At 46.2% G+C, this 42,205-nt stretch carries 41 protein-coding genes and 1 pseudogene; 24 read left to right on the forward strand and 18 right to left on the reverse strand.

Going from position 1 to position 42,205, the window contains the following annotated elements:
- Positions 1 to 181 precede the first annotated feature (181 nt).
- From QUA43_RS23330 to QUA43_RS23355, 7 genes and pseudogenes are all read left to right on the forward strand, one after another.
- Positions 182 to 373, forward strand: a complete 192-nt coding sequence (locus QUA43_RS23330) for an IS110 family transposase (RefSeq protein ID WP_333376834.1) — start codon at positions 182 to 184, stop codon at positions 371 to 373.
- Complete coding sequence (locus QUA43_RS23335; protein WP_333376836.1) at positions 339 to 719, forward strand: IS110 family transposase; 381 nt, start codon at positions 339 to 341, stop codon at positions 717 to 719. The genes QUA43_RS23330 and QUA43_RS23335 overlap by 35 nt, the downstream gene beginning before the upstream one ends.
- A 46-nt stretch (positions 720 to 765) precedes the next feature.
- A complete protein-coding gene (locus QUA43_RS30950; protein ID WP_445301997.1) occupies positions 766 to 912 on the forward strand; it encodes a transposase in 147 nt (48 codons plus the stop codon).
- A pseudogene (locus tag QUA43_RS23340) lies at positions 896 to 1,153 on the forward strand (transposase); the annotation flags it as partial. The gene QUA43_RS30950 and the pseudogene QUA43_RS23340, both read left to right, overlap by 17 nt.
- Before the next feature lie 41 nt (positions 1,154 to 1,194).
- Complete coding sequence (locus tag QUA43_RS23345) at positions 1,195 to 2,046, forward strand: ABC transporter permease (RefSeq protein ID WP_333376838.1); 852 nt, start codon at positions 1,195 to 1,197, stop codon at positions 2,044 to 2,046.
- A gap of 51 nt (positions 2,047 to 2,097) precedes the next feature.
- On the forward strand, positions 2,098 to 3,159 hold the full coding sequence (locus QUA43_RS23350; protein WP_333376840.1) for a spermidine/putrescine ABC transporter substrate-binding protein: 1,062 nt from the start codon (positions 2,098 to 2,100) through the stop codon (positions 3,157 to 3,159).
- Between the two features lie 220 nt (positions 3,160 to 3,379).
- Complete coding sequence (locus QUA43_RS23355) at positions 3,380 to 4,468, forward strand: ABC transporter ATP-binding protein (protein WP_333376928.1); 1,089 nt, start codon at positions 3,380 to 3,382, stop codon at positions 4,466 to 4,468.
- 165 nt (positions 4,469 to 4,633) lie between these two features.
- Here the strand turns inward: QUA43_RS23355 and QUA43_RS23360 are convergent, their stop codons facing one another.
- Positions 4,634 to 6,847, reverse strand: coding sequence for a thioredoxin domain-containing protein (locus QUA43_RS23360; protein ID WP_333376842.1), 2,214 nt, complete (start codon positions 6,845 to 6,847; stop codon positions 4,634 to 4,636).
- A gap of 127 nt (positions 6,848 to 6,974) precedes the next feature.
- On the opposite strand from QUA43_RS23360, the gene QUA43_RS23365 reads away from it, so the two are divergent.
- Positions 6,975 to 8,549 carry an outer membrane protein assembly factor BamB family protein gene (locus QUA43_RS23365; protein ID WP_333376844.1) on the forward strand — a complete coding sequence of 525 codons (1,575 nt, stop codon included), beginning with the start codon at positions 6,975 to 6,977 and terminating at the stop codon, positions 8,547 to 8,549.
- A gap of 225 nt (positions 8,550 to 8,774) precedes the next feature.
- Positions 8,775 to 9,272, forward strand: coding sequence for a 2TM domain-containing protein (locus QUA43_RS23370; protein WP_333376846.1), 498 nt, complete (start codon positions 8,775 to 8,777; stop codon positions 9,270 to 9,272).
- Positions 9,273 to 9,509: 237 nt separating this feature from the next.
- Here QUA43_RS23370 and QUA43_RS23375 read toward each other — a convergent pair whose 3' ends face one another.
- The 9 genes from QUA43_RS23375 to QUA43_RS23415 form a co-directional block, all read right to left on the reverse strand.
- Complete coding sequence (locus QUA43_RS23375) at positions 9,510 to 10,529, reverse strand: CHAD domain-containing protein (protein ID WP_333376848.1); 1,020 nt, start codon at positions 10,527 to 10,529, stop codon at positions 9,510 to 9,512.
- 398 nt (positions 10,530 to 10,927) lie between these two features.
- The gene (gene petJ / locus QUA43_RS23380; protein WP_333376850.1) at positions 10,928 to 11,266 is read right to left on the reverse strand and encodes a cytochrome c6 PetJ; all 339 of its coding nucleotides are present in this window, start codon (positions 11,264 to 11,266) and stop codon (positions 10,928 to 10,930) included.
- Positions 11,267 to 11,391: 125 nt separating this feature from the next.
- Positions 11,392 to 11,892 (reverse strand): photosystem II cytochrome PsbV2, encoded by a 501-nt coding sequence (gene psbV2, locus QUA43_RS23385; protein ID WP_333376852.1) that lies wholly within the window; start codon positions 11,890 to 11,892, stop codon positions 11,392 to 11,394.
- A 154-nt stretch (positions 11,893 to 12,046) separates the two neighbouring features.
- Positions 12,047 to 12,535 (reverse strand): photosystem II cytochrome c-550, encoded by a 489-nt coding sequence (gene psbV / locus QUA43_RS23390; protein WP_333035576.1) that lies wholly within the window; start codon positions 12,533 to 12,535, stop codon positions 12,047 to 12,049.
- Between the two features lie 145 nt (positions 12,536 to 12,680).
- Positions 12,681 to 12,872 carry a translation initiation factor IF-2 gene (locus tag QUA43_RS23395; RefSeq protein ID WP_333058460.1) on the reverse strand — a complete coding sequence of 64 codons (192 nt, stop codon included), beginning with the start codon at positions 12,870 to 12,872 and terminating at the stop codon, positions 12,681 to 12,683.
- A gap of 384 nt (positions 12,873 to 13,256) precedes the next feature.
- Positions 13,257 to 14,207 (reverse strand): acetyl-CoA carboxylase, carboxyltransferase subunit beta, encoded by a 951-nt coding sequence (gene accD / locus QUA43_RS23400; protein WP_333376855.1) that lies wholly within the window; start codon positions 14,205 to 14,207, stop codon positions 13,257 to 13,259.
- Positions 14,208 to 14,373: 166 nt separating this feature from the next.
- The gene (locus QUA43_RS23405; protein WP_333376857.1) at positions 14,374 to 14,589 is read right to left on the reverse strand and encodes a hypothetical protein; all 216 of its coding nucleotides are present in this window, start codon (positions 14,587 to 14,589) and stop codon (positions 14,374 to 14,376) included.
- A 61-nt stretch (positions 14,590 to 14,650) separates the two neighbouring features.
- Positions 14,651 to 15,481, reverse strand: coding sequence for a prepilin peptidase (locus tag QUA43_RS23410; protein ID WP_333376859.1), 831 nt, complete (start codon positions 15,479 to 15,481; stop codon positions 14,651 to 14,653).
- A 296-nt stretch (positions 15,482 to 15,777) separates the two neighbouring features.
- Positions 15,778 to 16,038 carry a hypothetical protein gene (locus QUA43_RS23415; protein WP_333376861.1) on the reverse strand — a complete coding sequence of 87 codons (261 nt, stop codon included), beginning with the start codon at positions 16,036 to 16,038 and terminating at the stop codon, positions 15,778 to 15,780.
- An 89-nt stretch (positions 16,039 to 16,127) separates the two neighbouring features.
- On the opposite strand from QUA43_RS23415, the gene QUA43_RS23420 reads away from it, so the two are divergent.
- The gene (locus tag QUA43_RS23420) at positions 16,128 to 17,705 is read left to right on the forward strand and encodes an adenylate/guanylate cyclase domain-containing protein (protein WP_333376862.1); all 1,578 of its coding nucleotides are present in this window, start codon (positions 16,128 to 16,130) and stop codon (positions 17,703 to 17,705) included.
- A 225-nt stretch (positions 17,706 to 17,930) separates the two neighbouring features.
- Here the strand turns inward: QUA43_RS23420 and QUA43_RS23425 are convergent, their stop codons facing one another.
- The 4 genes from QUA43_RS23425 to QUA43_RS23440 all read right to left on the reverse strand — a co-directional run bounded on the left by QUA43_RS23425 (position 17,931) and on the right by QUA43_RS23440 (position 20,260).
- Positions 17,931 to 18,440 carry an N-acetyltransferase gene (locus QUA43_RS23425; RefSeq protein ID WP_333376864.1) on the reverse strand — a complete coding sequence of 170 codons (510 nt, stop codon included), beginning with the start codon at positions 18,438 to 18,440 and terminating at the stop codon, positions 17,931 to 17,933.
- Between the two features lie 35 nt (positions 18,441 to 18,475).
- Complete coding sequence (locus tag QUA43_RS23430) at positions 18,476 to 19,567, reverse strand: tetratricopeptide repeat protein (RefSeq protein WP_333376866.1); 1,092 nt, start codon at positions 19,565 to 19,567, stop codon at positions 18,476 to 18,478.
- Between the two features lie 80 nt (positions 19,568 to 19,647).
- Positions 19,648 to 19,911, reverse strand: a complete 264-nt coding sequence (locus tag QUA43_RS23435; protein WP_333376868.1) for a hypothetical protein — start codon at positions 19,909 to 19,911, stop codon at positions 19,648 to 19,650.
- A gap of 91 nt (positions 19,912 to 20,002) precedes the next feature.
- Positions 20,003 to 20,260 carry a hypothetical protein gene (locus tag QUA43_RS23440; RefSeq protein WP_333376870.1) on the reverse strand — a complete coding sequence of 86 codons (258 nt, stop codon included), beginning with the start codon at positions 20,258 to 20,260 and terminating at the stop codon, positions 20,003 to 20,005.
- A gap of 295 nt (positions 20,261 to 20,555) precedes the next feature.
- Here QUA43_RS23440 and QUA43_RS23445 point away from each other — a divergent pair, with 295 nt between their 5' ends.
- From QUA43_RS23445 to QUA43_RS23455, 3 genes are all read left to right on the forward strand, one after another.
- Positions 20,556 to 21,488 (forward strand): LysR family transcriptional regulator, encoded by a 933-nt coding sequence (locus tag QUA43_RS23445; protein ID WP_333376871.1) that lies wholly within the window; start codon positions 20,556 to 20,558, stop codon positions 21,486 to 21,488.
- Between the two features lie 689 nt (positions 21,489 to 22,177).
- Positions 22,178 to 22,981 (forward strand): SDR family oxidoreductase, encoded by an 804-nt coding sequence (locus tag QUA43_RS23450; protein ID WP_333376873.1) that lies wholly within the window; start codon positions 22,178 to 22,180, stop codon positions 22,979 to 22,981.
- Between the two features lie 161 nt (positions 22,982 to 23,142).
- Complete coding sequence (locus QUA43_RS23455; RefSeq protein ID WP_333376875.1) at positions 23,143 to 24,150, forward strand: NAD(P)-dependent alcohol dehydrogenase; 1,008 nt, start codon at positions 23,143 to 23,145, stop codon at positions 24,148 to 24,150.
- Between the two features lie 60 nt (positions 24,151 to 24,210).
- Here the strand turns inward: QUA43_RS23455 and QUA43_RS23460 are convergent, their stop codons facing one another.
- Positions 24,211 to 25,020: a calcium-binding protein gene (locus tag QUA43_RS23460; protein ID WP_333376877.1), complete on the reverse strand. Its 810-nt coding sequence runs from the start codon at positions 25,018 to 25,020 to the stop codon at positions 24,211 to 24,213.
- Between the two features lie 198 nt (positions 25,021 to 25,218).
- Between QUA43_RS23460 and QUA43_RS23465 the strand changes: the two genes are divergently transcribed.
- The 7 genes from QUA43_RS23465 (at position 25,219) to QUA43_RS23495 (ending at position 35,516) form a co-directional block, all read left to right on the forward strand.
- Complete coding sequence (locus tag QUA43_RS23465) at positions 25,219 to 26,199, forward strand: ATP-binding cassette domain-containing protein (protein WP_333376879.1); 981 nt, start codon at positions 25,219 to 25,221, stop codon at positions 26,197 to 26,199.
- A 327-nt stretch (positions 26,200 to 26,526) separates the two neighbouring features.
- Entirely contained in the window at positions 26,527 to 27,315 is a 789-nt protein-coding gene (locus QUA43_RS23470; RefSeq protein ID WP_333376881.1) for an ABC-2 family transporter protein, read from the forward strand.
- A 343-nt stretch (positions 27,316 to 27,658) separates the two neighbouring features.
- On the forward strand, positions 27,659 to 30,223 hold the full coding sequence (nirB, locus tag QUA43_RS23475; protein WP_333376882.1) for a nitrite reductase large subunit NirB: 2,565 nt from the start codon (positions 27,659 to 27,661) through the stop codon (positions 30,221 to 30,223).
- A 222-nt stretch (positions 30,224 to 30,445) separates the two neighbouring features.
- Positions 30,446 to 30,805, forward strand: coding sequence for a nitrite reductase small subunit NirD (gene nirD / locus QUA43_RS23480; RefSeq protein WP_333376884.1), 360 nt, complete (start codon positions 30,446 to 30,448; stop codon positions 30,803 to 30,805).
- A gap of 217 nt (positions 30,806 to 31,022) precedes the next feature.
- Positions 31,023 to 33,116: a HEAT repeat domain-containing protein gene (locus QUA43_RS23485; RefSeq protein ID WP_333376886.1), complete on the forward strand. Its 2,094-nt coding sequence runs from the start codon at positions 31,023 to 31,025 to the stop codon at positions 33,114 to 33,116.
- A gap of 427 nt (positions 33,117 to 33,543) precedes the next feature.
- Positions 33,544 to 34,074, forward strand: coding sequence for a peptidoglycan-binding protein (locus tag QUA43_RS23490; protein WP_333376888.1), 531 nt, complete (start codon positions 33,544 to 33,546; stop codon positions 34,072 to 34,074).
- 371 nt (positions 34,075 to 34,445) lie between these two features.
- Positions 34,446 to 35,516, forward strand: a complete 1,071-nt coding sequence (locus tag QUA43_RS23495) for a patatin-like phospholipase family protein (protein WP_333376890.1) — start codon at positions 34,446 to 34,448, stop codon at positions 35,514 to 35,516.
- Here QUA43_RS23495 and QUA43_RS23500 read toward each other — a convergent pair.
- The 3 genes from QUA43_RS23500 to QUA43_RS23510 all read right to left on the reverse strand — a co-directional run bounded on the left by QUA43_RS23500 (position 35,509) and on the right by QUA43_RS23510 (position 38,201).
- The gene (locus QUA43_RS23500; protein ID WP_333376892.1) at positions 35,509 to 35,778 is read right to left on the reverse strand and encodes a hypothetical protein; all 270 of its coding nucleotides are present in this window, start codon (positions 35,776 to 35,778) and stop codon (positions 35,509 to 35,511) included. The two genes, QUA43_RS23495 and QUA43_RS23500, sit on opposite strands and share 8 nt — an antisense overlap.
- A gap of 9 nt (positions 35,779 to 35,787) precedes the next feature.
- Positions 35,788 to 37,497: a pentapeptide repeat-containing protein gene (locus QUA43_RS23505; protein WP_333376894.1), complete on the reverse strand. Its 1,710-nt coding sequence runs from the start codon at positions 37,495 to 37,497 to the stop codon at positions 35,788 to 35,790.
- A 287-nt stretch (positions 37,498 to 37,784) separates the two neighbouring features.
- Positions 37,785 to 38,201, reverse strand: a complete 417-nt coding sequence (locus tag QUA43_RS23510) for a hypothetical protein (protein WP_333162299.1) — start codon at positions 38,199 to 38,201, stop codon at positions 37,785 to 37,787.
- Between the two features lie 254 nt (positions 38,202 to 38,455).
- Here QUA43_RS23510 and QUA43_RS23515 point away from each other — a divergent pair, with 254 nt between their 5' ends.
- The 4 genes from QUA43_RS23515 to QUA43_RS23530 all read left to right on the forward strand — a co-directional run bounded on the left by QUA43_RS23515 (position 38,456) and on the right by QUA43_RS23530 (position 41,630).
- A complete protein-coding gene (locus QUA43_RS23515; RefSeq protein ID WP_333376930.1) occupies positions 38,456 to 40,225 on the forward strand; it encodes a S8 family peptidase in 1,770 nt (589 codons plus the stop codon).
- Positions 40,222 to 40,443 (forward strand): hypothetical protein, encoded by a 222-nt coding sequence (locus tag QUA43_RS23520; protein WP_333085886.1) that lies wholly within the window; start codon positions 40,222 to 40,224, stop codon positions 40,441 to 40,443. Before QUA43_RS23515 ends, QUA43_RS23520 begins: the two co-directional genes overlap by 4 nt.
- Positions 40,444 to 40,939: 496 nt before the next feature.
- Complete coding sequence (locus QUA43_RS23525) at positions 40,940 to 41,248, forward strand: type II toxin-antitoxin system HigB family toxin (protein WP_333376896.1); 309 nt, start codon at positions 40,940 to 40,942, stop codon at positions 41,246 to 41,248.
- The gene (locus QUA43_RS23530; protein WP_333376898.1) at positions 41,223 to 41,630 is read left to right on the forward strand and encodes a transcriptional regulator; all 408 of its coding nucleotides are present in this window, start codon (positions 41,223 to 41,225) and stop codon (positions 41,628 to 41,630) included. Before QUA43_RS23525 ends, QUA43_RS23530 begins: the two co-directional genes overlap by 26 nt.
- The last annotated feature ends 575 nt before the right edge of the window (positions 41,631 to 42,205 follow it).

A 42,205-nucleotide genomic window follows, 5' to 3' on the forward strand; every position in this document is an offset into this window, starting at 1 on the left:
TCCTTCCCTCACACTCCTGTAGATGCCTTCTATACTTGTAACTCCTCCTAGTTGTAAAAAACCTACACCTGTCAGGGGGGCTAGGGGGGGTCGAAGAGTGTTGCACGATTTTAGATAAATGGTATTAGTATTAATTGCCTGTCAAGTTCTTTAATAGATCGGAGTACATGGAGAGCAAATAATGACAACAGTATACGGCATAGACATCAGTAAAAAAGACTTTCATGTCTCATTACTGAGAGAAGGTCGTGCAACTAAACCCAGAAAGTTTACGAACAATACTCAAGGGTTTGAGAGTTTACATAACTGGCTGAAACAACAAAGTGTAGTCGAACTCCATGCTTGCATGGAAGCCACTAGCATTTTGGCGTGAAGCCTTAGCCGAATTCCTGTATGGGGAAGGCTTCTGCGTGAGTATCGTCAATCCAGCCCGGATTAAAGGGTTTGCCAAAAGCGAACTTCTACGAACTAAAACCGACTCCGTAGATGCGGCACTCATTGCTCGTTTTTGTGCGGCGATGAAACCGTCTCTATGGACACCAACCGCGCCCGAAGTTAAAGAATTACAAGCCCTGTTGCGATGGCTCGAATCAGTCACAGAAATGATGACGAGCGAACAAAACCGCTTGGAGACAGCCACGCCAACAGTTGCTGCCCTTACCCAGGAACACAGGCGAGTATCTCAAACAGCAACAACAACTAATCAAAAAACTGATTAGTGACCATTTTGACCAACACCCACACTTAAAACAACAGCGCGAGCTGTTGACTTCAATTCCTGGCATTGGCGATTTAACAGCTTCTATATTATTAGCTGAAATTGGCGATGTTTCTGATTACGATAATGCTCGTCAATTAGCAGCCTATGCTGGTTTAACACGCCCGCGAACGTACTTCTGGGACTTCGGTTAAGGGCAAAATTCGTTTGTCTTGTACGGGTAATGTCCGACTGCGAAAAGCTTTGTATATGCCAGCGGTAGTGGCGATGCGTTATAACCCTTTGTTGAAAGCGATGAGTGAGCGATTATTGGGTCGTGTCCAGGTCAAAATGCAGGTGATTGGTGCTTTGATGCGGAAGTTGGTGCATTTGGCTTTTGGTATTTTAAAGTCCCAAAAGCCTTTTGACCCTAATTATGCGAGCGCTACCCCTTGACAGGTGAAGACAGTATCTACAGGCGAACCTATTTTTGACTAATGACTAAACTAGATTTACTCGTGCGGGCGATCGGCAAAAAGTGGCTTTGGGTACAAGCTGTACTAGCATTAGCCTTTCTTTACTTGCCAATTCTGATCTTAATTATCTACTCCTTTAACGCCTCCAGATTCAATGCCGTTTGGCGCGGCTTTACCCTCGATTGGTACCGCAGTTTGTTTAGCAATGCAGGCGCGACGATTGCTACGAGTAGCAGCGCCGGAATCTGGACAGCACTCAACAACAGCTTGCTAATTGCAGCTATTTCGACTGTGTTAGCGACAATTTTTGGTACAATGCTCGCCCTAGCACTCGAACGCTTTCATTTTCCGGGGCGCAAAGCTGTAGAAGCTTTACTGTTTTTGCCGATTATCATGCCCGAAATTACGATCGGCATTTCGCTGCTAGTTTTCTTTACCCTAGTATTTCGGATCGTAGAAAATCTTACGGGAATTCGCCTCAATCTCGGCTTACCTACTGTAATTATAGGTCACATTGTCTTTAATATTTCCTTTGTGACTATTACTGTCAGGGCACGTTTGGCAGAACTCGATCCGATATTAGAACAAGCAGCTTTTGACTTAGGCGCTAACGAATGGCGGACTTTTTGGCGCATCACTTTCCCTCTAATTCGACCCGCTATTTTCAGCGCCGCACTGCTGGCTTTTACTCTGTCGCTGGACGATTTTGTCGTCACATTCTTTACCACTGGCGTCGGTTCGGTGACGCTGCCGCTATTTGTTTACGGCATGATAAAATTTGCAGTAACGCCAGCAATTAATGCCATTTCAACTTTGATGTTGTTCGCTTCCTTATTCCTAGTTTTATCATCATTAAAAGTTAAAAAAAGTTAAAAAGATTGCTTTCTGTGTCATAATTATTGTCATCTGCAACTAACACAACCTATGAAACGCCTGCTGACTTTCCTACTTTTGTTCGTGATGAGTGCAACGGTGGCTTTCGGCTGTAGCCGGACAGGTGGCAACCAACAGCAAGTGCTCAGCATTTACAATTATGCAAGTTATATCGCCCCAGAAGCGATCGCCCAATTCGAGAAAGAGAACAATGTTAAAATTCAATACGACACTTTTGAGAACAGCGACGCACTCTATGCCAAACTCAAACAGGGAAACCCCGGTTACGACTTAATATTTCCCGCCGATTACATGGTGAAAATCATGATCGCAGAAAATATAATTGAACCGCTGAATTTAAACAATATTCCCAACCAAAAAAACCTAGAGCCTAAGTTTGTCAATCAAGCTTTTGACCCAGGAAATAAATATTCCCTGCCCTACCAGTGGGGGACCATGGGAATTGGCTACAACGTGAAAACAATCCAGGGAGAAATTAACAGTTGGGGGGTGATGTTCGACCCAAAATATACCGGAAAAGTCGCGTGGCAAGACGATGCCAGATACACATTAGCAGGAGTTTTAATGTATTTAGGATTTGACCCAAATACAACCAATCCCGAAGAGATTAACAAAGCCCGCGATTTACTGATTAAAAGTAAAAATATCATTGCAGCTTTTGTCCCCGACACCGGGCAAAATCTGCTCGATCAAGGAGAAGTAAATTTGACAATGGAATGGAGCGGTGATATTTTCCAAGTGATGACAGAAAATCCTAATCTCCGTTACGCTATTCCCAAGGAAGGAACAATCATTTTTTCTGACAACATGGCTATTCCCAAAGGTGCGCCCCAGAAAGAGTTAGCGGAGAAATTTATTAACTTTATTTTGCAACCAGAAGTAGGCGCCCAAATTTCCAATTTTACCCACTTCGGATCGCCCAACAAAGCAGCAATTGATAAAGGTTTAATCGATCCGAAAGATTTGAATAATCCTCAAATTTACCCGCCGGCTGAGGTGTTTGGCAAAATGAAATTATTGGAGGATGTCGGGAAAGCCACTGCATTGTACGATCGAGCTTGGACGGAAGTTAAAGCAGGGGCTGGAAAGTAGATATAAAACAGGTTTCTGCCGGGGCTGGTTTACTTAATTTTTTAGCTTGTTTTGGAGTTGCACCATTCTCAAGAACAGGCAAGATGCCTGTTCCACAAAGAATAAATTTCTTGTGGAACGGGCATCTTGCCCGTTCCTAAACAAATAATTGAGAATGGTGCAAGATATCAGTTTAACCGGACTCGAACTCAGATTTTTATTACTCACACATACTAACACAATGCACTCTGTCGAGGTTTTAGAAGTTTCCAAAATATTTAAAAGTGCCCGCAGTAAAGATTTCTTAGCTGTAGACAACATCAACCTGCAAATTTACGATCGAGAATTCTTTTCTTTACTCGGCCCTTCTGGCTGCGGCAAAACTACAACTTTGCGAATGATCGCTGGTTTTGAAATTCCCACAGCGGGCGAAATTTACATTCACGGCCAACCGATGCAAAATCGCCCGCCATTTCACCGCCCAGTAAATACGGTATTTCAAAATTATGCTTTATTTCCGCACATGACACTAGCACAAAATGTCGCTTTTGGGTTGGAAATGGAGAATTTGCCTCAGAAAACAATTCGCGATCGCGTTGCTGAAGCCTTAGCATTAGTACAGTTAACCGAGGTAGGAAAACGCTATCCCCGCCAACTGTCAGGGGGACAGCAGCAGCGAGTAGCACTAGCAAGAGCATTAGTCAAACAGCCGTCTGTTTTGCTGTTGGATGAACCCCTAGGAGCGCTGGATTTAAAATTGCGTAAAGAGATGCAATTAGAATTAAAAAAAATGCAGCGAAAATTGGGAATTACGTTTATTTATGTAACTCACGATCAGGAAGAAGCACTAACGATGTCGGACAGAATTGCAGTGATGGATGGAGGAAAACTGCAACAAGTCGGCACGCCTGTTGATATTTATGAATATCCTAAAACGCGGTTTGTTGCTGATTTTATTGGCGACAGCAATTTTTTAAGTGGTCGAGTAGTAGAAAAGCAAAACGGTAAAATCATCGTGTTGGTTGACCAGGAGTTGCCCGTGTTAGTTGCGACAGCCGAAGATATCCCCCCTGGGAAAGTTGTCACCCTGGTGTTGCGGCCAGAAAAAGCTGCTATTTATCCGGCTAATTATGACGCTGAAAATAGCTGGCCCGCAATAGTAGAAGAGGCTATTTATATTGGCACTGACACGCGCTATACGGTGCGGTTGACTGCTAAAAGTTCGATCGCCCTTCGCCGACAAAACTTGCACAGAGATGACTTGCAGCGATACCAAGTCGGCGACAGCGTTCGAGTTGCCGTGCCGCCGGAAAGTATTTGCATTTGTTGACACTCAAGCGGGCTGAAGCCACTGAGATTCTTTGGAAGATTGAGGAGCAGACTGAAGATGCGATTCCTCCCCGGTAGAAGATAATCTACTTCTTCCTTCTGCTTCCTCCTTCTTCCTTCGCGTTTTTCGCGTCTTCGCGGTTCAATAATATAGACAGTATTGGTACTAAACCCGCGTTTGACTTTGCAAAATTTCCTCCAACAGCCTCTCTTGACTTTTCGCCGGTTCCTTGCAAGTCAAACACTCGCAAACTAACCCGATAACACCTTCAGGCAAATCAGCCTCAATCTGACAGACAGCAGTCGGATAATACTGGGAAATCAAGCCAGAAATTCGATCGGGAGTCGTGCGAATCAGGGTAGAATGCTGATACCAGTCGATCGCCGAAAGCAAACTCGGACAAGCTTGCGGAGCATCTTGTACAATACTGCTGAAAGCTTGCAAACCTTGCTCCGCGCGATCGAGATATTCCAAATTCGGGCCCAACAGCGCGAGGCGAACCAAAGAGGCGATCGCAATTCCATTCGCCGCCGGAGTTGCATTGTCTATATAGCTGCGTTCCCGCACCAACAAATCTCCGCTAGCATCCTTAGCAGTATTGTAATATCCTCCCAATTCCACGCTCCACAAAAACTCATCAAACTCTTCTTGCACCTGCACAGCTTTCTCCAACCAAAACTGAGAATTCGGCAACTGTTTTGCCTCTTCCCCCTTACCTAAAGTCAAACTCGCTTGATGCAAATCCAACAAAGCTTTCACAAACAAAGCATAATCTTCCGACTGCGCGGTAACAGCAGATTGTCCGTCATAATTCAACCGCTGAAACCGCCCATGCGTCCACTGATTGTCTAAAATAAAATTAGCCGCTTTCACAGCTAATTCCAGATATTCCAAGTTTCCAAAAACAGCCGCAGCGCGGGCTAAACCCGAAATCATTAAGCTATTCCAAGCAGCAATCATTTTCGTGTCAGTAACGGCGGGAATTCTACCCGGCCAACTGTCATTTTTAGCTTCTTGATTGTTGCGGGCTGGCGGAAAGGTTTTCACAGTATCGGGATTGCCACCGTAGCGAACAGCAAAGAGTTTAGCCAAACCCGTTGCTACCGTGTAGCTCAGTTTTCCTGGATGGCGGCGCTGCAATACATTCTTGCCTTCAAAATTGCCGCTGCGACTAACAGTAAACTGTGCTTTAATTTCTGCCAATTCCTCAGCAGTTAATAGTTGTTCCAGTTCGGCATAAGTCCAGACATAAAATGCTCCTTCTTCCGGTTCTGACCCCCCCGTTGCCCCCCCTTGGTAAGGGGGGGTTGAATTTTCTGCCTCCCCTTTGTAAGGGGGGGTTGAATTTTCTGCCTCCCCTTTGTAAGGGGGGATTGAATTTTTTGCCCCCCCTTGGTAAGGGGGGGTTGGGGGGGTAAAGCTGTCCGCATCCTGTGCAGCATAAAAATAGCCTGTTGGCGCAATCATTTCTCGCTTCAACCATTCTACCGTCCCCGCGATCGCAGTTTCAAAAGCGGGTTCTTGTATTCCCGCGCTCCACAAATTTGCTAAATACTCAACAATTTGACCGTTGTCGTAGAGCATTTTTTCAAAGTGTGGCACAGTCCAAGTCGCATCAACCGTATAGCGGTGAAATCCGCCTCCTACGTGGTCGTAAATGCCGCCCAATGCTAAGTCTAATCCGCGCTGAGTGCAGACTTGTTTACTGTCGTGTTTTGATTCAAAATTAAATCGCGTTCCCCGCAGTGCTAGCTCAGCATAAGGTATCATCGGAAAACTGGGGCCGGGGTTGCTGCCGGCAATAATTCCGGTGTTGAGTTCTAAGCCTTTTTGGAAGAGTTCGCGATTTAATTCGGCGGTTACTCCTGATAGCGCTGCCGACTGTTGGAGGTTGCCTAAAATCTCGGCTTTGAAGGCTTCTACTTTGCCTTTTTCTGTGTCGTAAAAGCGGCGAATTGCTTGCAAAACTTCTAAAAATCCCGGCCGTCCGTAGCGCGGTTCTACGGGGAAATAAGTGCCTCCGTAGAAGGGAACTCGCTCGTCGGGAGTGAGAAAAACGTTGAGCGGCCAACCGCCTTGACCAGTCATCATTTGCAAGGTTTGCATATAAATGCTGTCGATATCCGGGCGTTCTTCACGATCGACTTTTATCGGTATAAAATGCGAATTCATGTATTCGGCGATCGCGCGATCGGAAAATGCTTCCCCTTCCATCACCGTGCACCAATGGCAGCTAGAGTAGCCAATTGACAGGAAAATCGGTTTATTTTCGCTTCGGGCCGTTTCCAAAGCTTCGTCGCACCACGGCCACCAGTCGATCGGATTTTCGGCGTGTTTCCGCAGGTAAAGGCTTTGGGATTGAGCAAGACGGTTGACCATAATCAAATCCACTTTAACTTTTGCTGGGTAAGCTTGTCAGTTCTATAGCAGTTTAGCGCGATATGTTTTAGTTGAGTTGTTGCTGATAATTATGTTTTAATATTAAGGCTGATTATCTCGATTTAATATGAGCTTATCATCTCGGAGAACCTTCAATCAACAGCTCGGACAATTTTTGCTGAGTGCTGCTGTTCCTCCTGCTGTTATCAAACTGAGCCAAACGGCATCGTCGGAACCAGCTTTATTAGAAACTAATCTTAACAATTTCCTGGCTAAAGCAGACCCAGAAATAGAATTATTAGTCCCGACCTTTTTAGGTAACGACAAGCGTCGGTTCTACGGCAGAGGTGTTCCGAAAAGTTTGAAGTTAATCGACAAATTTCAACTAGGAAGCGGCCGGACTTTTCTGGGAAGGCGGTCTGTAGTTTGGAGCGGTGCCGGTTGGACAGGACAGCCGACAATTACCAGAGACGGGGGGAAAACTTATTTAATTATAGGTGCTTATGACCACAATTTGCGAAAAATAGATATTGCTACTAATAAAGAAGTTTGGCGCTATAAATTTGATGATATAATCAAAGGTTCATCAACGATTTATATCGATCAAAAAGCTAGCGCCGAAAACAGAATTGTAATTTTGCAGGGAAGCCGTAGTGGCGGTGGTGGCAAAAGTGTCGTGCCGAGTTTTAGGGCAATATCTTTTAGAACTGGCAAAGAACTTTGGAAATTGGACATCAGGAAAACGCCTAGCTACAGCCGCGATAATGACAGCAGCGCTTTGGACATCGGCGGTGGCGTTTTGTTCAATGCGGGGGAAAATGCGATCGGCTATTTTCTCGATAGTTCCACAAGCAGTGCAAAAATCAAACAAGGCATCAAGCAGCCAAATATCTTGTCGGAAGTACAGCTTTATGCTGCAGCAGATATCAGCAAACACCGCGGAAACTTGGTAGCGGAGTCATCGCCATCACGGCTCAAAGATCGAATATTTATAGCTGCGGGTTCCGGTCATATTTACGGTATTAGCATTGCAACTAAAAAGATTGTTTGGGATTTCTATACAGGTTCAGATTTGGATGGAAGTGCTGTAATTTCTAAATCCGGCAAACTGTTTTGTGCAATTGAAAAACAATACATTCAGGGCAACGGCGGAGTGCTGAAGCTGAATCCAAACAAGGAACCGAATGCCAGCGTCGAATGGTTTTTGCCGACTGGAAATCGCCGACTTTCTAGCTGGGAAGGCGGGATAATTGGCTCGGTAGCGTTGAATGACGAGTACAATCCAGGGGAGTTTCCGGCGCTGTTTGCCACAAATGCGATCGACGGCAATTTGTACATCGGTTCCCAAGATATGATTACAGGTAAAAAAACTTTTGTGCCTTGGCGAAACCAGTCTTACGATACTCCGGTAATAGTATTTAAAAAAGCGATTGGTTCTTCAATTTCAACTCCAATTTTTACCGATGGCAATAAACTGATCAGTGCGGGATACAACGGTGTTTATTTGTTCACTTTGAATTGGGAACGAGCAAAGTCTGGCGATCAGAATGCTTTGAGAAATGCTAAAGGGGAGTTTTACCGCTTGAAAGTAATAGAATCAGGGAGATTTAAGCCGGGTTTGTCATTTGAGGCGACGCCTGTAGTTTGGGACGGAATTGTGAGGATTTGCGCGAGGGATGGCTGGATGTATACTTTGGGTTAGTCATTAGTCATTAGTCATTAGTCATTAGTTATTGGTTATTTACTACCAATTAGCAACTCCCAATTAGCAATGCTCTTCAGCGAAGATGCTCTTCGACCCAATTCGTCAACTCAAAACTTGCCCCCGCATTTTCCGGGTGTTGAAATCCGCCACTGTCACTACCTGCCGTTTAAGTGCGCTTATATCTATCATAGAAAGGATGTCAGGAATTATAGGAAACTTGTTATGGCAACTCATGAAACTCAAATAAGTCAAGTTTACGGTTCAGAGGATGCTCAAGGTATTTTACAGCTTGCGATCGCGCGGCGACAGGATGAAGGGGAATTATCCAGAGTGCAGCTTTTCGAGATTGCAGCGGAATTGGGCATTTCCGAACAGGATATTGTGGCGGCGGAACAACAATGGTTAGCAACTAGAGGAGAAGTCCAAGAAAAGCTGGTTTTTAACACTTACCGTCGTCGCAAATTGCAGAAAAATGTGACAAAGTACGGCATTATCAATACTTTTCTAGTTTTGTTTAATCTAGCAGGATGGCACGAGCTTTCTTGGTCGCTTTTCATTTTACTAACCTGGGGATTGGGATTGTCGCTTAATGCTTGGAATGTCTATCAAACTGAAGGCGAAGATTACGAAAAAGCCTTTGGGCGGTGGCGTTTGAAGAAACAAGTCGGTGAGTCTCTTGGTACGGCGACGGATAAGTTTATGAAGTGGTTGCAGTCTTGATTTGCTATGGTAAAAAACGCTATCGCCCTTTCTTTTACTTCACACTGGTGAAGTAATTCGGATTTTAACCCGTTACTGGAAAGAGTAATTGTTAAGGTTTTTTATTGGAACCTATCCCAAAGCGCGATCGCCCTTTATTGAGTTACACAATGAAGGACACTGCATTGCCGTGTCCCTACAAATATCCCTCTTTTAGTCCCTCCCTGCAGTCGATCGCATTCTCTGGGCCCGAAAAACCTAACTTTCCTGGGGCAACTTTCCCTTAGCAGCATTTTCAACAGCAGGATGAATTAATACCGATCGCAAACCTTGACGAATTTCCGAACTCAAATACCTGCGCTGCAAAATCTGCCATTTTTGCCAAGCTGCATAGCGATTTTCGGCCAACAAACCAGCCAACTTCGGCAACTCTTTTTTCAGATCGCGATCGACAAAATCTGTCAGAAACTCCCCTAAAACTTCAGTGTCTTGAATATCGCCCAAACATTCCTGAACAGCTTTCACATCTTCGACATAAACTTCGTAAGTCTCGCTGTAAAAATCCCCAAACAGATTCATCAAATAGCGAACTCGCTTAGCTTGCTTCCGCAAATCGTGCAGAATAGTTCCCTCGGCTGCTAACTTCTCTTCGACAGCCTCAGCATTCAAATCATCAGCAACTTTAACTTTGCCATCCTCATATTCCGTGCCCAACAGCCAAGCCGGATGCAGGAAAAACTCACTGACTTGAGGTAACAGTAAATCTGGCAAAACCTCAGCAATTGGCAAATGTTCGATCGCCTGAAACTTCGGTTTTTCCAGCCAATCCTCGATCGACTGCTTCAGCGATGCGTAGCTTTTGTGTTCTAAAATCGCCCTCACCCCTTTCAAAGCCCGGTGCCGCTGTTTGAGCAAATTCAACAAAGCCTTATCCAAAACTTCCTGTTCGTCAGTCGGCAAATTCGGGTAATAGCGGTTTTGGAGACTTTCGAGCATCACATCCAAATCCCTGAGAGTTCCCAGAATCCGCCCCACCTTACCAATTTTACGTTCAGAAGCCTCTTTTGGCCAATCTAAAACCGGAGCAAAACCAGTCACAGCCGATCGCAAACGTCTCAATCCCACGCGCATTTGATGAAGTTCTTCCGCGTCTTGGTCTTTGAGAACTTCAGCCTCGTGCGCTACACTTTTGCGGAAATATTTCTCAATCGCCTCAGAGGCTGCGTCTCCGAGAGTTTTAACTTGAGTTTTAACTTTTGCTGATGTTTTTACGTTCATGGCAGGTGTAGATTCCAGATCCCTGATCGACTTTAATTTGGATTTCAATGCTTTGCTAGTAAAGGGTTTACATCCTAGCACACAACCCCAATTTATGACTGGCTTCTCTACATAAATCTTAATATAAGGTGCTTGACAGTTTATACAAAGTCAGCATTTAGCAATCCTTCAATTATTCAATTCTTCAATCCAAAATCTAAAATCTAAAATCTAAAATAAAATTTCCCTCCCTCACCCTTGAGCTCATAAAAATCGGATTTCTGGCGCTCTTTCCCAAATAGGTTAAGAACGCTGCAAACAGATGTTTATTCGCCAAAGGGTGAGAGAGGGTGCGATCGGGAGGACAAGTTTTAAATTAAATCAAACCCGCCCAGGCTGCCCGACTTCAAAGAGGCAGTTTAGCCTTTCCAGTCTTTCTGAGATTGTTCGAGCACGTAGGTTGCTACATCCTCGATTTGTTCCGGCTTCAAGCGGCCGGCGAAAGCAGGCATAGCATTTTTGCCCTTTGTTACCTGAGCGGTAATAGCTTCCAGAGAATTCATGCCGTACTTCTCAAGAGCAGCCGATTTCAAGGTTTTCATGGCCATAACCACGTTGCCGCCACCGATGTGACAAGCAGCACAGTTCGAGCTAAAGATTTTAGCTCCTTTAACCGCATCACCTGCCAAAGCAGGGCGACCAAAGCCGACGGTAAAAATTGCGAACGCTAATAGGGCGATCGATAAGAGTCTTTTCAACGCAGTTCTCCTCTAATGGACACGCAAAGGGTGATTCTTTAGATATTTTACCTGTTAAAACAGGCGCGATCGCGCAGTCGTATCGCCTTCTTCCGAGTAATTTACCACTTTTTGGTAGTGGCAATTCAACTCTCAAAATTCTCCACGCCCCAGCCCGGAGCTTTCTGAGCAGCCCGGATCACAAAAGCCGCTAAATTTTCAATCTCAGCCTGTGGCATCCAGCTTTCCGGCACTTGGCGGCACCAAAAAGTCTCCTCAGTACCGTCATAAGTCATCGGTTCTCTCAAATACGCCACCAGACTATTGATGTTGTTGCGGGGAGGCGTTGCCCCTTTAAGGTCAGCCAAAGACAGAGATATCATCGGATCGGGCAAATTAGCTCCTCCGACGTGACAATTCAAGCAATTTTGCTCGAACAATACCTTGCCCGCAGACAAATCCTGAGCCGAAAACAAGCGAGTATGTCCCTCAGAGTCCAACTCCAGAGCCACAGGTTCGCTGGCTTGTAAATACCTATTCACGTAAGAATCGGCAGCAGCCAAAACAGGTTGAGGAGCCAACAGCACGATCGGCAAAATAATTAACATCCCCAACAGAAAGCAGACAAAAGCACCACGACGCAGCATGAGGGACTACAACCTTTTGCGATAATCAATGAGCCGGAGGTAAATTTTAGATTTCAGATTTTAGAGCGAAAAACGACCAGCCAGCAATTCTTGCCGAACTTCAGCCCTCTCTCAATCCAAAATCCAAAATCTAAAATCTAAAATCTAAAATCGATTAGCGAGCGCCTTTGCCACCAGCCCACTGCTTGGAGACAATTTTTGGCTGCAACAGAATGTGACCAGCAATCGCGTACAAATCGTCATCCGAGAGATTTCTCATCTCAGCGAAAATATCCGCACTCTTCATGCTCGGATGCAGTTCCGAAATTTCCTCAAACCCGTCATAAGTGGTGGGATTTTTCATAAAGTCCACCAGCGACTCAATATTATTCCGGGGCGGGTTGGCCAAAGCCAGAGTTTCCGGACTCAAATTCACGTTCGGGTCAGTTTTTGTCATGCCCGCAGCGTGACATTGAGCGCAAGCCGAATTGAACAGGCGTTTGCCTTGCTGAACTTGTTTGAGGCTCAGCACCACTGGAGCACCCTTGTCATTCAAAGTCACAGTGCGAAGTTCAGGACTCAGTTCGACAGCCATCGCACTGCTGACAAATAACTGAAAGCTCAAGAATACAGCGGTCAGAGCAATGAAATATCTTTTAAGCATGGTTCTCCTTAAAAAAATCCGGCAAATTATTGAACGCTAAGAGATCGTACCTGGCAAACAGATTTCTGTTCAAAATTCCCTCTTTCTGCAACAACTGGCAAAAGTTGGTCCAGCCATACCTTTAAAGGTAGAGGAATTTTGCGATCTAATCTGCAAGAAGTTTTGAGTCGCGCCTTTTTTCGAGAGTGGACATAATTGCCTTAACATCCTCCAAAGCCAAACGGGTTTGAGGGTGCTTGTAGGCAATTTCCAACTCATCGCACAAGCGGATCACCTCTTCAACAGGGACGTTGAAGTCCTCTGCTATTTCTGCGATGGACAGGTCTGCAAAACCCATAATTTTTAGGTCGCTGACAGGTCAAAATTGAGTTGACGGCTATTAACTGAAAGCCGGACAATTGTAGAAAGCGCTGTTAGCTTGTTCTGTTAGTTTGTTCTGAGATTTTGTTTGATCTATCGCAAGCTAACTAACCGCTAACTGCGACTAGGCATTTTTGCCCAGCCAAATTTCAGGGCCAATCAACTTCCGATCAATATCATCCCACTGCTGCGTCGTTATTACCAATAGGAAATGCGGGCGCGGGGCTCAAAACCCGGTGTCAGCGTGAACGTCTCGTTACCAAACTCAATATTTTTGGTAGAAGCCTGGTTTTTCGCAATTCCTCAGAAATTTCCCTCTGTGCCCCGCACTCACCAACAGACAATCATCCGGCGCAGCAGCTTAGGGAGAAAGTTTGAAAGCGTGAGTCTGCGGGGGCAAAGCGTGGTTATCGCTGGCTTCGAGGGCGGGGAATTCCGAGCTGGCCAAGAAAGGCTGAGGCTGGTGGAGGCTGATGAGCTGACCAAGAGTTTTCTTTAATTGAGTCCGGGGTACAATCAAGTCTACAAAACCGTGGGCGAAGGAGTATTCGGAAGTTTGATAATTTTCCGGCAGCTTTTCGCGCAGAGTTTGCTCGATTACCCTGCCGCCCGTAAAGGCCACAGTAGCTTTTGGCTCTGCAATTATAATGTCTCCCAGCATGGCAAAACTGGCGGTGACGCCGCCGGTGGTCGGGTGGGTCAAAATCGGGATGTAAAGCAGTCTCGCTTCCCGGTGGCGTTCCAGAGCCCCGGAAATTTTAGCCATTTGCATCAAGCTGAGCATTCCTTCTTGCATTCTCGCACCACCGGAAGCGCAGACAATGATCACGGACAAGCGTTCCCGCGTGGCGTGTTCGATGAGGCGAGTTAGCTTTTCTCCGACAACTGAGCCCATGCTGCCGCCGATGAACTGAAATTCCATGACTCCGAGGGCGACTGGCAAATTTTCTAGTTTGCCGATGCCTGTTTCTACGGCGTCTAGGTGGCCTGTTTTTTCTTGAAATTCTCGAAGTCGATCGCTATATTTTTTGCGATCGCGAAATTTCAGGGGATCGGTGGCGTGCAGTCCTTCGTTAAGGGGCTCCCAGGTATTGGGATCGATCAACTGCTCGATGCGATCGTCACTGTAAACTCTGATATGATGCCCGCATTCCAAGCAAACCATTTGATTTGCTCGCAGGTCTTTGGTATAACTCAGGGCATCGCAAGCTTCGCATTTATTCCAAAGTCCGTCCGCAATTTCTCGTTCCGGCCGTTCTTGGGAGTTCGGTACTGATTTTCGTCGATTTGCAAACCAATCAAATAGAGACATTAAAACTTGGTAATTGTTAACTGTTGACTGTTGACTGTTGACTGTTGGCTGTTGGCTGTTGTTATGGGAATTGTTGACTGTTGACTGTTGACTGTTGACTGTTGGCTGTTGTTATTTGTTACTTGTTATTTGTTGGTGATAATAACCAATAACTAATAACCAATAACTACTGACTGCTGTCCTCTTCAATGGGACTGATGAGGAGCGATGCTGTTTGCTGGTGTTCTGGAAGAACTTGCAGGGCTGTAGCACTTCCAGCCCCGAAATAAGATGCTATGCCCAAGTCTACAATCCGGGCCGGGATTTCATGAGCAGCTAGGAGCTGCTGCATTAATTCCGCTTCCCAACGAAAGCTAGTAGTTGTAAGTGTAATCCAAGACACGGAACAATTTTACCAATTTTTGAGACAATATTATGTTCGATCGCGCCTGACTGCCTGCGGATCAGAAACTAAAATTCGGGAAAAACAACTGTAAGTAAGTAGATAAGATCGCTTCCCCCCACAGAGCAGTAATTGCTGCACCGAGAGCCAGAAACGGGCCGAAAGGCATGGGTTGACGCCGATCGAGTAACCCGAGGGCGATCGCCCCGCCACCGGCAAAAGCCCCGGCTACACAGGCGATGAATCCCGCTAGCAGCAAGTATTTCCAGCCCAGCCAAGCTCCCATCAAGGCGGCCAATTTGGTATCTCCGGCCCCCATCGCATTCTGCCCCAGCCCGATCGTCCCGGCGAGTCCGATCGCGTCAAACAGCCACAACCCGACAACTGCTCCCGCGATCCCATCAAGTACCAGATAGTGTATCGAGTCGATCAAACTAAATGTCGGCCACAAACCTTTCGCCATTTGGAAAACCAATCCGACCACCAAACCCGATCGAGTTAAAGAATTAGGCAAAGTCATTGTATCGCAATCAATCAAAGACAAAGCCAACAGCCAGCTAAACAAAGCCCAAAAACCAAGAGTTTGCACTGTTACGCCAAACCGCCAGAAGATTAACAAAAACAGCAAACCCGTAGCTGCTTCCACCAACGGATAGCGGGCAGAAATGCGACTGCTGCAGTGATTGCAGCGTCCCCGCAGCCACAGCCAACCGAAAACGGGTATATTTTCGTAAGTTCTGAGTTGATTTAAACACTTGGGACAGCGAGAAGGAGGGTGTATCACCGACAAACCCGCAGGCAACCGATAGACTACCACATTGAGAAAGCTGCCAATAGCCGAGCCGGAAACAAAGATGATCGCGGCAACAAGGGAATTAAAGATAATTTCCATTAAGTTGTCTGTTGACTGTTGACTGTTGTCTGTTGACTGTTGACTGTTGACTGTTGACTGTGGTTATTTATTAATTGTTAGATTGTATTCGGTCACTTATCCATAAGGTTTGTAGTTAGGACTAAAGTCCTATTTAAATTTTAAGGACTAAAGTCCTCACAGCTTACCAACCGAAGTATTGGGCCTTGGGCCTTGTACATTGGGCATTGGCGATTTGAACTAACAAGTAACAACTAACAAGTAACAACTAACAAGTAATGACTAATGACTAATGACTAATGACTAATGACTAATGACTAATACATTTGAGATTCAATTTCGTCAAAAGTAACAAAACGTTCACCTGGCAACAAAACGGGCTGCGACGCAAAAATTAGCTGACCTCGATCGCTTCCTTGAGTGACAACTACACCGGCTGGACGCTGCATCTGCTCGGAATGCACTTTCAGATACATACCATAGGCCGATCGAGCAGCTCGGATCAAATCGGGAGCTAGCAAGCTGTGACTTTCGGAATTTTCTATAGTGGGTTCTGGGTTTGGCTGGTATGGAGTCACTGGAAACTTATCATAATGGTATAAAGTCGAGCTATTGGCGTTGCCTCTACATTGATCGAACTTACCCTATTTTTTAAGAATAAACTTAGGTGAAAATTATTAATAGATTAACCTACAATCCTCCCTTGGCTGCGATCGAACTGCGGCTGCGATCGCTCCTTTCGGCTCAACTGTACGCTGCTGCGTGGGTAGATCCGTCCCCCGCAACGCTAATGGGGGTTTTCGATCACCTGCGAACTCTGCGCTACATCCTCCACGACTACGTGCCCCGGCCCGTGTCTGAATCTCCGCCCAACCCGGGCGAGGTGCGCTACCAGTGGCAAACAGGCACCTTGCTGTTCACGGATTTGGCAGGCTTTACCTCGCTGTTGGAAGCGAACGCAGCCCAGGGGCGCAAGGGAGCTGAAAGCCTGCTGGGCGTGATTAACGACTATTTTGCCTCGATGATTGAAATTGTCAGCAAATCGGGCGGGGATTTGCTGGAGTTTACCGGAGATGCGATGCTGGTGCAGTTTCTGTCAGGAATTCACCAAGAGGATACAGCGAGGGCGGTGCGGGCGGGTTTGCGGATGCAGCGGGCGATGGCTGAATTTGCCAATATTGAAACGGCGCGGGGTGTTTTGTCTTTGAGGATGCGGGTGGGCATCCACTGCGGGCGCTATATTAGTGCTGACATCGGTACGCCGCTGCGGATGGCTCACGTACTGCTGGGGCATTCAGTCCAGCAAGCCAAGCAAGCTGAGGGTTCTGGGACTGTGGGGCGGGTGTGTGTGACTGAAATGGCTAGAGAGTCTGTGGCAGAGCAATTTCGTTTTGAAGCTGGGAAACCGGGTTATTTTTTGGTGGCGGACGATTTCACCAACGATCAACTCGGAGAGTATGATATCACTTTGACTCGGCGGCGGATGCCGAGTTCGGTATTGCTCGATCGCAGCGTTGCGGGCTTGGTAAAAGAAATCGGGGAAGCTGTGCAGCGGCTTGAACCCCTTGCTAGTTATATTCCCAAAGCGATTCTGAGACTGCTGGTGGAAAATGCTGATCAGCGCAAAATCCCGCCGGATTTTCCTGAACCGACGGTGATGTTTGTCAACTTGATTGGTTTACCGGAGTCTGTGGACCAAGCTTCGCTGGAGGAAGAAGTCAATCTGATAGTGGCTTTTTCTCGGGTGTTTGCGTCGATTGATGCTGTAGTCTCAGCTAAAGGGGGCGTGTTGCAAAAAGTAACGGCGCACTTAGACGGTTCTGATATGCTGATTTATTTTGGCGTAACCGACGCTCACAGGGATGACGCCAGCCGCGCCGCTAGTGCGGCGATTGCGATCCGAGATATGATTACAGGCTTGCCTCGGGTAATTATCGGGGGTAAAGAAATAAAAGTAAGCTGTCAAATTGGCCTGTCCCTGGGGCCGGTGTTTGCTGCTGAGGTTGGGGAACCGCGAGGGCGCAGGGAGTTTAATATCCTCGGGGATACGGTGAATACGGCTGCTCGATTGATGAGCAAGGCGGCGGAAAACCAAATTTTGATTGCTGAAAGGGTGTATGAGTCGATCGAGCTAAACTTTATTTGCCAGGCTTTGGGATCTGTTGCTCTGAAGGGGAAATCTGCTCAAACTCCGATTTTTGCTTTGCACAGTGCAAAAGGGGAGAAGGGAAAAGGGGGCGTTTAAATCACTTTGCTGGGCAATAGTTGTACAGGTTTTATGTTCACAAAGGCAAGTACAGCACAACCCTTTTCCACTCTGACTCCTAAATGTTATTTTTATAATTTTTTACGATACTTCTTCGTCAGATCAGTTCCGGTTGCATCGGAATGATTTAACCGCAGAGAACGCAGAGAACGCAGAGGGAGATCACAGAGAGATGAATAATTCCGATGAAGGGCGGAATTAATATCACTCGCATAAACTAAACTCCGATCGATACTTCACCGTTCCGCTGCTATCCTGCAAAGCTCCACTTTCTAACTCCAACACCATAAAAGCCTCATCGGGTACATCGTATTCACATCCCAAGCTCTTTCTACTAGCAGGAATGAACCCAAAACGCGGATAAAAATCTGGATGACCAAGCACAAAAACTGCCTGAAATCCCGATCGCCCGCACTCTTTTAAACCTTCCCGAATCAGCAGAGTTCCGATACCTTGCCGCTGATAGTTGGGTAGAACTGCGACTGGCGCCAACCCTAGAATCGACAAATTCCTAGAACATTTTCCTTCCACGACAACCGGACTGAAGAAAATGTGTCCGACAATGCGATCGGATTGTAGCGCAACGAAGGAAAATGTAGATGCAATTCCCCGCAATTTATCGACTAAGTTAGCCTCATTTTCTCGCCCGAATGCCAGAATATTAATGTTGCGAACAGCTTCTACATCTTCTGGCTTTTCGGTACGGATATACATAGCTTATATTGATTGATTCTTCTAGCAACTAACAGTCATTGTTGCGGTACAAGCTGACTGGAAGACAATCGCTTAATGCCCTCCATCGCTGTAGTTTCTCCGGCTTTGTCACCGCCCTCACGAGCAATTTTTAAAGCTTCCTCGTAGGATTCGAGAGCTTGAGCATTTTGACCGAGACTTTCATGAATTGCGCCCATATTGTTGAGCAAGCGTCCGATACTTGTCTTGTCACCGATAGATTCTAACATCGGTATTGCTTGCTGAAAATAGATCAGCGCTTGAGTATCTTTGCCGAGTTTGCGAGAGGTAAGTGCCATGTTGTTGAGGAGGCGGCCGACGCCAGCCCTGTCTCCGATTTCCCGGCGAATTGCTAAAGCTTGGTGGTAAAATTCCATCGCTCTATTAAAGTCGCCGATGTTGTAGTAGACGCCGCCCATGTTATTGAGGGTACGGCCTAAATCCCGCCGATCGCCGGTGGCCGTGCGAATCGTCCGCGCTTGCTGGTAAAATTCGATCGCCTTGGCGTAATCTACCTGTTCTGCGTACACGGCCGCAATGTTGTGGAGGGATTCTCCAATTTCAATTTGGTCGTCGGTAGTTTTGGCAAGTTCCAAAGCTTCTTGGTGCAGTTTCATCGCTTCGGAAAAATTGTCCCCAATCCGGTTAACGAAACCGATGAGATTGAGAGTGCGCGCGATACGACGCCCTCCGCTGATTTCTCGGTGAATGACTAAAGCTTGCCGCAAAACTTCCAAAGCTTCGGGCCTCAAACCCATTTCGCCATAAGCTTCCCCCATATTGTTGAGGGTTTCTCCGATTCCCGCTTGGTCGCCGAGTTGCTTGCGAATTGCCAAAACTTGCTCAAAAGTCTCGATTGCTTCTCGAAACAAACCCTCGCGGTGCTGTTTTACTCCTGTTTCAAAGAGTTCGTCTGCTTGCGTTTTGGGGTCTCTTGCCTGAGCGAGTGAAGCGAAGCTATCCCGTAGGGAATCGCTCGCTTGGGTGCGCCTCGCATTGATAGTTGGGGCATAAGCTAGAGCGTCTGAAATTGCCAGCAAGCTGAGTGCGGGCGATAAGACAATACTTATAGCTGCGAGATAGCTGAAGTGGTAAGAGCGGCTGTGCACCGATCGAGTCCTCCAATAGCTAAGTGATAACTATTAAGATAGAGCTTTTTGGGGTGTTCCTGCCAAATTTTTCTCAATCCCTAGCTTCTGACTGGGTTTTTGTCTTGCCAGACTGCCATAATCAGTGGCATATTGTTGAGAGCGGATATGACAGCAAAGTTTTTGCTGGGTGGAAGCGATGCTTTTTCAGAGCTTTGCAAGATGATGTCCTGTTGGTCAAGCGTGATCCAAGCAATTCCTGACAAAACTTGAATTTCTCGATGAGTTTGAGGCAATCTGTATACCTCTTTTTCCATCAGAATAATGCGATCTGGCGCTGCACATTCGGAAGATATTTGAAGCATAGCCTCTCCTACTTGCTAATTGGTAATTGGTAATTCGTAATTGCTAATCGAGGACTGTATTTCACTTCATTTCCACGCAATCCACACACTACTATTGGCAATAACGCCGATCGATCCAAGCGCGCATTTCATCATCCGTCGCCACGCAGGTAGAACGACCAGTCGCCCGATCGCAACCGTGCCACCAAGTGTTACCATAGCGATCGCACGTCTGCCAAATTCTCAGTTCGTCCTCACTAGAAATGAGGTAGAGCAAAAACTGCCCAATTTGATTTATAGCTGAAAAGAGAGATTGCCCTTTCTGTTTTTCGGATGGGTTAGCTCGATCGGCACTCGAAAAATATCTCATTATTCGGGGATTTATCCGAGTTTTGTAAGTAGACATAGCCAACACCTTAAATTGATAACTTTTACAAAAATTGCACCAACAAAATTACAAAAAAGCTTTTAACTGCAATAATTTCATCACAATTACAGCACAATATTGTTGTCGTGCAAGTCCTGTAAAAGTCTATCTGTTACCTGATAAATTAACCTTAACTCTGGGGCAATTGACAATCAAAGCATTGCTTGCATAGGTTGTATGAATAAAATCGATATATCGAAGCCCTTGTGACAATTTGGGTACTACTGGCACAAACGCTATGAACGAAATCAATACGCGGCGGATGAAACTCTCTCAGATTCAAGCTTTGATAGCTGTAGCAGACTGTGAAAACTTTAGCGAGGCGGCTTTGCAATTGGAACTGTCACAATCCGCCATCAGCCACGCCATCGCCTCTTTAGAAACAGAATTGGGAGTGCAATTGTTCCACCGGGGGCGACACGGTGCTCAACTGACGCCAGTGGGGGAAAGGGTGGTGAGTCACGGGCGTCAAATAGCCTGCGCCTTAGAAATGATGGTCAAAGAAGCGGATTTAGAAAAAGGTTTGCAGGGAGGCCAGGTACGGATAGTTACTTTTCGGAGTGTCGCAACTCATATCCTACCGGGTATTATTGCTAAATTTCGCAGTTGCTTTCCCAAAATTACGGTTAGTATTACCGAAGTTTATTATACCCAAGCTGTGGAAGAGGCTTTGCGATCGGGCAAAGCAGACATCGGCTTTGTCTCTCTTCCCATCTCCGATGAATTTGAAACGAGGGAAATTTTGCGGGATAAATATGTTGTGTTGCTGCCACCAACTGCCAAATTGTCAAATGCTAAGATTACCTGGGAAGAATTAGCGGCTTATCCATTGATTTTGCAGCCGGTGGAAAATGCTTGTTCTGTACCGCTGCGAAAATATTTGACAACTTCGGGGTTTCCCTTAAATATCGCTTACGAACTCAGCGAAGATTCAACTATTGTCAGTATGGTGATGCAAGGTTTGGGTACAGCAATTCTTCCCCGTTTGGCGGCGGAACCGATACCTACTTCGGTGAAAGTTTGCAGTTTGCCTGCGGATTTTGAGAGGGTAATTGGGGTGGCTGTTTTGAGGAATGGGTTGTTGATTCCTGCCGTTTTTGCGTTTTTGGATTTAGTTAAAAGTGCCGCAGAGATTGATTCTGAGGGCGAGTTTGCGATTAATCCTTCTTAAGTAATTAATTGTTATTGGTTATTGTTATTTGTTCTTTAACTGGTTCCCAGGCAGAGCCCATTGGTGACAATTTCCTAATTTGTCACCAATGTCAAGTGGGATAGGCAGACAGATTTAACTGTTATCAGATCCTGGATTTATGCTCATATTTGACAATCCTCCAAAGTTGAGACGGCTAAAACGCCGATAATTAACACTAGGGCGATCGACCAATTAGGCGGTTGTTTCGGAAGATTCTTTTTTTAGGCATTGGGCATGGGGCATTGGGCATTGGCCAAACAGGGCATTGGGCATCGGGCATCAGGCATCGGGAAAATTTATATAGCAATTTTCACATAATGCTGAACACTTTCTGAAGACTTTCTCTTCCCTTCTCTTCTCCTCTCTTCCTTCGCGTCCTTCGCGTCTTCGTGGTTCGTTAAAAAAAAACCGATCGCCATTCTTAAAAAATTCCCATATCCAAGAAATATTAATGTATAGTAGGGGCAGGGCGGGTTTATGAAATTGTATATTACGGGCAATTATTGTTTGCGAACCCGCCCTACAAAATTCAACATCAAACAAGTCCGAATCATCTCGTTTCCGGTTGCATCGGTATTATTCAAACAGTTAACAGTCAACAGTCAACAGTCAACAGTCAACAGTCATTCTGGTTCAACCGGAATTGATATTACAATTTATAACAATCTATGGCTCCTACAGTTTTGATTACAGGCGCTTCTCAAGGAAGTGGCAAAGCAACAGCAATTTTATTTGCAAGTAAAGGTTACGATGTAGTGATGGTAGCTCGCCAGCCAGAGAGATTGGCAGCAGCAGCGGCTCAAGTGCAGCGAGAAGGCACTTCCGCTGTAGCTATTGCCGGGGATGTTGGCGACATTCATCAAGTGCGCGCGATCGTCCAAAAAGCCCTAGATACCTGCGGCAACATCGATGTTTTGGTTAACAATGCTGGCATTTGTCTCACGGGGGCGATCGAGCACACTACCTCCGAAGACTGGCAGCAATTAATGAATACCAATTTTTGGGGATGCGTTAACACAATTCAAGAAATATTGCCACATTTTTTGCAACGAAAAACAGGGACAATAGTCAATGTTGGTTCTATTGGTGGCAAAATGCCTTTGCCTCAAATGACTGCTTATTGTGCCAGCAAATATGCAGTAACTGGTTTAACAGAAACTTTGAGATTGGAATTAGCGCCTCAAGGTATTCACGTTTGCGCCGTGCATCCGGGCCTAATTAATAGCGATTTTTTAGAAAGAGCTCAATTTCGCGATCGAGACGAACCCGCAGTCGAATTGCGCCGTCAGCAAATGAGCAAAATGCTGAAATCTGAGTGGGCAACTCAGCCCGAAGATATTGCTAAAGCTATCTGGGATGCTGTGAAAAATCAGCGTGCAGAAGTTACCGTCGGCCCCGCTTTTGTAGCGTCGGAAGCTTATCGGTTGTTTCCCGGTTTGATGCAGTGGGCAATGGAAAAGGGCAAGTTATAATCCTAATTGGTAGTTGGTAAGGTGCGCCATAAGCACCAGACAAATTATTAGTAACGCGCATCAGTCCTAGGGGGTCGGTTCATCTGAATATATACAACTAAAGAAAGAGACTGTGAAAGCCGCCCGAACACTATAATGGCAAACAAACCAGGAAATACACCATGCAAATCAAAGCACTGGCCGTTAAAAAAACAGGCGGATTGCTTGAAGAATACAAATTCGATGTCGAACCTCCAAAAGTACATGAATGTATTATCAAAGTGTTAACCTGCGGCATCTGTCACTCAGACTTGCACATGATTGACAACGATTGGGGTCAATCAAAATATCCCCTCGTTCCCGGCCACGAAGTTATCGGAGAAGTGGCAGAAATAGGGCCGCAAGTGACTCATTTAAAAGTGGGCGATCGCGTTGGTGTCGGCTGGCAAAGGTCGTCTTGTTTGCAGTGCCGCGACTGCTTGCGCGGTAACGAAAATCTCTGCGATGAAAACCAGGGATTAATTGTTACAGGCCCGGGCGGTTTTGCCGATTATTTGATGGTAGATTCCCGCTTTGCTTTTCCTATTCCCAAAGGCATCGATTCCAAAATAGCGGGGCCGCTGTTGTGCGGCGGAATTACGGTTTACGCAGGTTTGCGGAATGCGGGGATGAGTTCCGGCCAAGAAATTGGAATTCTCGGCATCGGTGGTTTAGGACACATGGCGGTGCAATTTGCCAAAAAATTAGGAAACCGAGTTACAGTTTTTACTACTTCCCAAGATAAGGCAGAATTTGCACATAAAATGGGGGCGGACGAAGCTATTGTAGTAGGAAAAGGCGAAATTCCTCAAGCCCCCAGCAGTAAATTAGATATTTTGTTGAGCACTGTTCCTGCTGCTTTAGATTGGGTTCCGTACATTGATTTTCTCGATTCTAACGGTGCGCTTTCTTTTGTGGGAGTTCCCGACGAACCTTTGAGCATTCCGTTATTTTCGCTGCTGGTGAAGCAACGCCGAATTGTGAGTTCTCTCATCGGCGGTCGCGCTATGATTAATGAAATGCTGGCAATTGCAGAGAAGTTTGAGATTGAGCCGATTGTCGAAGTTTTTGCGATCGCACAAGCGAATGAAGCAATGCAGAAAGTCCGGGACAATCAAGTGCGCTATCGCGCAGTTTTGACGATGAGTTAGATAATGGGTAATGGGTAAGGTGCGCCTAGCGCACCCTACTAGAGATATATAAGCAACGAATTAAAGCAAAGAATTAGCATTAATAAAACGGCCGTTTAAATCGGCTGGGGTCACGTTCAACACAGTACCCAACAAAGCATTAGTAAAACCGAATCTAATATTAGTAGCTTCCACACGGCCGTTGCCATCGGGATCGAGACTTTGCCGCGAGATGCCACCCTTGGCTAATAAGCTAGTTCCACCGGCTATACTTGCAGGATCGATCAGCAGCAGTCTCGGATCGTTAAAGCTATAGCTTACCTCTTCCAAGGAGATATTGCTGCTGGTAAATGCCACACTAATTCCAATCGAATCGCTAGACTTATCAAAATCCACAATTACCGCGTCAGAAACTTCAATTCCAACTAATCTGCTTCCCGCTTGATCGACTCGCAAAACAAAGACATCGCTACCTGCACCACCTTGGTAAATATCCACATCTCTGTCGCCAATTAAAGTATCATTACCGTCTCCGCCCACTAACAAATCAACACCTTGTCCTCCGCGCAGCAAATCATTTCCCGCACCCCCATCAAGGAAATCGCTATTTCTATCTCCTGTCAAGAAATCGTCGCCAGTTTCTCCCAAAACATCGTCATCATCTTTGCCGGCGTAAATAGAATCATTGCCGACACCGCCTAACAGACTGTCTTGATCATCGTTGCCGAAAATCCGTTCTGCATCTGACGAGCCCCTGACAGTATCATTGCCGCCCACCATCCAAAGTCCCCCAGGAAAACTAGCAAGTTGTCCTGGTGCAAGTGTAATATTTTCAGGAGAATTGTCTCCTACCAAACGAGAGATGCCTGAATTATCGGGCGTGAGTACCATAGTTGTAAACTTTGTGCGAGGTGAGCATGGATATTGTGCAATATTCTACAGCTTAGTAGGGTGCGCCAGAGCACAGTTACTTCCTCACTCGCGATCGAGCAATAGTTGGCGAACCCTACTAGACAGCTCGATCGCTCCATCTTGGCACAAGCCTGATGGAAGTATCCTAGATTAAAATAAAAGTTAAAATTTGAGCCGATGCCAATTATCTTAGTTGAAGACTTGAGCAAAGTTTATCCCGTAGCGATTAAAGAACCGGGACTTAAAGGAACAGTGCGACACTTTTTTAGTCGCACTTACCGCAATGTCAAAGCTGTTGAGGGTGTTTCTTTCAGTATTGAACCGGGGGAAGTCGTGGGGTTTCTCGGTGCTAACGGTGCAGGCAAAACTACTACGCTGAAAATGCTGACTGGTTTGATTTATCCGTCTGCGGGTACTGTGAGAGTGTGCGATCGTACTCCTTCCCGGCGCCAGGCAGATTTTCTGCAAAAAATTACGTTAGTGATGGGGCAGAAACAGCAGTTAATTTGGGATTTACCTGTGCTTGACTCTCTGCGAATCAATGCCGCTGTCTACGGCATTCCCGATACAGATTATCGGCGGCGAGTCGGAGAATTGACAGAAATGCTGTCACTAGAAGGCAAGTTAAATCAGGCGGTGCGAAAGCTGTCTTTAGGCGAACGCATGAAAGCTGAATTGATGGCCGCACTAATGCACCAGCCGCAGGTATTATTTTTAGATGAACCGACTTTAGGTTTGGATATAAACGCACAGTTTAGCGTCAGGCAATTTCTGCGAGAATATAACGAGCGCTATCAAGCAACAGTGCTGTTGACGAGCCATTACATGGCTGACATTACTGCTTTGTGCAAGCGCGTTTTGTTAATCCATGAAGGTCAATTAGTTTATGATGGCAGTCTGGATGGATTGCTCGACAGGTTTGCACCTTATCGGGAAGTTCAGGTAAAATTAGCTCAGCCTCTGGCAAAAGATAGTGCTTTTGCTTACGGCGAGGTAGAATCTATTGAGGGAAATTCTGTACGGTTTTTAGTCAAAAGGGAGGAGCTGACGGTGAGCGTGTCGAAGATTTTGGCGCAGTTGGAAGTGATAGATTTGACTGTTACTGATCCGCCAATTGAAGAGGTAATTGGTAGAGTTTTTCGCACGGGAAAAGTGTAAGATTTTTGGATAAGCTCATTCTCTATAACAGGCGAGATGCCTGTTCCACTATAATAGTTATAATAGTTATAAAGTAGAATTGGCATCTTGCCTATTCCACTAGAGATTCAGTGTTTTTGTGGAACGGGCTTCTAGCCCGTTGCTAACCCCAAAAAACACGCAAGATGCCTATTCCACTAGAGATTCAATGTTTTTGTGGAACGGGCTTCTAGCCCGTTGCTAACCCCAAAAAAACAGGCAAGATGCCTGTTCCACTAGAGATTTAATGTTTTTGTGGAACGGGCTTCTAGCCCGTTGCTAACCCAAAAAATCAACTCTAAAATTGATATGAACAAAATTTTTAGAATTGCTAAAACTTTGCTCGTTACCTACTACGCTTATATGCTCGAATACCGGGCGGAATTGTTTTTGTGGGCCCTTTCGGGAGCTTTGCCGTTTATATTGATGGGTGTCTGGATGCAGGCGGCAGAAACTGGTCAATTTGGGCTGAATTCGATCGACTTTGCCCGTTATTTTTTAGCCGCTTTCATTGTCAGGCAAACAAATGTAGTTTGGGTGATTTGGGAGTTTGAAAAGGAAGTAGTGCAAGGCACGCTATCTAATAGATTGTTGCAGCCTCTCGATCCGGTATGGCATCACTTTGCATCTCACGTTTCCGAAAGGTTTGCGAGGCTGCCCTTTGTATGCGGATTAGTGCTGCTGTTTTTTGCACTTTACCCGCAGTCTTTTTGGCTGCCGAGTTTGGGCCAGTTTTTGCTGTTTTCGCTGGTTATCGTCTTGGCTTTTTGCTTGCGGTTCCTGATCCAGTATACCTTTGCGCTGTTTGCTTTTTGGCTGGAAAGGGCAAGTGCGATCGAGCAATTCTGGTTTCTAATTTACCTGTTTTTATCGGGACTTATCGCGCCGCTAGAAGTGTTTCCCGCACCCGTGCGCGAAGTAGTTTTGTGGACGCCTTTTCCTTATTTGATTCATTTTCCCGCTTCAATCTTGATAGGATTGCCCGTAGATGTAGGCCGCGGTTTTTTGGTAATGTTGGGTTGGAGTGCGGTGTTTTTTGTGTGGAATCGCTGGCTGTGGCGACAGGGCTTGAAGCAGTATTCGGGCATGGGCGCTTAAATAATAATTAAAAATTAGAAAACTGTAAGGTGCGTCACAGTACAAATATTAATCGTTTTATCAAAAACAATTAGCTGACGCATCTACTTAACACGAGTTTAAAAAAACAATGCAACTTTATGCAAGCTGCAAACTCTTATGTGATCGGTAATTCCAAATCTAAAATCTAAAATCTAACATTTAAAATGTTATAAGTCGATCGCACACATCATGCAAAAATGCAATCGCGAGTATTCGACAATTGCATAAACCTCCATTTTTTGTATATATAAGTACAAAAGTTTACAATAAAGTCTTATATTAATTAACCCAACGACTGATAAACGGGATAAAAAAGATTCTAATGACAGCCAAAAAAAACCTCATTGTAATCGGCAATGGCATGGTAGGTCACAAGTTCCTAGAGTTAATGGTGAGCTCGGATGCTGCCAAAAACTGGAATTTAATTACTTTTTGTGAAGAACCGCGCGTTGCTTACGATCGCGTAAACCTCAGCGGATTTTTCTCTGGCAAAACAGCAGGAGATTTATCTTTAGTTCCACCTGGATTTTATCACACAAATGACATAAAGCTTCACATCGGCGACAAAGCAGTCGCTATCAATCGGCAACAAAAAACAGTCTCTTCAGCCAACGGTTTAGAAGTTCCCTACGACAAAATTGTTCTCGCGACCGGTTCCTATCCATTTGTGCCATCAATTAAAGGCAAAGACGCTACAGGGACTTTTGTTTACCGGACAATTGACGACCTGGAGGCGATGTTAGATTACGCTAAAAATTGCCAAACTGGTGTAGTGATTGGCGGCGGGTTGTTAGGTCTAGAATGTGCTAATGCTCTGCAAAATATGGGTCTAAAAACTCACGTTGTTGAGTTTGCGCCGCGGCTGATGCCCGTACAAGTTGACGAGATGGGCGGGGCAATTCTTCGCAGCAAAATAGAAGAGTTGGGGGTTTCGGTTCATACCAGCAAATCTACCACAGAAATTGTCAGCGAAGATGGCAAAGTTACTAAAATGCTGTTTGCTGACGGTTCGGAATTGGCAACAGATATGATTGTCTTTTCTGCTGGAATTCGCCCCCGCGACGAAATTGCCAAAAGTTGCGGTATAGAAGTAGGAGAACGCGGTGGCATTGTGATTAATGATAGCTGCCAAACCTCCGATCCTGACATTTATGCGATCGGAGAATGCGCGCTGTATCAAAATCGCATCTACGGCTTAGTTGCGCCTGGGTATACAATGGCAAGCGTAGCGGCAGATATTTTGAGCCGTGCAGCGGATGACGGGCAAGATGCCCGTTCCACAAGCACTTTTACAGGTGCGGATATGTCCACTAAACTCAAATTATTGGGGGTGGATGTCGCTAGTTTTGGTGATCCTTTTCCCAAGTCGGGCGATGCTAAAGAAATTGTTGTTACTGACACATTCCAAGGCATTTACAAAAAATTAGTTTTAAATCAAGACGGCAGCAGGATTTTAGGTGGAATTCTCGTAGGAGATGCTTCGGCTTACGGCACTTTGCTGCAATTCATGCAAAATGAAATTGCTCTGCCGCCACATCCCGAAGATTTGTTAATGCCACCGCGAGAAGGGGGAGTACCGGCGGGTTTTGGAGTTGACAGTTTGCCGGATTCGGCTCAAATTTGTTCTTGCAATAATGTTACCAAAGGGCAGATTTGTGCAGCGATTCGCGATTATAATTTAACCGATGTTGCCAGCGTCAAGAAATGCACTCAAGCTGGGACAGGCTGTGGCGGGTGCGTGCCTTTGGTGACGGATATCTTCAAGTCGGAGATGAAAAAAGCTGGGTTTGCAGTCAAAAATAATCTCTGCGAACATTTTGAATATTCTCGTCAAGAATTGTACCATTTAGTGCGTGCTCAAGAGATAAAAACTTTTGAGGAGTTGATTGAAAGACATGGCAAAGGTAAGGGTTGCGAAATTTGCAAGCCTGCTGTTGGTTCGATGCTAGCTTCTACTTGGAATGACCATATTTTAGAGAAGTCTCACGTCGGTTTGCAAGATACGAACGATTACTTTTTGGCAAACATTCAGCGCGACGGTACTTATTCGGTGGTGCCGCGAATACCGGGGGGAGAAATTACGCCGGATAAGTTGATTGTTTTGGGTGAAGTTGCCAGGGATTTTGGGCTTTATACTAAGATTACTGGCGGGCAACGGATTGATTTGTTTGGAGCTCGTGTGGATCAATTGCCGCATATTTGGCGTCGGTTGATTGATGCGGGATTTGAGTCGGGACACGCTTACGGTAAGGCTCTGCGTACTGTAAAATCTTGTGTTGGCAGCACTTGGTGCCGCTTTGGGGTGCAGGATTCTACGAGTTTGGCGATCGAGGTTGAATTGCGGTATCGTGGTTTGCGATCGCCCCACAAGCTCAAATCTGCTGTCTCTGGTTGCACTCGCGAATGCGCGGAAGCTCAAAGCAAGGACTTTGGGATAATTGCGACGGAGAATGGTTGGAATTTGTACGTGTGTGGCAATGGCGGCATTAAGCCACAGCACGCGGTTTTGCTGGCGACGGATATCGATAAGGAAACGCTGATTAAGTATATCGATCGATTCTTGGTTTTCTACATCCGCACCGCCGACAGATTGGAACGCACTGCTACTTGGTTGAACAAACTTGAGGGCGGGATTGAATACTTGAAACAGGTAATAATTGAGGATTCTCTGGGCATTTGTGCTGAATTAGAAGCGCAGATGGAACATTTAGTGAATACTTATCAATGTGAGTGGAAAACGACGATTGAAGACCCGCAAAAGGTGCAGCGGTTCCGGCATTTTGTGAATTCCGATTTGCCCGATCCGAGTATTGTTCGTGTTGCGGAACGGGGACAAACGCGGCCGGCTAACGAACATGAAAAATCTTTGGTTGGAGTATCGGAATAATCGATCCCCAGCCCTCCCCTTGCTAAGGGGAGGGAGCAAGATAACCCCTCCCCAGCCCTCCCCTTGCTAAGGGGAGGGAGCAAGAATCTCGTTCCCAGGCTCTGCCTGCGAATGAATTCTGGGAAGCTCTGCCTCCTTCCGCGAGGCGAGGCAGAGCCTCGAAACCTACGTTCCCAGCCGGAGACTGGGAACGAGATTGAAGTAAAATAACAGGAAAAGAAGATGGTTCAATCATTACAAGTTTCCGATACAGTAACAACTTGGGTAGATGTGTGTTCTCTGGATGCGATCGCCCCTTATACTGGAGTTTGCGCTTTAGTTAAAGGCGAACAAGTGGCGATTTTCCGAGTGGGAAACGGGGATGAAGTTTATGCGCTTAGCAATTACGACCCCTTTAGCAAAGCTTTTGTTTTGTCGCGGGGAATTGTGGGCGATCGCAACGGCACTCTCAAAGTTGCTTCTCCCATTTACAAGCAAAACTTTAGTCTCGCTACCGGGCAATGTCTGGACGATGAAACGGTAAAAATTCCGACTTTTGCGGTTCGGGTTGCTGCCGATCGCGTCCAAGTAGCTGTTAGTTAGATTCAGCCGCTTAATTGTTCGATCGCCATCCGCCACCACCTAACATTCCTGTGGGTGCTGGCGGATTTTGCATTGGGGCCCTGCCGACTCAGTATTTTTCGTATAAAATAGAGTCGATTAGCTCCATACTCCAGGCTAGCTCAAAAAAATCTCAACTAATATCGGAGCTGATGCGAGGATTGTCAATGCAAACAAACTTCAGGGACAGGGTATCGCTATGTTGTTAAAAAAACTTGTTTCCGAAAATAATCCCCAGACTGTAGCAGAGTTAATCCATGCCCAACTCAAAATCGGTCAACTGACTTGGGGCCAACTCAACACACAAGTTTTCGGCCAGCACTGGCGGGACGAATCTTTGCACGAAGTCCTCACAGAAATTGCAGCTAAGCTCGACAAAGAAACAGCGAGCAAAATTATAGAATATCTCACAGATCAAAACGGTCAACAAGAAAAATTTATTAATTTGTTTTTAGCAGCGCAATGCCTGTTAAAAGTTGAAAATGATGTTAATAAAAAAACCGCCAAAAAACTGTTAAACGCTTTAAAAAAGTTATCGCAATACGGCACGGGTTTCCTGATTCTTTATCAAAGCGCTCAAGAATTGCAGGAAATTTATCAAATTCGCAATCGATCGATCGCGGCGATCGCCCAAACTTGGAAAAACGACCCGCAAACCCTGCCTTGGCTGAAAATACTCGCTCACTCCAGTGACTGTGGCGAAGTCCGGGCCACAGCAGTCGAAGCAATAGCCCGTGGTTGGCCAGAGCAGCCAGAAATTTACCTAATGCTCAAAAACCTCGCCAAATCCGATGGAAGCTGGGCAGTGCGATCGACCTGTGTCCGAGAAATGGCTTCTGGTTGGCCAGACACGAGCGATACCTTGCCGCTGCTGGCTGCCCTAGCTCAGTTCGATCAAAGTCCCGCAGTCCGCACCACAGCAATCGAACAGTTAGCCTCAAATTGGCCCGATCGCACAGATACCTTGCTGGTGCTGAGAACCGCCGCCGAATCCGACGAAAATTTGGGAGTGCGAGTCTGTGCGTGGCAAGAAATAGCCAGAGGTTGGCACAGCCTTTTAGGCACGGCCTCCCTGCTCAAAAACCTTGCCCAGACAGGAAGTTCTATCCTGCGAACCGTAGCGGTGCGGGAGTTGGCAGCGGGCTGGCCCGCCGCAGCCGACGTTTGCCTGCTGCTGAAAACCCTAGCCGAATCCGACACCAGCAAAGAAGTGCGGACAGCAGCCTTAGAAGAATTAGCCTCGCACTGGCCCGGCGAGTCCGACATTTACCCGCTGCTGAAAACTAAAGCCGAGTCCGACGCGAGTTCGAGCGTCCGGCGCGCAGCAGTGCAAGCAATTGCCTCTGGCTGGCCCGGGAACCCCGAAACTCTGACTTTTTTGAAAAATATAGCATTGGGCGATCGCGACGCCGACCTGCGAGAAATAGCCCTACAACAGATAGCCGCAGGTTGGCCCGACCACCCAGAAACCCTGCCCCTGCTGCAAAAAATAGCTGATTCCGAAGATTACTGGACTGTGCGGCAAGTAGTAGTGGAAGCAGTCGCCGCACTGCCGTCAGCCAGTCTTGAAGTCTTTGCTTGGTTGCAAAATCTCGCCGAGTCAGACAGACACCTCAACGTCCGAGAAACTGCGGTGGAAGAAATCGCAAAACGCTGGTCTCACCGGGGCGAGACGCTGCCTTTCCTCAAAAGCCTGGTCGAGTCGGAGCAAGATTCTCACTTGCTGAGCGTGCTGGTGCGGGCGATCGTCCGGGGGTGGCCCGACGACCCGGAAACCTTGCCTTGGCTGAAAATTCAGCTCGATTCTAGCCATGCGCTTGTGCGCCCAGCGGCGGTGCTTGAACTTGCTTACAACTGGCCCGACAATCCTGAAACTTGGATGCTGCTGGAGGCTAAAGCAGAGGGCGATGAGAGTCCGGCTGTGAGACAAATCGCTTTGCAAAAGTTAGCGCGTGGGTGGACAAATCAGTCTCAAACTTTCGAGTGGCTCAAAAGTAGAGCTCAAAAGGATGAAGATTCGCAGGTGCGGGCGATCGCCCTGGTAGAGTTAATGCGGGGATGGAAAGACGAGCCGGGAATGTTTGAGTTTTTGCGCGATCGAGCTTTGAGCGATGTTGACAATCAAAACGGTTCTTTTCCTTACAATCCCAGGTTTACAGCACTCGAAGCGATTATCGAACATTATCCCGAAAATCCGGGAGTTGTGCCTTTGTTGCGATCGCTTGCAGTTTCCGACGCCGACGAGCAAGTCCGGGCCTTAGCGGGCCGTCGGCTACGCAGCCAAGATTGGTAAGTGGAAACAATCCTTTAGACACCTCGAAAAATTAATCATGCCTGCTCTTATTTCTGGAGTTTGAGGATGCTCCAACTTGAGACGTTTAGGCATAACTTGTCTTCCTTGCACTCTTAACATTCTTTCAGTAGACCTCTTGCAAAAATCCTTTTCCTCCATTGATGGGACGGGCTCTCCGGCCCATCCCACAAGATTTATTTTTTCTTGTGGGATGGGCCGAAGAGCCCGTCCTAATTATTTTTGCAAGAGGTCTAGTATCTCATTCCGGCGCAGCCGGAAGTGATATTAACAGTTAACACTGGGACTAACTCAAACGAGTGACACTCAAATGAGTGACACTCGAAAAAGTTACTGTGCATCCACAATTTCCACCAGTTATACCTGAAATATCAAAGACCAAAACTTAAATCTTGAGAGGAACCAAATTATGTACACAGAAGAAAGAAGCTTGAACAATGAAACTATGGCTCTCGTCGCCGATACTACTTCTCAATCAAGTCTGGCATTTGCTGAAACCACTGCAGGAAACAAACCCACATTACAAAGGGGTTCAACAGGTCAAGCTGTCAAGGAACTACAACAGCTTCTATATCATTGGGGTTATTATTCCGGGGCGATTGACGGTATTTTCGGCATCCAAGTTCACAACGCCGTCAAAGGCTATCAACACCGCGTCTTTTTACAAGAAGATGGGATTGTCGGCCCTATCACTTGGCAAGCACTATACTCTGGTGCACCTGTGAATATGCCGGTAGTCATGAAGGGCAGTTCTGGTAATGCTGTTAAAATTGTTCAGAATGTCTTGAAAATGAATGGATACTATTTCGGTTCCATTGACGGATTCTTCGGGACGATGACAGATGTAGCAGTGCGACAATTGCAACTCAGCAAGGCTTTACCGCAAGATGGAATTGTCGGCTACAAAACTTGGCACGCCCTCAGCAAGTTACCGCACTAATGACGGGTTGGATTAATATCAATTCCAGTTGCACGAGCGAAATAATTGTTGACTGTTGACTGTTTAGTAGGGGTCATTCGATTTTAGATTTTAGATTTTAGATTTTGGATTGACCCCACGGATAAATTCGGGGGCTTGAGGATTTTAGATTTTAGATTTTGGATTGATTCCACGGATAAATTACGTGGCGAGTACCATCAAAAAATTCTTGGTCAAAAAACTGAATGGTTGACTGTTAACTGTTGACTCGATTTTATGATTCCGATGCAACCGAAAACCATATGATGACGTTGGCTGTTGGTATTTTGATGCTGTAGGAGTTTGTTTCATTTCAGTTGATAATTTAAGCAATATCTAAAGGAGTACGTGTCATGGATACTAAATTCAAGAGAAGAATTCTCTCAATTGATGGTGGTGGTATTCGGGGTATTATTCCGGCGATTCTTCTCAACTACATTGAAGAGCGCACAGGAAAACGCATAGCAACAATGTTTGATTTTATTGCAGGCACTTCAACAGGAGGAATTTTAGCACTGGGTTTAACTAAAAAGAACTCAGACTCTAGCATCAATAATGAGCCAGAGTATACCGCTGCCGAACTTGTAAATTTCTATCGTCAATATGGACAAAAGGTTTTTAATGAGTATATTCGACTGGATTTTGATGATTTGCTACAACCCAAGCACAACCCAAAAGGTAAGCAAGAAGTTTTAAAGAATCTTCTAGGTGAAGCTAAGGTTGAAGATGCCTTACGAGAAATTTTCATCCCTAGCTATGATATCGAACTGAGAGCACCAGTTTTTTTTACAAGCAATCCGGACGCAGAGGAACCCGAAAGTATTCATAGCCGTAAAGTATGTAGCGGATTCAAAATGTGGGAGGCAGCAATGGCAACTTCTGCTGCACCGACATTCTTTCCACCCTACCAACTCGACACGGCACATACTACCGATGAGGGATATTACGCTTTGGTAGACGGTGGAGTTTTTGCCAATAATCCTTCCTCACTTGCAATGATGGAGGCGATGATTTCTTACAAGAAAAAAACTGGTGAAGAACTACACCGTAAGGATACCCTTGTTGTTTCTTTGGGTACTGGCTCAGTAACCAGGAGGTATAAGTATAGAGATGCCCAAAATTGGGGACAAATCAAATGGGCAATTCCCTTACTTAACGTTGTTTTCGATGGTCAAAGCGAATCTGTTGCGTATCAGCTTCAGCAGCTAATGGTGACTAAAGGAGACAAAGAAAATAACCGAAATTACTATCGTTTTCAACTTCAATTGAGTAGTGATAATGGTCACGATCAAATGGACAACGCAAGTCCCAGTAATATTGAACACCTTGAGGAGCGAGGTGAAAAACTGATTCAAAACAGTAAGAGAGATTTGGATGAGTTGTGTAAGCTTTTGAAGGAGGAGACTGAACTATATTCTAATTAACCGGACAGTTAACTCGATGTACGGTTGGAGGATTTTTAATGGGGGTAAGACTTTGTGTGTATTCATTCCCAGAAAAGGGCATCGCATACCGCACTGCTTCCCCCATTAGCGAACACCGATCGCACTCCGAAGCTGTTTTCTCCCACCTCAACAACTGTTTCCGCAAAACTTGGTATTGCTTGCGCCGCTGCACGAGGCTTGCAGTTTCTGACACCGACGAGCAAGTGCGGGTATTAGTCGCTCTCCGGCTTGAAGTGTTCACAATTAACTGTTAATAATTGATCAAAAGGGCGATCGCATACCGCACCGCTTCCCCCATCATCGAACAGCGAACGCGCTCGGAAGCCGTTTTCTCCCACCTGAGCAACTGTTCCCGAAAAGCCGGATCTTGTTTTGCCCGCTGTACGATCGCCTGACTGATGACTTTCTTTTGAATCTGCTCTGTCGGGATACCTTGCTGCTTCAAATAATCCAACAGCCGCTGCACGCTTTCGGAAAATTTATCCGGCGTCTGAGACATCAAAATAAACGAAATTTGGCGTACCATTCGCTGGTAGATTTCCTGTCTTCTGAGCAATACTTCCTTGTGACCCGGCTCAGCCGGCTCGGCACTGTTACTAGGAACAGCCAAGTCGAGCAAACTCAAAATTTCAGCGCCCTTGGCTAAAACCTTTTCCAACATATCTGGATAAAGCTCCAAAATGCGATCGCCCAAAATCTTGCCATTCACCAAACGGTTCGCGGTCAGCCGCAGTAAATGTTGTTCTCCAGCAGACTCAAAAAATTGAACGTTCAACTTGAGTTCGCGGCTTTCCAACTCCACCCGGCGCACCGTAAAAACCAAAGCCTCCCAATTAGGAGGTTCAGCAAAACCCACCTCCACAATCGAACTTTCCTCTTGATGCTGCCGCCCCAATTCCCCAGACTCAAAATCGCGATCGACAGGCAAACGATTTGCCGCAACTTTCGCAGTATAATCAAACTGAGTAAAAACATAGCGACAGTCAACTTTCGACAGATCGACATCTTGAACTTGCCAATTTTGAATGCAGCAGCCCGTAAGCTGCGCCCCCTCCAAATTCGTCCGAATCAAACGGCACTCAATCAAACAAGCTTCTCTTAAATCCGCCTCACCCAACATCGCATCCATCAAATAAGCGCCGCTCAAATCAGCTTTTTGCAAATCAGCATTACGCAAATTAGCTTCGCTCAAATCCGCCCGCAACAAATACACTCCTTGCAGGTTAGCTCGCAGCAAAAGCGCCTTCTTAAAACTCGCTTTCAATAAATAAGAACCCGCCAGATTAGCTCGACTCAAATCAGCGTTATCCAGCACCGCCTCAGTCAAATCCGCCCCCGCCAGCACTGCTCGGTGCAAGTCAGCACCCGTCAGATTTACCGATCGCATTTGAGCGCCATTCAAGTCAGCTTCAATCAAATTTACACCGATTAAAATTGCCGATCGCAAATTCGCTTCCACCAAATGCGCTTCCCGCAAATTAGCGCCCGTTAAATTAGCACCAACAAGACTGGCGCGGTTGAGATTCGCCTCCATCAATTCCGCCGCCATCAACTTCGCGCCGTCGAGTTTAGCCCCAGCCAAATTAATTTGGTCAGATTTAACTCCTTGAAGATTAGCACCGCCCAAATCCGCTGCCGGGAACGCGGCCCAATTGAGTTCTGCTGCTTCCAAACAAGCAAGGCGCAAATCCGCTTTAGCAAGATTTGCCCCGCTCAAATTTGCCCCGCTCAAATTCGCCCCAGCCAGCCCCGCACTGCGGAGATCCGCGCGGCGCAAACAAGCCCCTATCAACTTGGCATTGCTCAAAAAAGACCAGCTCAAATTAGCACCGGTCAAGTTAGCACCAGTGAGGTCTATTTCTCGCAGGTTGACACCGCTTAAACTAGCGCCACTGAGGTCAATGTGACTAAAGTTGCGCTCTCCCTGTTGATAGCGCTGTAAAAATTCTTGTGTTTGCATTCCGCTGGTTTGGGGGCTGGCAATTTAGCTGTTTTAGGACGCGCTGGTGAATAACTTTAACTGTAAGGTACGCAATGAACACGAGCGGGCTAGGCACGGGGACACTACTCCTACTACTTACTGCAATAACTCATGTCCTCCGGGTGATCCGTGGGTACTTTACCCCTATAGATAGCAGCTCAAAGGATTTGTTGCGTAAGTTCTATTTCTACTACCAGTTTTACAGACTTTTGTAACTTCAAGTAGCCGAGTTCATATCTGATACTCTGCCCCGCCGGAGACTGCTTTTACCTAAAGCGCTGCAATTCTTGCTGCAAGTGCTTTCCCCATTTAGTCGCTAGAGGAATTTCTGTAAAAGGAACCTGCACCGCAGCAGCATCTTTCAACAAAAATTCGAGGGCGATTGGACTTCCAGAATTCGGCGGCGACTCTAAATCAACTGCCTGAGAGTTGACTAACAACCGCAGTGACTGCACGTCTTTTAAAGAAAAAGTTTGCAAATTCACAGGCCCGCTGCGAGTAGGTTTTCCCCAAGTTAAACTGTCTTCTTGCTGACCAAGTACAGCATAAATATCGTACTTAGCTTTAGCGAATTGTTCTGCCCAGACGCGATACGCTTCCAGCTTTTGATACTCGTTCCATCCAGCCCAAGCTAGAGAAATAAAAATTGCCAGCAGCGGCAGCCACATTAAACCTCTTTCCATGCAATACCCTTGTTGAAAATAGTCCCGGTTCTGTTTGTCATCTTCTCTAATGATACAATTAATTGAACTCCTCAAACTTGCTCAGCAATTTAAACTAGAAATTAGAGCCATTTTTGAGCGAGCAACAGCCACCGCCGAAAACTACCAAACGCCCCCGTGCGAGATATCCACAAGCCGCAGCAAGGAAAACTGGCGCTGGCGGTGAAAATTGGGTTATTGTGGTGAACACGCCTTCCCTAAACGGACGATCGGCAATGAAAAAGTTTTTCCTTCTGTGCTTATTTTTAATCGGGCTCGGCTGGGCGATTTCTAATTTCCCAGGACTTGCTACTCAAGGCACTTACGACTCGATTGTGCTGGATTTCCGCGAAGATTTGGGTGCTGCTGAGATTGCGAAAGAAGTAAATGCGATCGCCCAACAGTACCAAGTCGCACCGCAACTCAACAGCGAATTCTCAGCGGCCGACAATGTATATGTAGTTAAGGGCGATCGCACTTTGCTAAATGCCCTGAGAAAATCAAATTTGGCTAAAGATACCGAATACATTGAACCGAACTACGTTTACAGCGCTTTCGAGATTCCCAACGACCCCATGTATACCAAGCAGTGGAATCTCCGCAGTATCAACGTAGAATCTGCCTGGAACGAAACCAAAGGCAGTGGCACAACAGTAGCGATAATTGACACGGGTATTACTCCAGTCGCTGACTTAAAAGAAACCAAATTTGTACCAGGCTACGACTTTGTAAACGATCGCGCCGAAGCCTACGATGACAACGGCCACGGTACTCACGTCGCAGGTACTGTCGCCCAATCAACTAACAACAATTACGGCGTCGCGGGCATCGCCTACGAAGCAGCTTTAATGCCGCTAAAAGTATTAAGCGGCAGCGGTGGCGGCACGGTTTCCGACATCGCCGAAGCGATTAAATTTGCTGCTGACAACGGTGCAGATGTCATCAACATGAGTCTCGGTGGCGGTGGCGAAAGTCAGTTAATGGAAGAGGCGATCGACTACGCCCACTCTAAAGGCGTTGTCATCATCGCAGCAGCCGGCAACTCCGGCGACAGTTCCGCTTCCTATCCCGCCCGCTATCCCCACGTCATCGGCGTTTCCGCCCTCGGCCCCGACGACGAAAAAGCCTCTTACTCCAATTTCGGCGCAGGGGTTGACATTGCAGCCCCCGGCGGTTCTGAAATGGGCAAGATCCTGCAAAGTACGATCGACCCGGAAACCGGCGCCGAAGTCTTTGAAGGCTACCAAGGCACTAGCATGGCTTCTCCCCACGTTGCAGCCGTTGCAGCCCTTGTCAAGGCCTCCGGTATCACAGAACCAGACGAAATTCGCAGCGTACTTTTGCAGTCCTCGCGAACTGTCACTGAAGATCCGTTAAACCATTTTGGTTCGGGACACCTCGACGCAGCCGCAGCAGTTCAGCTAGCCCAGCGCGGACAAATCAACTTCCGCGATTTCTTCCGCTGGCTGCGCGATAACGGGTATCTCAGCCCCCGCTTTTGGATTGACGGCGGTGCAGTCGCCCTGTTGCCTAAAATTGCAATGGTGCTCGGTTCTTACCTGCTGGCTTTCTTTATGCGGAATTATTTTCCGTTCCAGTGGACTTGGGGCTTTTCCGGCGGCTTGATTGCTGGCAGTTCTGGGTTCTTTGGCCTGCGAAATCTGTTTGTATTTGACTTGCCGCAGTGGCCGATGCGGGTGATGGGCAGTTCTATTCCCGAACTCGGGGGTGCAATTAATGGCAGCAGTATGCTGAATCCCTTTTTTGCTAGCGTTTTGATTCCTGGGATTTTGATTGCTTTGCTGTTGGGACATCAACAGTGGAAGTGGATCGCGATCGCAATTTCGATCGGCTTTGCTAGCAGTTTAGCGGTGAATGCTTTTGTATCTCCCGCTGTTTGGGGATTGGGAACTGGTTTGGTATCACAATCATTCTTGATTGTCAATGCTTTGCTGTGTTTCGGACTGGCGCGTTTAGCAATTAAAACAGAGGTGCGATCGGCATGAGTATTACTGTCAAAGGTGAAATTGAACGCAAAGGATTAGGCCCGGGCACTTGGGCTTTGGTTGGCCAAGATGGGGAAACTTACGAACTTAAGGATGCTCCTTCTGACTTGAAAAAAGCTGGTTTGAAAGTCAGTGTTAAAGGTGAAGTCCGCAAGGATGTGATGACTTTTGCTATGATCGGCCCGGTGCTTGAGGTGCAGTCTTTTGAGGTGTTGTAGGTCGATCGACTAATCCAGCTTTCGAGCAAAAAAAACCCCGGCCAAAATTGGCTGGGGTTTATTAATCAGGGTGTATCTTTATTTACTTTCCAGTGGCTAGCACGATGTTCGGGATCAATTTGATTTTTAACCGCAGATGTACGCAGATTAACGCGGATAATTCTTGATTTATTGAAATTTTGTGGTTTTGACTGCAATACGAAAAAAAAACCCGGCCAAAATTGGTCGGGAGTTAATTAATCAGGGTGCATCTACTAATTTAGTCTCCGGTTCGAGGTGCACCTATTCCGGACAGTTTGGGAAAATTTGGGAAAATTTGTGGTTTGGGGTGCGATCGCTCAAAAAAAAACCCGCATTAAGAAGGTCGGGAGTTAATTAATCAGGGTGCATCTACTAATCTAGTTCTCGTTTTTACAGCGATCATTTATAAAACAGTTTAAAATATACTCAATGAGTTTATTTTGATGAATTGATACCTGATGGTTTTTTTAAATTTATGCGAGTTATCAGCAAAAGAACCCTGAGAGACTTTTGGGAAAAACACCCCTATGCAGAACCCAATTTATTACAATGGTATCAGCGAACGTCCGAGGCAGCATGGAAAAACCTAGCCGAAGTCCGCCAAGTTTTTCTCTCAGCCGATATCGTAGGAAATTTTACAATTTTCAATATCAGTGGCAACAACTACCGACTCATTACCTTTATCGATTATGAATATCAGCTAATTTTCATCCGTCGCGTACTAACTCATGCCGAATATAACAAGGAGAATTGGAAAAATGACAGTTGGTTTAAAAACTCCTAGCAACTACTATATGGAACTCATCACCACCTTTCCACCACGTCCAATCACTAATGATGATGAATTAATCGCCACGCAAACTCGCATTAATGAAATTCTCGATCGAGCAAGTATCACCTCCGACGATCGGGATTATTTAAAAGTGTTGGGTACACTGGTATATGACTATGAAGAAGAACACGAAATTTGGCCTACATTGAAAGGAATTGCCCTGGTGAAAACATTAATAAATGAAGATAACGTTTCGCCAGAAAAAGTGTTAGAAATCTTTGAGAGTGAAGAGAATTTCAACGAAGTTATGATGAGCAAGAGAGAACTAACTGTCGGTCAATTAAAAAAACTCGGAGAGTTATTTCACATCTCGCCATCTGCTTTTGTGGACTAAAACTTTTCTCCAGCCTCACAGCACCTTTTTCAGGACAAATCTGATTTTTAACCGCGATACACGCAGATTAACGCTGACAGGCGTTGATTTAGTGCTGATTTGTGGTATAGAGTGCGATCGCCCAAAAAAAACCCCGGCCAAAATTGGTCGGGAGTTAATTAATCAGGGTGCATCTACTAATTTATTCTCCGATTCGAGGTGCACCTGTTCCGGACAGTTTGGGAAAATTTGGGAAAATTGGTGGTTTGGGGTGCAATACGAAAAAAAAACCCCCAAACCAGAATTGGCGGGGAGTTAATTAATCAGGGTGCATCTACCAATTAAGCTTCCTGAGAATTCCAGCGCCATCCGGACAACCTCAAACTTTCTTCAGCATCACCGTCGATACCGCAAAAAAAAACCCCAAACCAAAATTGGTCGGGAGTTATTTAATCAGGGTGCATCTACCAATTAAGCTTCCTGAGAATTCCAGCGCCATCCGGACAACTTCAAACTTTATTCAGCATCACCGTCGATACCGCAAAAAAAAACCCCAAACCAAAATTGGTCGGGAGTTATTTAATCAGGGTGCATCT

The organism is Microcoleus sp. N9_B4, assembly GCF_036701635.1.
Lineage (GTDB): Bacteria > Cyanobacteriota > Cyanobacteriia > Cyanobacteriales > Microcoleaceae > Microcoleus.

What these genes read in the sequence shown, in the direction of transcription:
- QUA43_RS23330 (WP_333376834.1), top strand. Translation starts at nt 182, where the DNA reads ATGACAACAGTATACGGCATAGACATCAGTAAAAAAGACTTTCATGTC.
- QUA43_RS23335 (WP_333376836.1), top strand. Translation starts at nt 339, where the DNA reads ATGCTTGCATGGAAGCCACTAGCATTTTGGCGTGAAGCCTTAGCCGAA.
- QUA43_RS23345 (WP_333376838.1), top strand. Translation starts at nt 1,195, where the DNA reads ATGACTAAACTAGATTTACTCGTGCGGGCGATCGGCAAAAAGTGGCTT.
- QUA43_RS23350 (WP_333376840.1), top strand. Translation starts at nt 2,098, where the DNA reads ATGAAACGCCTGCTGACTTTCCTACTTTTGTTCGTGATGAGTGCAACG.
- QUA43_RS23355 (WP_333376928.1), top strand. Translation starts at nt 3,380, where the DNA reads ATGCACTCTGTCGAGGTTTTAGAAGTTTCCAAAATATTTAAAAGTGCC.
- QUA43_RS23360 (WP_333376842.1), bottom strand. Translation starts at nt 6,847, where the DNA reads ATGGTCAACCGTCTTGCTCAATCCCAAAGCCTTTACCTGCGGAAACAC.
- QUA43_RS23365 (WP_333376844.1), top strand. Translation starts at nt 6,975, where the DNA reads ATGAGCTTATCATCTCGGAGAACCTTCAATCAACAGCTCGGACAATTT.
- QUA43_RS23370 (WP_333376846.1), top strand. Translation starts at nt 8,775, where the DNA reads ATGGCAACTCATGAAACTCAAATAAGTCAAGTTTACGGTTCAGAGGAT.
- QUA43_RS23375 (WP_333376848.1), bottom strand. Translation starts at nt 10,529, where the DNA reads ATGAACGTAAAAACATCAGCAAAAGTTAAAACTCAAGTTAAAACTCTC.
- psbV2 (WP_333376852.1), bottom strand. Translation starts at nt 11,892, where the DNA reads ATGCTGCGTCGTGGTGCTTTTGTCTGCTTTCTGTTGGGGATGTTAATT.
- psbV (WP_333035576.1), bottom strand. Translation starts at nt 12,535, where the DNA reads ATGCTTAAAAGATATTTCATTGCTCTGACCGCTGTATTCTTGAGCTTT.
- QUA43_RS23395 (WP_333058460.1), bottom strand. Translation starts at nt 12,872, where the DNA reads ATGGGTTTTGCAGACCTGTCCATCGCAGAAATAGCAGAGGACTTCAAC.
- accD (WP_333376855.1), bottom strand. Translation starts at nt 14,207, where the DNA reads ATGTCTCTATTTGATTGGTTTGCAAATCGACGAAAATCAGTACCGAAC.
- QUA43_RS23410 (WP_333376859.1), bottom strand. Translation starts at nt 15,481, where the DNA reads ATGGAAATTATCTTTAATTCCCTTGTTGCCGCGATCATCTTTGTTTCC.
- QUA43_RS23425 (WP_333376864.1), bottom strand. Translation starts at nt 18,440, where the DNA reads ATGTATATCCGTACCGAAAAGCCAGAAGATGTAGAAGCTGTTCGCAAC.
- QUA43_RS23435 (WP_333376868.1), bottom strand. Translation starts at nt 19,911, where the DNA reads ATGCTTCAAATATCTTCCGAATGTGCAGCGCCAGATCGCATTATTCTG.
- QUA43_RS23440 (WP_333376870.1), bottom strand. Translation starts at nt 20,260, where the DNA reads ATGAGATATTTTTCGAGTGCCGATCGAGCTAACCCATCCGAAAAACAG.
- QUA43_RS23445 (WP_333376871.1), top strand. Translation starts at nt 20,556, where the DNA reads ATGAACGAAATCAATACGCGGCGGATGAAACTCTCTCAGATTCAAGCT.
- QUA43_RS23450 (WP_333376873.1), top strand. Translation starts at nt 22,178, where the DNA reads ATGGCTCCTACAGTTTTGATTACAGGCGCTTCTCAAGGAAGTGGCAAA.
- QUA43_RS23455 (WP_333376875.1), top strand. Translation starts at nt 23,143, where the DNA reads ATGCAAATCAAAGCACTGGCCGTTAAAAAAACAGGCGGATTGCTTGAA.
- QUA43_RS23460 (WP_333376877.1), bottom strand. Translation starts at nt 25,020, where the DNA reads ATGGTACTCACGCCCGATAATTCAGGCATCTCTCGTTTGGTAGGAGAC.
- QUA43_RS23465 (WP_333376879.1), top strand. Translation starts at nt 25,219, where the DNA reads ATGCCAATTATCTTAGTTGAAGACTTGAGCAAAGTTTATCCCGTAGCG.
- QUA43_RS23470 (WP_333376881.1), top strand. Translation starts at nt 26,527, where the DNA reads ATGAACAAAATTTTTAGAATTGCTAAAACTTTGCTCGTTACCTACTAC.
- nirB (WP_333376882.1), top strand. Translation starts at nt 27,659, where the DNA reads ATGACAGCCAAAAAAAACCTCATTGTAATCGGCAATGGCATGGTAGGT.
- nirD (WP_333376884.1), top strand. Translation starts at nt 30,446, where the DNA reads ATGGTTCAATCATTACAAGTTTCCGATACAGTAACAACTTGGGTAGAT.
- QUA43_RS23485 (WP_333376886.1), top strand. Translation starts at nt 31,023, where the DNA reads ATGTTGTTAAAAAAACTTGTTTCCGAAAATAATCCCCAGACTGTAGCA.
- QUA43_RS23490 (WP_333376888.1), top strand. Translation starts at nt 33,544, where the DNA reads ATGTACACAGAAGAAAGAAGCTTGAACAATGAAACTATGGCTCTCGTC.
- QUA43_RS23495 (WP_333376890.1), top strand. Translation starts at nt 34,446, where the DNA reads ATGGATACTAAATTCAAGAGAAGAATTCTCTCAATTGATGGTGGTGGT.
- QUA43_RS23505 (WP_333376894.1), bottom strand. Translation starts at nt 37,497, where the DNA reads ATGCAAACACAAGAATTTTTACAGCGCTATCAACAGGGAGAGCGCAAC.
- QUA43_RS23510 (WP_333162299.1), bottom strand. Translation starts at nt 38,201, where the DNA reads ATGGAAAGAGGTTTAATGTGGCTGCCGCTGCTGGCAATTTTTATTTCT.
- QUA43_RS23515 (WP_333376930.1), top strand. Translation starts at nt 38,456, where the DNA reads ATGAAAAAGTTTTTCCTTCTGTGCTTATTTTTAATCGGGCTCGGCTGG.
- QUA43_RS23520 (WP_333085886.1), top strand. Translation starts at nt 40,222, where the DNA reads ATGAGTATTACTGTCAAAGGTGAAATTGAACGCAAAGGATTAGGCCCG.
- QUA43_RS23525 (WP_333376896.1), top strand. Translation starts at nt 40,940, where the DNA reads ATGCGAGTTATCAGCAAAAGAACCCTGAGAGACTTTTGGGAAAAACAC.
- QUA43_RS23530 (WP_333376898.1), top strand. Translation starts at nt 41,223, where the DNA reads ATGACAGTTGGTTTAAAAACTCCTAGCAACTACTATATGGAACTCATC.